We start from the raw sequence: 57,671 nt of genomic DNA, 5'->3' as shown, positions 1-57,671 counted from the left end.
AGCTATTAATGCAATGGTCTGAACGAAAAAATGCATCACCAGCGCAAATCGCGCTTGCCTGGTTACTACATCAGAAACCCTGGATTGTACCAATACCAGGAACAACCAGTTTGGCACATATGCAGCAAAACACAGCTTCAAGAGATCTTTCTTTCTCTACGTCAGAGTTGCGAGAGCTAAACGATTCGCTGGCTTCAATCGCGATACAAGGCCAGCGATTACCAGACTTCGTTCAGGTGTTTTCTGACGTTGAAGCACCTGAAAAACTCTGATCAAACCCCATACCCCGGAGACACTATGAAATCAATAATCCCAGCACCATTTTGGCTATTGTTACTGCTATCGTTTTTTCCATTCGGCTCTGTGATGGCAGAGCAAAGCCCTTATGTGAATTTACAAGCCGAAATGCCTGCCGAAGGCGGCATGCAGAAAACAGAGGAAATACTTTCGGCCTTGTCAAAACAGAAATGGCAATGGATGGCTGACAAAAATGTCGATGCCCTGGCACCTTTGTTCCATAAAGAATCAAAATTTGTCCATATGAGCGGAGCTTGGAAAAAAGATCGTGAGTTAGAAATTATTAAGAGCGGCAGTATTTGGTACAAAAATACCGTTGTCCATGACTGTGATGTGGAAATTGTTGGTCAAACCGGTGTTGTCTGGAGCCGCATTACCCTGGATGCCCATGTGCGTGGCCAGGACGTTTCAACCGAATTTACCACCACGGAAGTCTATGTAAACACCGCCGGAAATTGGCAGTTACTTGCCCTGACTTTCAGTAGTGTGCGTAATACCCACAAAATTGAGCATTAAAGGCTGCTGGTAAAGTTGCCTGCGATACTCAATGACCAACAACGAAAATTAAGCCGTTTCAGATAAGTAGCAGCCGCTTGCTCTGATGAATGATGGGCGATGGCTGACAACCAGAGGCCTTACTGAACGAATTGATTGACATGTAATGCCCATACTCAAAGGAGTAAAGCGATGATAACTTTGTTTATAAACGGCCACGCCCGCCAGGTGAAAGCCGCGCCAGATACCCCACTGTTGTATGTTTTGCGCGGTGAACTCAATGTGATGACCCCCAAGTTTGGTTGTGGTCTGGCGCAATGTGGTGCGTGTTCAGTGTTGGTTGATGGTGAAGAGGTTCGCGCCTGCATTTATCCCATTATCGCGCTTGAAGGCAAGCAAATCACCACGGTTGACGGGTTGCCAGCACGCTGGCAACAACAACGTTCGTTGCCGAACGCCCCTGATCGTTTGCATCCGGTGCAACAGGCCTGGATTGATGAGCAGGTTCCCCAATGTGGTATTTGTCAGTACGGCATGATGATCAAAGCCACCGAATTATTAGAAAAAAATCCCAGCCCCAGTGATGAAGACATCAATCACGCGATGACTGTATCAGGCCCCTCGGCGCATTTGTGTCGCTGTGGCTCATATGCAGCCATCAAGGATGGTATTCATCGCGCAGCAGCAATTATCAAAGGCGCTGAGTTGATTACCACCAACACTGTAGAGGGCTAAGAGATGAACATTGAACAGAACGATAATGAAGAAACTCAATCAGTTGGTGAGTACTTGATTTATGGCGCGAAATTAAGTCGCCGGGCTTTCCTGGGAGGCAGTGGTGCTTTGATTGCATCCTTGGCACTGGACCCGAAACTGGCATTTGCTGCGGCTAACGGCAGTCAACCCACCTCACTGGATGCGGCCAAACCAGCCAGTTGGATTGAAATTCATGCCGATAACACAGCATTAATCCGTACCGGGAAATGTGATTTTGGTCAGAGTTCTATTTTTACCGCGTACCGACAGATCGTAGCCGAAGAACTTAGTATGCCGGTAGCAAATATTACCAATGTGGTGTGGGGTGATACGGATGTGACACCTGACGGCGGCGGTACCTTTGGTTTATTGCGTACCAACGTGCAGAATTTGCGTAAAGTGGCTGCTTATATACGCGAAGCGGTTTTAACCCTGGCAGCGGAAAAATTCGCCGTAGCCAAAGATAGCCTGAAAATAAAAGAAGGGGTTATCCAGGCTGGTAATCACACAATTAGCTATGGTGAATTACTGGCCAATCAAAATTGGTCCTTGAGTATTCCGGTCAGGGGGGAGCTAACCAGCTTTATGGGAATTGTCGTTACCGGGGAGCCACCCATGAAGCCCGTTAGCGAATACACAATCATCGGTCAGCCACTGAAAAATCCCATCGTCAGGCCCAAAGTCGCAGGCGACAATATCTGGGTGGGCGACGTGAAATTACCGGGTATGTTGCATGCACGGGTGATCCACCCCGAAACCCTCGGTTCAACCTTACTAAAAGCCGGTCCATTGGATAAAACCTTATTCGCCAACAGTCAGATTGTAACCATTAATAATCTGTTGGCGGTGGTGTCGTCTGATGAATGGGAAGCAGTGCAGGCGGCACGGTCAGTTGAAGCTAAAACTCAATGGTCTGACTGGCAGGGTATTCCCACTACTTCTACCGGATTACAACAATTCTTGCACGATAAGCCCAGTTGGGACGACGTGCCGGATATGCAAAGCCGCTCGTCCAAAGGCGATATCAGTCTGCCGGTCGCCAAGTCCCATTCCGCTGAATATTTTATGCCCTATTATAAACATGCGCCGATAGGCCCGATGGTATCGGTGGCCGAAGTCAAAGACGGCAAAGTGGTGGTGCACACACACAGTCAGAATCCGCAGTTTTTGCGCATGGCGATTGCCAAAATGCTTAAACAGCCTGAAGCCGATGTGATCATCAAAACTTATATTGGCCCCGGCCACTTTGGACGTTCAAATGGTGGCAATGCAGGTTCAGAAGATGAGGCTGCATTATTGGCCGTCAAACTTGGTGTACCTGTCAGGGTACAGTGGATGCGCCATGACGATATGCAGTGGTCAACCAACTCGTCGGCTATGCTGTCACAAATTAGCATTGGCTTGGATGAGCAGGGTCGCATTGCGACTTATCAAGCAGTGCACAGCGGCCCGCCGATGCAGGATGACCGTCCAATCGGTGCGATTCTGGCAGGCAAAGACACAATCTTGCCACCGACGCCCGATAACCCTTCATTTTTACATGGTCTGGGGATTTTTATCGCCGACACCTGGGTGTATGGCTCGGTAGAGAATATTGCTGAAACTGGCCGTGGTATGTATCAACTCGGCCAGCAGGAATCACCCATTAATGTGGGTATACGTGATCATTCCATGCGCACACCCATTCAGTTTCAGCAAAACTTCCCTCGCGAAACCGCCATGAGCGAAGCGGCTGCGCTGGCCGGAATGGATGCCATTGACTTTCGTCTGGCGCATATTACTGAACCACGCTTCAAAGCCATTCTTGAGCGATTGAAAATCGAAGCAGACTGGGACACTCGACCTTCCCCTTCACCGCAAGCACGTGCCAACGGCAGTGAGCCAGCACTTGGGCGCGGTGTATCGATTATGTTGCGTGACAATGGCTATTGGGCCTGTGCTGCACACATCGCGATAATACCGGATACGGGCGAAGTAAAAGTGGAGCGAATCACCTTGGTTTCAGATACCGGTATCGTAGTAAATCCGTTGCAATTAAAACGTCAGGCGGAAGCAGGCTGTATTATGGGCGTGTCTCAGGCACTGCATGAAGAAGTCAGTTTTGATAATAGCAAACTTACCTGTACCGACTGGCAGTCCTACCCAATTCTGAAAATGGCAGAAGTACCCAAGATTAAGGTAGTCATTGCGCCGGACAAAACCGCGACTATGTATGGACAAGGCTCCGAAAGTGCTAACGCCTTGGCTTCTTCGGCTATTGCCGGGGCTTTTTATGACGCTACCGGCAAAGCCATCAGACGACTTCCCTTGAAGCCTGACTACGTCAAAAAAGCGCTTTCGGCATAATTGGACAGGCCCCTGTCTTGCGATGGGGCTTTACTCATCTTCAATAGAAATCGGACTCACTAGCTGTCGGAGCAAACTGACGGCTAAGAGCTCTATTAACACAACAATAGGTAAACTGGCGATGCATAACCTGCAACTTAATCACGGCGTCCAACTGCCAATACTGGGCTACGGCGTTTTTCAGATCACTGACCCAAAAGAATGTGAACACGCGGTACTTGATGCGATTGCATCAGGTTACCGGCATATCGATACAGCCGCATCCTATGGCAATGAAACTCAAGTGGGTAATGCGCTGCGACAAAGTGGTATAGCCAGGAATGAAATGTTTGTCACCACTAAATTGTGGTTACAAGATGCCAGCTATGATGGAGCATTGGCGCAGTTTCAACGTTCATTAGATAGATTACAAACTGAGTACATTGATTTGTACCTGATACATCAGCCCTATGGTGATGTTCATGGTGCATGGCGTGCTATGGAAACACTTTTATCAGCAGGACAAGTACGAGCTATAGGAGTGAGTAATTTTACCCCAGACAGACTAGCTGACTTAATTGCATTTAACTCGGTTACACCCGCTGTGAATCAGATTGAAGTCAATCCGTTTAATCAACAACTGCATGGCGTTCCGTGGATGCAGTCCAGAGGTATCCAGATAGAAGCCTGGGCACCATTTGCGGAAGGCAGAAACAACCTGTTCACCCATCCCGTTCTGGCCGAAATTGCTAAAGCACATGGTAAAACTGTTGGGAAAGTAGTGCTTCGTTGGGTTGTGCAAAGGGGAATTGTTGCCCTTGCTAAAACGGTTACAACGTCACGTATGACTGAAAATCAGGATATCTGTGATTTCGAATTAACCACCACAGACTTGAATAAAATCACAGCGATGGATACAGCAACGAGTTCTTTTTTCTCGCACCGAGACCCTGCAATGGTCGAGTGGTTGTCTAATCGCAAGTTAGAAATTTAAGATTATTTCTGTTTCCCCAATGCCCATCGCTTTGGGTATAGGCTAGCGCTTAGCTGGCAGCCATTCTTGTCCAGCACTCTGCTATCGGCCGCTTTACGTACGGAACTGCCAAACAGCGAGCACTGGAAGTGCACCAACAGACAAAGAGCGGCCATTCTGTATACCTATCCTTCGGTGAGAACCCCTCTAGTACTAATCTCAGATAACGCGCATTGCAGATGTAACTGATAATCGTTATCATTAGCTATATTGCTAATAATTCCCCTTTCCTAAAAAAGTTTGGAGTTTCCCTGATGAATTTACGTAAAGTTGCCTTGGCTGTCGCGGCTGGACTGGTGTGTGCAAGCGTCCCTGTTTATGCGCAAACTGAACAAAAGACGGTGGATGAAACCGCTGAGGTTGAACATATTACCGTTAGTGCGTCGCAGGTAAATCTGCGTGACGGTTTTGCCGGTGGTCAGGTTTCCCGTGGTGGGCGCGCCGGTATCCTTGGCAATCTGGATATGATGGATTCACCGTTTAGCAGCACCAACTTTACCGCTGAGATTATTCGGGAGCAGCAGGCCAAGAGCGTGGCCGATGTGCTGCAAAACGACCCGGTAGTTCGCGTTGCACAAGGTTTTGGGAACTTTCAGGAACTCTACGTAATACGTGGCTTCCCTGTTTACTCGGATGACATGACCTACAATGGTTTGTATGGTATTTTGCCGCGCCAGTATGTGGCTGCTGAATTACTTGAGCGCGTTGAGGTTTTCCGGGGCGCCAGTGCATTCCTGAATGGAGCCGCACCCGGAGGCAGTGGTTTGGGCGGCTCGGTAAATATCGTTCCCAAGCGCGCTGGTGAGGAGCCTTTGAACCGCCTTACTGTTGGTTATGAATCACAGAGTCATATTTATGGTGCTGCCGATATCAGCCGTCGTTTTGGCGACGAAGAACAGAGCACTGGCGTGCGCCTGAATCTCGTTCAGCGAAGTGGCGAAACCAACATCAACAACCAAGATCGCGAACTCAGTGTTGCTTCGATTGGTCTTGATCATCAAAGCGAGAAATTCCGGGTTTCATTTGATTTAGGGTTCCAGGATCATCAGGTAGATGCCCCCCGACCAGCAGTCACGCCACTTGCCGAAATTCCTGAAGCTCCAGAGGGTGATGTAAACTTTGCTCAGGATTGGACCTATACGAATGAACGCCAATTCTTCGGCGCAGTACGTGGAGAATACGACTTTACTGATAACATCAGCGCGTGGGCGGCATACGGCTTCAGAAGTGGTGAAGAAGACAACATTTTTGCCAATCCCAGAAATGCACAGGCGAATGGCGATTTCAGTGCGTATCGTTTTGACAATGTCCGAAACGATGACGTTCAGTCCGGTGAAATTGGTGTCAACATTGAATTTACCACAGGCACTGTCGGCCACAAGGTCATTGCATCAACCTCTGTGTATTCGTCGGAGTCTGAAAACGCATACGCTTTTTCTGATTTTGCTGGATTTCCCGGAAATATCTACAACCCCGTAACTTCAGAAATTCCAGATGCAGATTTCTTTGTTGGCGGTAGTTTGGCCGATCCTTTGGTTACTGAAAAAGTCGACCTTTCAAGTATTGCCCTGGCGGACATGTTGTCGTTTTTCGATGGTAAAATTCTGGTTACCTTAGGCGGGCGTTTTCAAAACATAGAAACCAGGGCGTACAACTACAACACCGGAGTTGAATCATCGGGTTACGACGAATCGAAATTTACGCCGGTTGCGGGTGTTGTCTATAAATCGTCAGATCAACTGTCCTATTACGCCAACTACATCGAAGGCTTACTACCCGGCGAAGTGGCTCCAGCGTCGAGTGGTGGTGAAGTAATTGAAAACTCAGGAGAAATTTTTGACCCTTATCGCGCCGAACAGATTGAAGTGGGGGTGAAATACGATTCTGGTCAATACGGCGGCTCCCTCAGTGCGTTTAATACCTCCAAACAAACCGCGGTGGTTAAGAACAACGTATTTACGATTGACGGTGAGCAACAAAATCAAGGGCTTGAGCTGAGTGTTTTCGGGATGCCAACGGATAACCTTCGTATATTGGGTGGCTTCACCTGGGTGGACGCAGAAACCACAAAAACACAGGACGGTGTGCTGGATGGTAAATCCGCCGTTGGTGTGCCTGAGTTGCAGGCAAACGTAAACGTTGAATGGGACGTTACCGCAGTTCCTGGTTTAACGCTGGATGCCCGAGCTGCTTACACTTCCAGCCAGTACGCCAGTACAGATAACGCATTGGAAGTGGATGCTTCCAATCGCTTTGATCTTGGTGCTCGTTATAGCTTCCTGCTTGGCGTGACCGATGTAACAGTGCGGGCTCGTGTCGACAACGTGTTTGACAACAATTACTGGGCGTCGGTAGGAGGCTATCCGGGCTCCAACTATCTGGTGCTAAGTGAGCCGCGTACCTTTAAACTGTCAGCGTCAGTTTCTTTCTAGCGGAATCGTTATGTTGTATTCAATCGCTGCCTTTGTTGGCAGCGCACTGGCTATTGGGTTGTTTTACCGGGCATGGCAAAGCAACCAACTGGCTTTCAAGCGAGTGGCCAAGCTTGGCGCATTGGGCTTTATGCTGGTAAGCCTGAATCTCTGGGTTCATGAATATGGGCCTGAGCTTGGCGTGTGCTATGCCGTTGTCGCGTTTTCCCTGCAGGCGTGGAGTTGGATCTTTCTCGCACGCCAGCGCATCGACAAAGACATCAAACGGATTGATTTGCCCTTTGTGAAAGGCTTGGGCATGCCCGGCCGCGTCGAGAGTGTCAACGCGATCATTAAAATACTTGCCTGTGTATTTCTGAGTGCCGTATGTGCCATGCTGGTCACAGTGGTATGGACCACCGCATTGAGTATTGGCAAAGTCAATCTTATTGCGCTGGGGATCTATTCGATGCCGGTTTTGTGGGGCGCAGCCGCTTATTGGTTGTGCGCAGACAGTAAATTATGGCGACCGGTTCTGGTACTTAGCGGCTTAAGCGTGCTGAGTTATATTTCTATTTATAGTGTGTAGTATGAGATTCTCAATATCCCCCAGTGCAAATAAAAATGCGTTAAAAAGCCATGCCTGGTTAGGCTTGGCCGTTAGTGTGCTCATGTATTGGGTATGTTTGTCGGGAGCATTGTCGGTGTTCTCTCAGGAGTTGCTGCGTTGGGAACAACCACACATAGCGGATAACCTCGACTATACGCCGGCCAGTATCCAAACAGCGTACGAGCGCTTTCTGGCAATGAAGGATGGGATCACGAACGGCAACATTGTTGTCCGCCTGCCCACTCATGATATGCCACGGGCCCGTATCAGCGCTGACGGTGAGTCGTGGAATATATCTCCTTCGGGAACGCTCAGCGAACCGCTGTCAACGCCTATCACAGATCTTATCGTTGACCTTCATGTTGCACTGCATTTGCCTGAAGACATCGGGATGATGATCGTGAGTATGTTGGGTGCAATACTGGTCGCACTGATCATCTCCGGAGTTATTGGTCACCGACGTATTTTCAAGGATGCTTTTCGGCTACGTACGGGAAACAATGAACAGTTGACCCAGGGCGATTTGCATAATCGCATGAGTGTCTGGGGGCTGCCATTCCATTTGATGATTGCCATAACGGGTGTGTATTTCGGCTTAGCATCCTTTTTGACCTCCATCTATGCCGATACCCTGTACGACGGTAAAAAGATGGATTTATTTGCTGATCTTTACGGTACATCCATTCAGGTAGAGCACCAACCTAAGGTGGCTAACATTGCTCAGGCTTTGTCGGAAATCGATAGTATTGCTCCAAACACCCAGCCTGTCTTTGTCACGCTGGAGAACGCCACAAAAGACAATCAGTATATTCTGCTGGGTTCCCAGCATCTCGACAAACTGATCTATTCAGAACAATACCGGTTCGACTCCCACGGCCAATACATCGACAAAGTCGGTTACTCAGACGGTGACGCAGGGCAACAGGCATTGTTTTCAGTGTATCGAATCCATTTTGGCCATTTTGGCCCAGAAGCAATGAAAATCTTTTTTGGCTTGATGGGGTTTGCGCTGACAATTATTTCCGTCACAGGGATTAATCTGTGGCTGGCAAAGCGTCAAATGCAGGGTGCACTGAACCAACTATGGCTTGGCTTTGTGTGGGGAACACCCATCGGTTTGACTGTCGCAGCGATTTTGGAGCTTACCCTGTCGTTGCCACCCAAACCGGTTTTTTGGCTGGTGTTGGTAGCGGGGCTTATTGCCTCGTTAATGCAAAACGTGTTGGCGAAAACTCATCATCGCTTACTGAATGTGTTGGCAGTACTACTGGTGGTATTGGCAGTAACTCACTTTGTGGGGCATTACCCTGATTCATTGGTGCTGAATTCTGTGATAATCGATGCGGCGTTCATCGTGTTTGCATTATGCGTTTGGCGTTATCGCCATTCCCGAGTGCGTAAAGGCTGGAATAGCTAGTAGAATTAGGCTCAGCTGCAATTGAACTGTTATGTGCCAATGGTTTCGCGTGAATCTGATTTTTAGCTGCATTGCGTGTTGATGTTAGGTGATATAACAGAATAGTACTAGCCTAAACACTCCTCAGCTATTGAGCGCGACCTTTGAGCGCCTAACTTCAGTATTGGCTCAATTCCTGAGCTAGGTTGAAAACTTAATTTGAGAAAAGTCTAAGGTCTGCTTCACGCCCACAGCCACCGCACAAATACTAAAAAATTACATTAGCAAGTGGCATATAGAACCTATTCGACATAACACATAGAATGGAATGAGCGATAAGCTAAACTATGGTGTGTATAGTGTTTATTACTGCTTTAAGAGCGCAAAGCACGCATAGAGTACTGAAATAAGTTTTCATGAAAATAAGAGCAAGCGACACATTGTTAAAAGTTTGCTAACTTAGGGATTTTTAGGCTCATTGTGCAGCTGGTTTGACGAAATTAACGAGTCAGAATGTCTTAAGTCTCCGAAGATAACTTAGTAAATGGAAAAAAAATGTCACATGGAAAGCTTTCTAAGCGCCTTCTGTTGAGAGTCTTGTTGATAAGCGGTTCCCTTTTCTATTTAGGTTATTTGTTGGTTGTACATGCTTATCTCAAATAGCACTTTGAGATAATAAGAAGAGCGTTTACTTGCGCATATTGGGGACAATAAACAGCATGAAACTTATATGACAGAGAGTGATTTACCCCCACCCGAAATAAGAACATAAGCAAGATAAAAGGCATACCGGTATTGCCACAACGGATTCTGGTATGGCATTGCTTAAAAAACAGGTATAGTTTATTTTTTTAACGATAAAAAATGCAAGAGCCCATAAATAAATGGTGACTATTAAAGATGTAGCCGCCCATGCTGGCGTAGCGTTTAAAACGGTATCTCGCGTTGTTAATAACGATCCCACTGTAAAGCCGGCCAATCGTGACAAAGTAATAGCGTCTATTGAAGAACTAGGCTATCGCCCAAATCGTGCCGCGCAAATGACTAGGCGGAAAAAATCGGGGGTAATTGGATTTATTGCTGATGAGCTTTTGCGTGTGCCTTACACTTTCGATCTTATTCGCGGCGCACAAGATTTAGCCTGGAAGAATAATAAAGAACTCATGGTGCTTAACGTTAACGTTGATAAATACAGCGTACAGGGTGCAGTAAATCATCTGCTAGGACATAGAGTTGAAGGCATTATTTATGCGGCAATGTATCATCGGGAAGTAACACTGCCTGAAGAACTTTCCCCTGTTCCCACCGTATTAGCGAATTGTTTCGACCCCTCAGAGCGATTCGCCTCAATAGTGCCCGATGAAAAAGAAGCCGCCAGAGAAATTACTGCCAAAATGCTAAATAAAGGCTACCGTCGTATTGCCTTCTTAAACTTGAATGAAAATATTATTGCGGGGCAGCAGCGAAAAGCAGGTGCTGAACAAGCTTTTGCCGAACATAAAGGGAAAAATTGCGAACTGCATATAGAGTCTGTCATTACTGGTGATGAAGGCAATGAGCACTCAGTAACGCGCCAACGGGCAGCTGAACTTATCGAAAACTTTAAGCCCGATGCAATTCTTTGCGGACAAGATCCAATGGCAGTAGAAGTCTATTTTGTGGCACAATCTTTAGGTTTAAAAGTGGGCGAAAACATTGGTATTGGTAGCTTCGATGACTGGGATATTATCCCCACGCTATTACAACCATCACTTACCACCATGGCACTCCCTCACTACGATATGGGCCAGTGGGCCATAAATTATCTTTTAAACGAAAGAACCGATATCGTTAGTCAAACGGCAAAATTTAACTTAATTAATCGCGACTCATTTTAAGGTTTGTTTGTGGAAGTGCGGGCGCTACCTTGTTTTTATCTTCTAACACTCGCCAAGATATCGCTACGTTTAGGCTTACCACTATACCTAGTACCAAATACGCATTGGCAAAACCAAACGTATCGTACATTTCACCCACTAGCGACGACAGCGCTGTCGTTATCACCTGCGACATTACGTTAAATCCAATCAAGTAAATCGTTGCAGAGAGCCTAGCGTCGAAGTTAACCGTTATATATTTGAATATACTCACTAGCAAGAGGGGTAATTCTACAGCATGCAGAAGCTTCACCATCGATATTGAAATTGCGTCGTCAACCAAGCCTGATGCAATAATACGCAGCGCCATAATAGCGCCACTCAGTAACAAGCCATTCTTTGCACCAACTCTGTTTACCACGTATGGCGCCACAAACATCAGGCCCGCTTCCACAAACACTTGAGCCGAATTTAAGTACCCATAGAATCGGTTGCCTTCTTCTACACTGGGAAACATTGCTGCAAAATAAATAGCAAAAAACTATTTCAGGCACTTATGCGGCTCTGAGCGAAAACCAGCAATACGATTAATCAGCTCTTAAGATTATCTTTTGCAGAGAAAGTCGGCATTCGATTCTATTTTCGCTCACAAAACGAGTCATAAAATAAAGTTTAGCTCCGAACTATCACCACACACCAATGCTTGGACTATATATTTCACTAGCAATAAATAGTAGAATATCTATTTCACTAAAGGTAATGTTTTAATATTCGTTATTGCCACTAACTTAAGATAGAGGACTAGATTAATGCCACAACTGCTCTCAAAATACTCACTGCATGAGGAAACCGGAAAAACCCAATGTATTACTCCAAAGTCAGCTGGTTGGAAATATATAGGCTTCGAAGTTTTTGAATTAAAAGCAGGTGAAACGCTTTATCAAAAAACTGAAGAAAATGAAGTCTGTTTAGTCCTCATCGGAGGCAAAGCGGATGTCAAAACAGAAAGCTTATCGTTAAGTAATATTGGCGAGCGCATGGGGCCGTTTGAGCGCAAAAAGCCTTATGCCGTATATGTACCTAACGATGATTATTTCACGCTCTTGGCTAATACCGACTTAGAAGTTGCAGTATGCAAAGCACCTGGAAAAGGTGGATGTATAGCACGGTTGATTACCCCAGATGATATCCAATCAGAATCTAGAGGAAAAGGTTTTAACAAACGTTTTATACATAACATTTTACCCGAAACAGAACCCGCTGATAGCTTGTTAATTGTGGAAGTATACACTGACGAAGGTAATAGTAGTTCCTATCCATCGCACAAACATGATCAGGATAATGCCCCCCAAGAAACTTACCTAGAAGAAACGTACTATCACCGTATCGACCCGCCGCAGGGTTTTGTTTTTCAGCGTGTGTATACCGAAGATGGGGAAATAGATGAGTCAATGGCTGCTTATGATAGAGATGTAGTTCAGGTCCCCAAAGGTTATCATCCTGTTGCGACGCTAGCTGGTTACAATAGTTATTACTTAAACGTAATGGCAGGACCTGAACGTCGCTGGTGCTTCGTTTGGGAAGACGCCCATAGCTGGATAAATTCCTCTGATTATGGCGATTGACTAGATTGAGAACATTTATTGTCAGGAGGATTAAACACCTAGTGTTTAATCCTCCTGCATAGCTGGTCCTTGCATAAATACTAATTGCTTCCGTTTTCGACTTGCTCTGATACTGCCTACCGCGTTTACTACCAGCGCCAGAAATATCAATCCCATTCCTAACAGCGCGACCAAAGATAATTTTTCATTCAGCCACCAGGCACTAAGAATAGCAACCCAGACAGGTTCCAAGGTCATAACTATGGCCCCTTGTCCTTCAGGTGACATACTCTGCGCTTTAAGTAACAGAAAAAAGCGTAAACACGTCGCCAGAACAATACTTAGTGCTAGCCAATGCCATACGCCATAGACTGATTGATTGAAATCGATTTCCATCGATAAAAAAGCAATAAAACACACAGTACCAGCAGCAATCAATTGATAGCAAGTTTGGGTAATAGCCGGAATAGCATGGCACAAACGACCATTGATATTGAAGTAGAAAGCATAGAGGATAGCCGATAGCAAAAACAAGATATCTGAGTCAGCCAATGTCAAGCCATGGCGCAGAGCCAATAAAAATAATCCAGGCATAGCGATAGCGACGGCCAACCATGTGTGCCCCTGCGCACGAAACCCAAACAATAAACCAGTTATAGGAATAAGTAAAAAGCTCAGACTAATTAAGAAAGCTCCCACACCCAATCCATCGGAAATTGCTAACGCAAATCCCCACAAAGCTGTCTGAACACCTAAAACAGTGCCAGTAAGCAACGCTCGCCAACAATCAGACATTGGCGTTCTAATCACCTTTATTGGCTTCATTGCGCCAACCATCAAGCCAGATCCAATAAACCTAATTGCCAAGAAAAACATTGGACTCATCGCAATCAAAACAAATTTCGAAAAAAGCCAGCCTGAGGCTGCCAATAAGGTCACTGCAAGTAGCAGAATATTCGCGATATGAGTCTGCTGTATTTTCATATACATAGGATTTGAGCATCTCCTGAAACAAAAAACCCCGCAGCTTAGCGGGGTTATTTAAAATTAGTTAACGGTAAAATGAGGGTCTAGGCGGCATTTCAATCTTAATTATTTCACCACTCTCCTGAGATTTAACACAAGCATCACTGGCTACTGATGCTGCAAGCCCATCCCAAGCCGTAGGCCCAGTTAGCTCCCGAACTTTAACCCCTTCAATGAAATCCTGTAATTCCACATCATAGGCGTCAATAAAGCGCTTTTTCCAATCAGTCAGAATACCTTCAAATCGTTGAGCATTTTTACGCGTTGTAATACTCATAGGCTCAGGCAAATTAGCTACTCCTTCCTCACCAACAACAGAGCATTGAATGTCATAGCCATATTTACAGTTCACAAAGACTTCTACATCAATACGCACCCCTTTAGTGGTTTCCAACAATACTATTTGCGGGTCGGCCAGTTTTGAGTGCGTGTATTTTGTAGTACGGGGAAAAATGACTTGTGCTGAAACATAATCGTCATCCAGCAACCAGCGAAGCACATCAAGCTCATGTACTAGCGTGTCTTGGATAGCCATAGGGGTCTCATAGCTATCGGGCACTTCTGGATTGCGGTGAGCGCAATGTACCATAAGCGGCTCGCCAATTTCGTTTTCGCTAATAGCTTTTTTCAGCATACGGTAACCCGCATCGTAGGGTCGCATGAACCCAACTTGAACGAGTCGCTTACCGTGTAAAATTTCTGCATCAACTATACGACGACAACCTGCTGCAGTGGTCGCCAAAGGCTTTTCACAGAAAACATATTTGCCAGCCTCTATCGCAGCTAACACAAATTCTTCATGAGTCGGCCCCCATGACGTAACTAATACAGCATCTACATCTCCAGCAGCAATCAGTTTATGGCCATCACCATAGACTTTAGCCTGTAAATCCAGGTTGTGTACCAAACTCTCAGCGCTCTCCCGATTCACATCGGTGACGGCAACAACATCTGCACCAGTCAAAACTTTTGATATGCGGCGAGCATGATCCGCCCCAATAGCACCAGTGCCGATAACTCCAAATCTAACTTTCATTTCATTCTCCAAATACGATTAGCTATGCCAGTATTTATCCACATAGCGTTGAATCTCTTCCCGCATAAACTTAGACGATGCTTCTGCATTTTCTTCCCATGCGAATACACAACTCGATAGCACTCCGTTAAAACCTATTTCGTATAACGTTTTAAAGAAAGTATCCCAATCCAGTTCACCCTCTCCCATATTTAGGTGCTGATGAACGCGAGCATTAGAACCAGGAGGATTAACTATGTAACGCAGTTGAGATGACGCCTTATGATTAAAAGTATCAGCCACTCTTGCATGTACCAGCTCTCCCCGTGTCGCTCGGATGGAATCAGCGAGATCATCACCGTAATAAAATGAATGCGGAGCTATATACGATGCTTTTACTGCTTTCGAATCTATTGTTTTTATAATGTCGATAGCAGGCGAAATTGCTTCCACCCAATCTTCAGGGTGCGGCTCAACACTCAGGGTTAAACCTTCACGTTCCAAAATTGGTACTAATACATCCATGGCTCGCCAAAAGGCATTTTCACATGCTTCAGGTGTATGTATACCTTGTGTGCACGCCTGAGAACGCTCAGGGGAGCCACCTCTGCCAAATTCAGAAATCAACACCTTACATTCCATTTCTACAGCTATTTCGATCGTTCGCTTCCAATTTTCAATCGCATTGTCCCACTCATCTCTATATGGGCTAGACCAACGATACATTGGCTGTAGCGTTGCTAATTCCACATCAGCCTTTCTCAACGCTTTTTTAAATGTTTTCACACGAGCTGGGAAGACCCGGGGACGAGTCCACCATTGTAAAAAGTCCTCCCGAGGCGAAAGCTCAAGATAGTCATACCCCATTTCCTTAACAAAATTGGGTAGTTGATCTAGCGGAATATGTCGACTCATATACGGGTCTAGGGCAATTTTCATGTTATAAATCCTCCAGTTATTCTGAGAAGTACAGTAATATTAACCTTCTAGTGTCTTTGCCATGTATTCCATACTTTTGCGAATTTCACTTACAGGATCTTGCAGATCCCACAAACCAGCATAGAAAGGTTCAAAGGAGATGTAACCGGTGTATCCACCATCAATCAACGACTTCACCTGAGATATACTATTTAGTCGATCACCAGCCCCAACAAACTCGCGGTGTCCGTCAAGCATGTCAGCAAAAGCAATCTCTTTATCAATTACTGCTGATACATGAACTAATCCCGTCGCTTGAGGATAAATATCCGGGTCATTTGCGCCAACATGGTGGAATGTGTCGTGCACCAAACCAAATACATCATTGCCACCTACATCATTAATGGCTTCGATTGCTTCCTTTTTAAAACGTAAGGTCGAGATAGGAAAGCCAAGGGCTTCAACATAGCCGTGGAGACTATGTTTTTCTAAAATGTCCTTTAGATCTTTCAACGCAATTCGAAGATCAGTAGCTCGTTGCGCCGCAGTACGATTGTCCTCTGCGTCGACCAAAGGGCAACACACCAAGCCTCTTGCCCCAGCGGCTGCAGCGACCTCCGCCATTTCCTCAGCTTGAGAACGACGCTCTTCATTCCAAACATTAAACGGATACAAAGCATTAATACTCAATACGCTGATACCTGCATCGTCGGCAGCCACTTTCACAGCTCGGGCAGTTTCAAGTTCAATAACACTGTTTTCTTTCACATCGTTACGTAATTCTACCGCCCCCATTCCCAACTCTTTTGCCGCCCCGATGAGCTCAATAGGACTCAAGGTTGGACAAGCCATATGATTTAGTGCAAATAATATTGATGTTTCAGACATAAAATGATTCCTCATAAACCTGCCTACAGGTTATTCCATTGTTGGCATAACATATGCCGAACCGCCTTCACGGATACCAGTTGGCCAACGACTTGTGATGGTTTTCAGTTTGGTATAAAAGCGAACACCTTCCGCTCCATGCATATGGTGATCACCGAAAAGTGAAGCCTTCCAACCTCCAAAGCTGTGGAATGCCATAGGAACGGGAATAGGTACATTCACACCAACCATCCCAACTTGTATTTCATGGGTGAATGCGCGGGCGGCATCACCGTCCCGCGTGAATATTGCTGTACCGTTTCCAAATTCGTGTTCGTTAATCATATTGACAGCTTCGTCGTAAGATTTCGCACGCACCATTGAAAGCACGGGTCCAAAGATTTCTTCTTTGTAAATGGTCATATCTGTGGTTACGTTATCGAACAAAGTACCGCCAATGAAATAACCATTTTCGTAACCTTCGCGGGTCATTTTAAAATCGCGTCCATCAACCACTAACTCAGCGGATTCTTCAACACCTTTAGCGATGTAACCGGCAACTTTATCTAAATGCGCTTTGGTGACCAATGGCCCCATTTCGGCATCATTATCAGTCCCCGGAGCTACTTTCATGATTGCAAGTTCTTCAATCAATCGTGTTTTTAGTTTGTCAGCGACTTCATCACCTACCGGTACAACAACAGATATCGCCATACAACGTTCTCCAGCAGAGCCGTAGGCTGCGCCCATTAGAGCATTAACCGTCTTTTCAATATCGGCGTCAGGCATAACAACCATGTGGTTTTTAGCTCCTCCGAGAGCTTGAACTCGTTTACCAAAAGAAGCACCACGCTCATAAATGTATTTGGCAATAGGGGTAGAGCCAACAAAGCTAAGAGCTGGTATATCCTGATGTTCAATTAAGGCGTCCACCACATGTTTACCACCATGCAGAATATTGAATACACCGGGAGGAAAACCAGCTTGGGTCACAAGTTCAGCATAAAACATGGCTGCCGACGGATCTCGTTCAGAAGGCTTTAGAATAAAGGAGTTTCCACAGGCCAATGCTACGGGGAACATCCACATAGGCACCATAACTGGAAAGTTAAAGGGTGTAATACCTGCAACCACACCAAGGGGTTGGCGTAAAGCATGACTATCGATACCAGTACCAACATTTTCTGACATATCCGTTTTTAACAGATTCGGACCGCCACAGGCAAACTCAACCACTTCGAGACCTCGAATGACTTCGCCTTTAGCATCCGAATGCACTTTACCGTGTTCTCGGGAAACTATTTCAGCCAATTCGTCTAAGTTTTCTTCTAGCAAATCGCGAAATTTATTCATTATCCGCGCTCGTCTTAAAGGGGTGGTAGCTGCCCATATAGGAAAGGCAGCTTTAGCTGCTGCTACGGCAGCTTCTATATCGGTAGGTGTCGACTGTACGACTTGTGCAATCTCTTCACCTGTAGCTGGATTAAACACAGGTGAATATTCTGTGCTTGCACTATCAACGATCTGGCCGTTTATAAAGTTATGTATTTTGTTCACTTTTACTCTCCGTAATGACGGGTTATGCTGCTATAGCGATTTATAACAGGCCAGCTTTAGCGGCCATGGTCTGCAAATTTTTGTGCCCTAGCGTGGCAAATGTAAGAGGATCGGCAACTGCAGGATCCTGTTCCGCCTCAACGACTAACCAGCCTTCGTAATTATTTTTCTTGAGTTCAGCGAAAAGTGCTGGGTAATCAACACAGCCATCGCCAGGTACAGTAAAAACACCGTTTAAGACTGCATTTAAAAAACTCAAGTTGGCATTTTTTGCATCATCCATCACGTGTTTTCGAATGTCTTTGCAATGGACATGAACTATCCGATTTGCCCAGCGCTTAGCTAATACAATAGGAGCGCAACCTGAGAACAAGCAGTGCCCACTGTCAAGCAACAAGCCTAATTGGGGGCCGGTACGGCTCATCAATTCGTCCACTTCTGCTTCTGTTTGAATAACAGTTCCCATGTGATGGTGATAAGCGAGTTGAACGCCATGATTAAGCGCATGCATGGCAACCTTATCTATCTTGTCAGCAAATTCCTGCCAACGCTCGGCAGGAAATGGCTTTCGTAGGGACAGAGGTTTAGATTGATCACCATGCACGCAGTCTGTGACTTCACAGCACACCATCACTTTACATCCGGTGTCCCGAAGTAATTCAAGGTGCGGCTGCATAGCCGTAATTTCTTCCTCAGCGCTGCGCTCGAGTAATTTTAGAGAATACCAACCAGACACAGCTTTTAATTCGTGTGCAGCCAATACAGTGTTTAACTTGTCCGCTTCTCGAGGAAACTTATGGCCAAGTTCGAAACCCGCAAAACCAGCCTGTTTGCCTTCCGCAAGGCAAACCTCAAGAGGCGTGTCTCCTCCTAGAGAAGGTAAGTCATCATTTGTCCAGGTTAACGGGTTAATACCCAGTTGTACTGCCATCATCAATCTCCTCAAATAAATCAGTTACAGGTTCTTAAGTTGTTTTATTTTTTGTGCTTCGTAGAAATTTCGAGCATCCCGTACCTCTTCGCGGGGTGAGACCTCGGGAACAGCAACATCCCACCAGAATCCCCCCTCTTCACTCACTTTTAAGGGGTCGGTGTCTAGCGTAATAACATAAGAGATAGGAGATTCTTTGGCACGAGTAAGTGCAGCTTCAAGCTCATTGATACTCCGAACTTTTTCAGAATTAGCCCCTAAGGATTTCGCATGGGCAGCGAAATCCACTTTTGGTGCCCCTTCTTCCACAGTTAGGCAGTCATCCAATAAATTGTTGAAGCCAGGGCCACCACAGAACTCCTGCAATCGATGAATACAGCCGTAACCCCTGTTGTCTAAAACCACCACGACTATTTTAAAGCCAAGCATGACAGAAGTAGCTATTTCAGAGTTGAGCATCAAGTAAGAGCCATCACCCACCATTACAAAAACTTCTGAGTTAGGTTTCGCCATTTTTGCACCTAACCCTCCTGCAATTTCATATCCCATGCAAGAAAAGCCATACTCCATGTGGTAGCCACGGCTAAAGCGAGTACGCCACAACTTTTGTAACTCGCCGGGTAATCCCCCCGCAGCACATACCACAATGTCTTCTTCCCCTGCTGCTCGGTTAACTGCCCCTACCGCTTCAGGATCGGTAAGAGGCAACATATTTTTGTTAGCTGTAGCGTTATCAACGTAACTATCCCAAGCACTTTTAGCTAATTGACTCTGCTGCTGCCAATTATTGCTTGATTCCCAGTCGCTAAGACGACTTTTAAGCCAGTTTAAAGTTAACTTTGCATCTGCCACTAGGGGCTTTGCGTAATGTTTAATTGAGTCAAATGACGCAACATTTATCGATAGTAGTTTTGCTCGCGGATTGATCATGGTTCTGGAACCTGAAGTGAAATCTCCTAATCGTGTCCCAACAGCAATAATTAAATCTGCATCAGCAGCTAGTTGATTAGTAGAGGCGGCACCAGTAACCCCGATAGACCCCATATTTTGTGAATGATCCCAAGGCAAAGCGCCTTTACCTGCCTGAGTCTCTCCCACGGGTATAGAACATTGTGTCACCAGCGAATCTAGCGCGTGCAATGCGTCCGAATAATGTATTCCACCACCTGCTATCAACAATGGCTTTTTACTAGCCTTAATCAGTTCAATTGCTTCTTTCAATTCGACTTCATCGGCTAACTGGCGGCGTAGACGATGAACCTTTCCAGCGAAAAAGTGTTCAGGATAGTCATACGCCATAGTCTGAATATCTTGGGGTAATGATAATGTCACAGGACCGCACTCTACAGGATCGGTTAACACTCGCATTGCCTGAGGCAAAGATGTTAAAAGCTGCTCTGGTCGAGTAATTCGATCGAAGAAACGACTCACGGGTTTGAAACAGTCATTTGTAGTCATCGTATGATCATGATAGGTTTCTAACTGTTGTAATACCGGATCTGGCATACGCGTGGCAAAAGTATCGCCAGGCAAAAATAGTACAGGAATTCTATTCACGTGAGCTACGGCGGCTGCCGTGACCATATTCGTTGACCCCGGGCCTGCCGACGCAGTGCATGCCATCATTTGCTGCCGATTCAAGGTTTTAGCATAAGCAATCGCTGAATGTGCCATCGCCTGCTCATTGTGAGCTCTATAGGTTGAAAGCTCGTCTTTTACTTGATATAGAGCCTCCCCTAATCCAGCCACATTTCCATGTCCGAAAATAGCCCAGACACCAGCGAACATAGGCATTATCTCACCTTCAAGTTCAACCTTTTGAGCCATCATGTATTTGACCACAGCTTGGGCCATGGTTAAGCGAACAGTGTTAGACATCTCGCAATCCTCAATTTCTATGTTAGCGGGCTAAAGCGCGCGCTTGTTCCACGTATTTACAAGATGACAGTAGTTAGATTTTATTCGGGTAACCACTTCATCATCACTAATATCACCAGACAACCAAGCTTTTGAAGGCTCACTAAAGATAGAGCGTCCGACCGCGAAGCCCTTGACCATTTTGCTATTTGCAGCTTGATTAAAACCATTTTCCAATGCTTCCATCGAAGCATCTAATCCTAATATCACGATACCGTGACAGTGAGGGTCATATTCGTTGACTAGCTTTTCTATTCGCTCCCAAGATACTGCATTTAAAGGTGGTAACTTCCACCAATCTGGTTTTATGCCTAGATGATAGAAACGGGTAAGAGTACGTATGTAATGCTCGTCAGAACGAGGTTTATCAGTAGGCAAAATAACCTCTAGCAACAAATCATGCCCTGACTGACAACAGGCCTGATACACTTCACGTACTAAGTTTTCTTGTTCGAGTCGCATTTCAGCCGTATCGTCAGGATGATAGAAAACTAGGCATTTTACTATTTGCTCAATTGGCCAGCTCACCAGTTGACTACCAATATTGCCATGTTCGAGCCTCAATGGTCGTGAACCAGGAAGCTCAATAGGCCGTGCAACCCACCACCCCTGACCGCTAATTTCATTTAGCGCAGACTGGCCATAGGTTCCGTCAATAAAAACGCCTATTTTTCCCTGCAAATTCAGTTCTTCTCGGGATTCCTGAGCAGCACGTAGAATCAAGTTTTTCAAAATAGGGAGCTGCGTAAGGTCAGCGTTTGCCTCAATAGACATTTTTTCTAATTGACTGCGGTGGTCAAACGCTAATATATTCAACTCTTGCCACCCCCGATCACGAGTTGTCACCCGGTGTAAATGCTGTAATCGTTTATCCAAGTCAGGGCGAGGTACTAATTCAGTGCGTCTAAGGTAGTCGTCTAACTCTTCGGCGCTAGGCATAGCGGGTGCACATCCATGACGGGAAACCACTAAAGCTCCACAGGCATTTGCGTAACTACAAGCTTTTTGCCAACCTTCGCCATTCAAATATCCGCGAAGTAGCCCTGACATAAAAGCATCTCCAGCGCCTAGTACATTCATTACCTGGACCTGAACTCCAATGATATTAATGCCGTCATCGAGGTCGTTCGGTATGTCCCCTTCAAAAACGGCACATCCTAGGGGCCCTCGCTTGCAAACAAGAGTGGCTGCAGAATGTTCGCGCACGGCGCGTAATGCAGTGATCGTATCAGTGGATCCACCGGCGATATGAAACTCTTCTTCAGTTCCAACTATCAAGTCGAAGTGCCCAAGCACAGCTTGAAGTTTCGCGGTGACTTCGGACGAAGGAATAAAGCGAGTCTCTCCATCACCAGGGCTTGTCAGTCCCCATAGTACTGGCCGGTAATCAATATCCAAGGCACGTTTAACATCATTGCGGCGAGCATAATTTAATGCCGTGAGCACAGCTTCCCGAGTCTGGGGATTAGACAAATGTGTACCGGTTATCGCCAATGCTCGAGCAGAGGCAATATAATCTTCTTTAACATCCTCTGGCGTGATTGCCATGTCTGCACAATTATCACGGTAAAAAATCAGTGGAAAAGTGTCTTCATCCTTTAAACCAAGTATCACTAGTGCCGTCAGGCGCTCCGGATCAGTAATTAGATTACTGGTATCTACACCTACCCGAGTGAGCTCTTCACGCAGGAATCGCCCCATGTGTTCGTCACCTACGCGCGCAAGCATGGAGGAAGATAGGCCTAGACGTGCAGTCCCATAAGCAACGTTTCCTGACGATCCCCCAAGATATTTGGCAAATGTAGCTTCATCTTCTAAACGCGCACCAATCTGTTGTCCATATAGGTCGACTGCGACTCGTCCCATACAAATTAAGTCTAGTTTTTTATCTCTATTGCTCATTTTTATTTCCTCTCTAGCAACGATGTTTCACGATGCTGGCAACGTGCTTAAAAGGCAATTTCACGTTGGTTGTTAATATTTTATGATGATAATTAAATGAAATATTTATTTCAAGTTAATTTTACTGAAATTTATATTTCATTCGCATTTCGTGAATTTATGAATTTAATATTATATTAATCAACAAGTTATAGATTAGCCTGAAAGGGAATATTTATTTCAATTGTAATATATTTGTTATTCTACTAGCTCTAAAAAATCATATTTAACCTTGATCGGACGGCTGGCATGTCTACCAATCGCTGTCATGACAGCGCATAAAGTTTATACTTCAGCTAATAAATTACGTCGCTATTAACACAAATCAAAGGGTTACCCCTCACCTTTAAACGCATATTTCCATTAGATTGAAAGAAGTATATGAAAGCTTATGTCTGAGGGTTAAACGACTGCGTCCGCTTTAGCCACTTAAGCTTCATAACGTTCCCCCTGAGATAACATAGACTCACCTCCCTCTACGTATCAGTCAGAGCCGATAAGACATAAGGTGTGTTATTAATCTGAGCAAACTTGTGAACCGCCGCCCCCCCTAGAAAGGCAAAGTTTGCCTACGCGCCATAAAATTCACTTTTAATAAAAAATTGAACCTATAGGGTTAGAAAAGGTACAAACAGCGCTTATGTACCTATGTTCTTTGCAGTAGTGGCACTTTCAGACTCACTCGACATTCAATCAGCTTGCTGTTTGCCGCAACTGGAGAAACTCCCCAATATTAAATGCAGCAGTAAAAACCGAAAAATCACACCCGGTTTTCCTGCGTACCATGCTGACTGTTCTGGGCTGAAAGAGGTGTGTCGGTAAATTTCTCCGTTTCCTTTGTCTCAGCACACTCTTTTTTTGTGAACCAATATGTACCTGATACAAAATACAGTAGTGTCGGCACAACCAACAACGCCTGAAACGCTTCCAGATAATCAGGACCTTTGATATAAACCCAGATAGCCAGTGCAGCACAAACAACAAGCGAACCAATCGCGATGAAACGGGCTATTCCAATAAAACCATCGCTGTGCAAATCTTTGTTTGTCGCCTGCTCTACTACAACATCGTGAGAAAAGAATTCGCGCTCCTCAGCTAGACGCTGACGATACGCAGCTTCTTCTCTAGCAACCTGTTGCGGATAACTAACCCGTGCCCCCGCGTAAGCGGCCATGATTAAATAACCTCCGGTTGCAACAATCCAAGTGGGTAGTAGTAAAAAGAATAAATGAACATCCAGCATGGAGTTTAGTAAAAACGCTACCGCGAGTGAGATAACCCAAGCCATAAGAGCGGGACCATTGATATTTGCTCCTCTGTAAGCATTCCAATAAGGGGTCATACCCAGTTTAGATAACAACCAATGTTCAGCAACTAATATGGCACCGACGGGCGCAATGACCAGGCCCATAATTCCAAGAAAGTCGAGCATGTGTGAAAAAGCGAAGGGGAAACAGGCGATAATAGTGGTAAAGACACCTACGATAGCTGTTACCTTCACCCGACACCACTTTGGATTCAGCGATTGAAATGCCAACCCTGCACGGTAAATGGTTGGATTAGATGTAGTCCATCCTGCAATTACAACGGCTAATATTCCCACCCAACCAAGTGTTTGATAAGCGACTTCTCCAGCATCTAGTTGGTTTATCGTCGTTTTCAAAATTAAAGCCGCGGCTGCGCCCATAATTCCAGCGCATATCCAAGCCATGTAATGACCAATGAACATACCTAATGCAGAAAGATAGCCATATGAGGACTTGCGCGCATATCGTAAAATCGTCATATCTGACATAGCTCCGTGCATCGGCAAATTACATACCCAAGCAAAAGCAGCTACGTGCCAGATCCCTATCCCATTATCTACTTCTAGCCATATGAAGGAATCACCGATAATAATAAAATCTTGAATACTAGTGATCGCATCGACCGAGCTGCTGTTGGCAATCAGGATCGGCAGTGCACCAATGCCCCCAATTAAAAACATTAAGATCATCCAAGGTGCGCATACAGCAGCGAACTGAGCTACTTTTTTAAAACCTTTAATTGCGACATAGCCGATTACCGCTCCTACGACAACGGCCACAAGGACAAAAGCAAAACTGTTTGGATACCATGTGATCTGCGGAGGGATATTAAATGGAATTCTAACGGCCGAGGCAGACACTGTTATCATGGCTCCAGCAATAATAACGAACAAAATGCCGTTTATAATACTGTATATCTTGACAACACCCGGCCCTGCCACTTTTTCTAAGTACGCATATAAAGTAAGGCGAGTGCGAACAGCAATAGGGGCACAAATCCAAGCCCATGTAAGAACAGCAAGTAAGTTACCAATCAACAATCCAATAAATATGTCGTAAGTAGAAACCCCGAGAGATACAAACAGTGCGCCTATCACAAATTCAGTCCCAGCGACATGCTCCCCAGCGTAACTGGCTGCAAAATGGCGGGCCGGCTCCAATCTATTGGCAGCCACGGGGGTATTTTCAAATTCCTGTACTTCGCTCACTATAGTGATCTCCAATGTTATACCAATCGACCTACAGAATAGTTAAAACTACCTGTTAGCCGCGAAAAGTTATGCAGATGGAATATTACCGAACGATAGGTCAGTAACATCAAGCAAAACTTTTTTCTTCGATATTATTTAAAACTTAAATTACATTTTATTAACCATTAAAAAATAAACTAATTCAATAATCATTTCAAACGAAATTTATATTTCATAATAATAATATTTTCTCAGGGGAGCATAACGTCCAATAAAAACGGACATTAATCGTAAAGTCCTATTTAACTTACATTCTTGATAACCTCATTGAGCCAAAAGAAAAGATATTGTTAACCTATTGTGAAATATTTATTTCTTTTTGTTTGACTAATGAAATATATTTTTGTAAAAATAATGTAATGATGTTCACCCCTACAAACTTGCTCTACTCGAACACATAAGTAATTCATTAAAATTTACAAAAAGAGTCATTCAGGAGACACCCTATGAGATTCGGTTACAATAAAACACTATTAGCCTGCTGTATCACCGCCGCCATTAGTTCCGCCAGCACTAATGCGCAAGAAAATAAATCTGTAGAGCCCAGTGCTGCACAAGCAGAAATAATTGAAGTGAGAGGCATCCGTCGTAGCTTAAGCGAAGCCCAAGATATTAAACGCTCATCAACGGGTGTTGTTGATGCTATTTCAGCTGAAGACTTGGGCAAGTTCCCAGACATGAACATAGCCGAATCGCTTCAGCGGATCCCAGGGATTGCCATCGATAGAAATGGCGGTGAAGGACAGTTTGTAACCGTACGAGGTTTCGGTCCTAGCTTCAATACAGTCTTGGTCAATGGACGTCGTATTGTTTCCGAAACAGGAGGGCGTGAGTTTAGCTTCGACCTTTATCCAGCAGAGCTTATTTCTGGGGCTGAGATATATAAGTCTGGTGTAGCCTCACTTCAGGAGGGTGGCATCGGAGCGACCATTAATTTAAAAACCGCTCGACCATTTTCGTTGCCTGAAAGCACTATGTTATTTACAGCTAAAGCCTTATATGACGAAGCTAGTGGTGAAACCACACCACAACTATTCGGGCTGTATTCCACAAGTTTCAATGATGGACAAACAGGAATTTTAATTTCAGGCTCATATCAGAACAGAAAATCTCAAGAAGATTTTACCAATACTAACGGTTGGTTGCCTACTAGTATTGACCGCGTAAACCTTGCTGACGATGTTAACGCTAATCCAAATAGTGTAACCACTGCGTTTATCCCCCGTGAAACTCAAACCGGGCGAAGAGAGCAAGAACGAGAACGAATTAATGTACAAGGCGTTTTTCAACACTATATGACCGATGAGCTATTATTGACCGTCGACGGTTTTTATAACAAATTTGAAGTCAATTCTTCCGCAACAATGCTTGGATCTTGGTTTGGTTCACCGGATGCCACGTCAAATGTTATCTTAAACTCAAATGGCACCGTACTCGAACAAAATATTTCGTCCGAAGTGGGAATTCTAAATCGTTTAGAAGGTCGCCCAACTGAAACGAGAGCACTTGGGTTTAATCTAAAATGGATCGCAAATGATGAACTAACGAGTGTATTTGATTTTGGCTATTCAGACTCTGAAGCAACCCAAGGCAAAGGGAATGGCCAGGCTGTTATGGGTTTCACAGACGATCCTGATGATCCGTCAGATGATTTTCACTTTTTAAACACCGGATCTGAAGCTGAAGTAATCTACCCAAATTCAATTGTGGATCGTTTACGCAATAGGGACAGCTATCGCTCTCATGTTGCACAGTTCGGAGATCAAGCTGGCGATGGCACGGGCGGCAACTCTGTTGACGCAAGTTTGTATCAATTTGCTTTGGACAATGTTTACGAGCCCTATGACGGTGGTATGTTCAGTAAATTGAAGTTTGGCTTAAATTATTCTAATGAAGAAAAAACTGTAGATGTAGTCCGTCCCGGGTTTGATGTTTTCTGTCAATACTGCTTCTTCATCACTGATGTGCCTAACGACTTACTACTTGATTACGATACATCTGGACTACTGGAGGGTGTATCTCCAAATACATTCCGTGATATCTATACGTTCAATTTAAACGATTACATCGACTGGCAGTCATCAACAGAAGGTTTCAATGCGCGTGACGAATACTTTGGCTTCGAGCCAGGTACTTCGCAAGCAGCTTTTGCGGCACAAGAAGGTGGTTTTTTAGGGACGAAACAGCCAGATAGCTATAAAGTAAGCGAAACCATTTTCGCGATGTATGCCGACATGTTGTTTCAAGGAGAAATTAAAGATATGCCTTGGAAACTCAATACAGGAGCCCGATTGGTCTATACTAAGGATGAAGCGGTTGGAAGTCAGCAAAAACTGATTAGCCTTTCGCAAACTACCGGAACACAGTACAACCCAGGATTTGATACCAGTGGGACAGGTTTTCAAACCGAAACGAATGATTACCTCAAAATTCTGCCTAATTTGAGTTTCACAATCAACCCAACCGAAGATTTTGTAGTTCGTCTCGCAGTGTCTGAAACAATGACTCGCCCCGAGCTAAAAGACCTTGCTCCTCGCCTTTCCTACCTTGACCTACGTCCAGGGTCTCTAAACGCTGTTGCAGGCAATGTAGCCCTTAAACCATATACATCTATAAATTTGGACGCATCGTTCGAATACTACTGGGGAGATATTAATTACGTTAGCCTAGCAGTTTTCAATAAAGAGGTGCAAAACTTTATCGTTACTGATAACGAAGTCGTAACAATCCAAGGGGTTGATATTCAACAACCATTAATTTCGGAAGACACCGCGATAAATGCAGAAGCAGGGACCATTGACTTCAATGTACAACGCCCACTTAATAGCGAAACGGCTGACGTAAAAGGCATGGAACTCGCTGTACAATATGCACTAGATAGCGGTGTGCTTGATGGACTAGGCTTCTCAGCAAACGCGACTTTCTTAGACTCCAATGCCGAGATCGAGGCCAATTCAGATGTTAATACTCTGTTTGCAATACCGGGGCTCGGAAACTCGATGAATGCTACTTTATTTTACGAAAGAGGTCCCATTGAAGCACGCGTATCATGGAGCGAGCGTGATGAATTTCTAGAATTTCTAATCAATCCAAAAGCGGGCGTTGAACCCGTATTTACTGAAAAGTTTTCACAGGTAGACTTTCAGTTAACTTATCGCTTCAATGACGACTTCTCGGTATTTATTGAAGGTACTAATATCACTGACGAAGCTATCCGCAAACATGGTAGGTATGACGAGCAATTTATTCTATATCGGAATACCGGTCCTCGATATGGTTTGGGTTTTCGTGGTCAATTCTAATTCGATCTAACCATAATGAGTCGCTGGGCGCGCTCCGCTCTAACTATTGATAGGATGAAATATCTATTTCATCCTATCGAAATCAACCTTATAATGAGAGCCCTAAAATGAAACTATCATGTTGTACAGATGTCCTTGGGGACTTGCACTATGAAGCGATGCTGGATCATTTAAAATCCGTCGGCATTATGGCTGTTGAAATGACCACTGGTGGTTGGTCGTCAGCACCCCATGTGAACTTGGAAGAGCTGCTAGAAGACGAAAACGCTAGAATTCGTTTTCAGTCGGCTTTAAATATTCGTGGTATGGAAATCGCAGCACTGAACTGTTCAGGGAATCCGTTAGATCCGGGGGAGATGGGTTTAAACCACAAAAATGTAGCGTTTCAAACCATGGAATTAGCTGGATTATTGGGAGTTAAGAAAATTGTTATGATGAGTGGGTTACCGCCCGCTACTGCAGAAGATAAAGTACCTAACTGGATAACATATACAGTAAGTTGGCCCCCAGTACTTAAAAGTATGCTTGACTACCAATGGAATGAGGTAGCTATTCCCTTTTGGAAGGAACTTGTAGCTCACGCAAAAGAAAATGGTGTGGAGAAGATAGCATTAGAAAATTTTAGCTCACAGTTAGTTTACAATCCTGAGACTTTATTCAGACTTCGCAATGCAGTTGATCCTATGATTGGTCTTAACTTGGATCCCAGCCATCTAATCTGGATGGGTGCAGATCCAATTGCTTCGGCTAGAAATTTAGGTGATGCAATTCATCATGTACATGGTAAAGATGTTCGATTAGAACGTGGATTAGTGGAAATCAACGGTATCATGGAAACCAAAGAAATTGATGACGTAGCAAATCGGGCGTGGAACTATGTCGCTGTAGGTTGTGGTCAGGATTTGAAGTGGTGGAAAGAATTTTTTTCTGTCGTTCGTATGACTGGATATAACGACTATGTTTCATTGGAAATGGAGGATTTGACCATGTCAGTTGAGGCCGGTTTAAATACATCTATAGAAGCGCTGCAAAAGAGCATTAGCCAATAATAAGTGATGCCAAAATTAGCAAAGTGAGTTGCATGAGTAATCAAAACGAAAATTTTAGTAATACAGATAAAAGCCTAAATTGGGTAGAGCTTCAAGAGCTGATCAAGGAACGCTATCCGACAATGAGTAAACGCCTTAAACAAGTGGCTAAGTTTGTACTTGAAAATCCTAATATGGTCGCTTTTGAAACCATTGCTGTTATTTCAGAAAAACTTGATGTGCCACCGTCTACTATGATTAGGTTCGCCTCAGGGCTAGGTTTAACCGGGTTCAATGAAATAAAACAAGTTATAAAAGAAGACAAATTAGAGAATACTAGTAATTACAGCAATCGTATTCAGTTAATGCGAGGCCAACAGGACTGGAAAAGCGATGAACTACTGCCTCGTTTTGCTAAAGCAAACCGCGACGCCCTACGTCACCTTGAAGAAACAGTCTCGCGAGAAGATATTCAAAGAGCTGTGGACCTAATGAGCAAAGCGCGCCATATTTTTTTGCTCGGAAATGGCCGTGCCCATACAGTCGCAACATACCTGCATTATGCTCTAAACCATATTAATAAAAAAATATTCATGATCACTGGTACAGGTGGTATGTTCCAAGAACAAATGTCTAATGTTGAGCGTGGTGACTTACTTATCGCAATCAGCTTCAGCCCTTACTCTTCGAACACGTGTGAATTAGCAGCGCAAGCCGCCAATAGGGGAGTTGCCGTGTTATCGATTACCGATAGCCCTATTTCTCCCTTAGCAAACACGAGTCAACAATCGTTTATTGTTCAGGAAGCTAGGGTAGACGCATTCCGCTCGCTGTCAGCTTCACTTCTGTTATCTCAAGTTCTAGCAATCGGTTTAGCAGATAGCCGTACCGACGACGTGTATTAGAAAGCGCTCCTCTTAAAGTGTTGTAGATGGAATTATTTTATAAGATTATTGCTACAGCATCGCCAGATTAGTAACTTCGCTCTATTTATTGCTAACGAGTTTCAAACATTAATAATGCACACTTTTTGTTTAAGATGAAGTTCAGATTTCGGTAGCTTCAAAGTTCGATTAAATCGCATACATTGTAGAATAGCTCTTAATGAAAAAATGTTTATGAGATCCAGAAGATACTGTGGCGTACAGTCATAGCATAAAAATTTTTTGCTGAAAGCGACCGAAAGAGTCGATAGCTGAATCATACCAGGAAGTAAGTGCCCCCTGAGGTGATTCCTCTCTTATCTCGACAGCTGACAGGGTTTCAGGAGGCGCTTCTATCCCACTACTCTGAGACTTGGACTCCTCAGTTACATTTGGGGTAGTAACTTCTGAGTCACAACTGTCATTTGTACTAGATGATTTTATTACTGCGTAATGCGGTACTTCTTCTGCGATTCTATTAGAAAACTCAAGTAAGCGAGGATGTGCAGGCATTATGAGGTAGCCAGTCTCAATAGGCGAATATTGCGCCCTTAAAACACGACCTAATACTTGTCTGAAATAGAGTTCCGTCGTGACCAGAGACAGATAACAACAAACTCTTAAACGGGGTATGTTAGTTCCTTCGCTAATCATACCAATAGATATAATCCACTTTTGACTACTATGTTTGAATTGCTGTATGAGACTTTCCGGGTCACTTTCCTGATAAGTGACCACTTCGCTGGCTTCACCTAATTTATTCAACAATTGTTGAATATGTTTTGCATGGGATATCGACGCGGCGACAATAAGACCTCCCGCATCACAAGCCAGCAACCTCTCTTTGTTCAACCTGGCGATACCCCTTTTCAGTATTTGTCGAATGACTTCATCATGCCCAATTAGATCAATATATGATAAGTTACTTTTATCCAAAAACTCCGATATAGATGTAAAACTGAAACTTTCGTTATCTTCAATCACCCTAATGAGTTCATTATCGAGTGTTGTAAGGTGAGGAGATCGACAAACTCCGTCTCTTATTGCCTGATTCAAACCATATCTATAATCCACATATATTTGATTTTTTTCTCCCACATAGCTGGCAAGGGCAATTGGAATAGTATCACTTCTCCATGGAGTACCAGTAAGTGCAATAGTAAAGTAGGCCTTGCCTTGGATATTCTCCAAAATATCCGCTCCCCATGCATTAGCGTTTCCTACTTCACTGCCAGCACAATGATGTATCTCATCAAAGATCACGAGCACTCGATAGGTATCAAGTAATGTCCAGAAGGTATCGTCTAGATGTCTCATACTTTGATAAGTAAGAGAAGACCCTGTTGCGCCAAGCCCTCCGCAAAAACGCTTTTTAGTAAGGGCTTCAAGTTCAACCTTGAAATCGTTTGCAACCACTGTCGAAGGTGAAAAGCATAATACTAGATCGACTCTATCCTCTTCAATGAGGATATTTGCTAATGCGGAAGCCATTACGGTCTTACCAGCTCCGGGAGTAGCAAGACATAAAAAGTGAGAAAACTGTCTATCAAACTTTCTCAAAGCTGCTTCAATTGCTTCTTGTTGCCACCTCCTTAGTATTATCATTGGCGAGTTTCATACTCTACAAGCAAACGCTCAAACGCTTTCACTTTACCGAGCATTAATTTTGTTTGATCTCTAGTGTATTGATAATGGGACTTTACATCCTCCGCGAAGTCAGGCATTTCCTTAACCCACTCTGAGTAAGCCTCCGCTTCACCTATATTAGTGAGCATTTCTGCTTTATATCGTCGGATTTTTTCTTTTATTTTAAAAAGGATCTCTTGATTAATTTTACTAGGCCCCCGCAAAACATTTTGCGATTCTGTATCTTCATCACATTTTTTAGACCAACTAAAAACAATCGCTTTGCCGCTATCGCCGGACAAAGAGGTAATAATACCTTCGTGCTCTAAGGTTTTAAGATGACGATAAACATACTGTGCGGCGTTCTTTTTTTTATCAAACTCATTAGAGTAAGCGGCCAATAGATGTCTTGTAATAGACGTGACAGTAAAACTTTTCAATTGAAGAGAGAGTAAAAAGTTATGCATATCAATACCATACTTTTTTTTGGGCATTAGTTTTTTGCTCGGTTAAATGAGGTTGTCTCGAAATTCGCGACATTGTACTTTGTCTCTATCATCGAGACAATGAAAACTTCCGTTTACTCTACTCATTACGACAAACTCCGATTGTGGTTAAAAACCAATCGTGAGGAACAATCTCTTTCTTTGCGAGAGGTCTCGGAAAAATGGGGAAAACATCACTCAATCTTGGGAAAGATTGAGCAAGCTAGGCGAAAAATTGAACTCGTAGAGTTTATTGAGCTGTGCCAAATCCTTGAAGTTGAGCCTCATGAAGGCCTATCCCTTTTAATTTCATCAATGAATGAAGAATGGCGCGGGCACAAACGCTGAAAGCTACCTTTGAATATCTCATCAAAGTTATGATTTTCTATGAAGTTAAATATGATACTTGAAAGATAGTCCCAAATTGCACTGCCTTAGTTTGCGGTTCATGCAAATAAATAGCTTACCCTCAAGTTTCAGACCCTTCATGAAATCTCTTGAACAGTTATGATTCAACTATATATAGAAAGCCATTTTGAACACAATTTGCACCAAGTTATTCGTAGGGACGTTACGACCCGTCACCACAAATTTTAAGTAACCGTTGCAAATCACACTTATAAACCAATAGCTCAAACTGAAAATAGGCATATTCGCAATAGCGAAGAAGATGACACTTCACCTACCTTACGGCCTAAGGCTATAAGGCTATAAGGTAGGTAAATTATTTCGATGTACGTCAGCGCTGTAAACAGAAAGATTACAACGCTAGGAGTCTTTGCTTCTAGTCACTAAAAGTTTTTCTCCGTGAAATCAGCAAGTGTGCTGCGCTCTACTTCATCAAATATTAACACTGAACCTTTTTCGTAGTTGCGATATATATTGACTGCAGCGCTAGCGCCAGAGGATGCAGGTGTTACGAACTTATCGTCTATTTGAGCCAGATTACCAAGTACGATGGTGCGGCAAATTTCCACCCACGACTTAGCATTCCCTTCATTTGAGCTCGGGTCATCTTCTGCGCTTCATCAAAAATATTGTGAGTTAAGATATCTACATACATCACTCAAATGAGTCACGTTACCTTTAAGCATGTATTTTAAAGCAGATTCGTTATTAAAATGCGCATTAGGCTTTCGTGGCCATGCGTGAGCTTGGTCCTTCACCGAAAACAAAATGCCGAGAGCTTTGTAAATACGAATGATGTAGGAGATACGGTTTAAAGTATCATCTGATAAGTTAGTAACTTTGCCTGCTTTCATGTTATCAATAACCGATGTGGAATGAAGCCCTAGTAAGATGAGCTGGTCTTCAAGTTTGACATTCCACGCGTTAACGATATTGAAAAACGCTGATGTCGCCACATGTGCTTCTTTCTCGAATTGTAATGTTGGATGTTTATCTTTAGACATTATTTTATTTCCATGTTGAATTCCATAAACTTTTCTAAGGCTCAAAGGGAAGATTGCTATGTCGCACCGCAGTTAGCATGACTAAAAATCTAAACAATAATATCAATGGCTGAGGTAGGCAATAGCTGTATATTCAGGCTATAAGTTAGTATCAGCTTATCGTTAGGTTCCATTTTGATACTAATGGGTATCGCGACTTGATGAGTCTTTAATTAATTTTGTGGGTCCTGCTAGATTAGTATTAGCAGATCAGTCTTTGATTACATCCCAGACCATGAAAAAGTCTTTCTCACCATAGTTTATGACGTCTAGCTGCAAAGTGTGGTCACTCCAGGCGGCTTAATTTTCCTCATTCAAGCAGTAAATATTCACCAGTTGAGTAGTCAAGTTACTTTAAGGGTTATGACCTCAAAGTAATGAGGCAAGAACAGTTGGCTCATGCAAATTCAAAGAGCCAACATGGATAAACACCAAATCTTATTGCTTTCACACAATGACGTTTGTTCCAAGATAGAGTAATCAAATGAAGATTACTCTTTGTAAACTCGCTTTATCGGGCCGTTGTCTCCGACGAGGTACATTCTACGCCAGTTACTTCGTTCAGGTTTCTCTGCCACTATGATACGGGCATCAGGATGCGCGTTGCGAATGAATGAACTTGCTGCTGAACCAGGGCTATCTAGGTTACTTAAAGATTTAGGGCGCGGCTGCTCATGTTTATCAGGCGTACCAGTAAAATCGCCAAAACGAAGTAAATCTTCTCCTTTGCTAAAGTTCATCCCTGAATCATCGCTTTGCCACCAGCCCACGCGAGTCTTTTCCGTTATAGGGTCGATCCCGCTTATTAAAAAGCGTACATTGTTTCCATCGGTTAAGAAATCACCACGCCCAATGGGCAGCCCACTTTCCAACTGCCCTACCCACTTTTCCCCGTTCCAAGTGAAGTGGGTAGCATGTTTAGGACCACCTATTTGCCATCCGATATCTTCACCAATGTACGCAGCAATATGTGGTTTACCTTGCGCATCAACTTTTGTGGTTCCGTTGAATGTCCACAAATCTTCCGTATCGACGACCAACGCTTTTTCGTCAGCCACTTCTTTAATGAGCGGGATGGCTACACGTTCATCCTCAACGTTGCTCCATACATTTGTTTGCGTATTAAACTTGACGAAGTATAAATTTTTGCGCTCAGTTGAATGCCCTCCACGGTTGTTACGAGGCGCATCTTTATCCCAACAGTAGTGGTAGTCAAAACCGATGACTATTTCGCTATTTGAACCTTTTGCAGCATAGGCGTACCAGCTGTCTGTTCCAAAGTCGTCCGCACGACGTTTGTACTTTAAAAACGAAATAGGAGCAGAAAATGTACGACCATTATCTACCGATTTTTGATAAACCCAATCACTTCGATGTGCGCCATGGCGATAAAACAGATAAATGTCACCGTTATCCATTTTTATCGCTTGGTTATAAGTACCGAAGGGAGGGATATTATCCAAATCTTCCCAGCTCGATATATCTAAAGGTTTGCTCGATACAGCATGCTTATTTTCGCCAGAGTGAGTACCCTCGCCGAACGCGTTTTTACCATGTAGTGCTTGAACCCCACCGTGGCCGCCGTAAAAGATATGAATAAAACCTGCACCATCAATAATGAGTGTTGGTTTCCCGTGACTGTCGATTTTTTTACTCAGATCTTTACCTAAGAGACTGGTTCCAGCTTTGAATGGCCCTGTCCAAGTCTTTGTGTTGTGATCATATGCCGCGACATAGGGATCTTCCTGCGCTCCTTGATAAGCAACATAGGTAACTCCATTTAGGTGCTCACCAGAAGGATGCTGGACAACGGCTACACCTTCACCCCACCCATTTTCAGCAAAAAATTCTTTTTCAACCTTACCGTTAGCACTTTTTGCTAGACCAACATTTAGCAGCCCTAGCATGGTTATAGAAACTAAAATATGCTTGATAGCCATGTGTACCTCATCGAAATAAAGAATAGTGAAAGTGTTCGCACAGCAAAACTAAGCGCTTTTTTGCATACGCAATAAAAAAAGAACGCCTAGCAAAGCAATTATAGTGTTTCACTGATGCCACTATATTCTCGGACTCTAACCGAGGCGCTGACCACTTCAGCATTCGTGTATAACTATTGATCATCTCTTGCTTAGTTGAACCTTCATTTTTATGACCTGTCAAATTAAAATTAGAAACGCTGAAAGCTTTTACTACATCTAACGCTGCCTCTAACCAACGTTTAAAAATCTTTTGATTTTTGGAATCAGCGAAATTTGGCGCGCCAGGAGAATAACTCGTTATGAGAAGCCAAAGGCCTTTGCTGAGTTAATTCTGTCCAAAAAGATTTTTGTCTAAACCATTGCTCGATGTTGCAAGCAGCTAACCCCTATACCAACAATCCTTACTAGAGATGAATGACCGATAAACTTTCTTCTGTCTATTTTCGAATTCCTACAGAACTGAGATTCACCAAACAGCAGGGTGATTTATAGGATAGGCCTATAGCGTGAGAAAAATCAGTAACTGCATTCCCTCAAGCCATCACTAAGTAAACTGCCCATAGCTATAACAAATCGGTGTATTTTTTTACACTCTAAAAACTATAAAGCTTTGCAAAATAGATTCTTTTGCAAAGCTATTATTCAGGTTCATTGCTTACACTAAAATGTAGCTCGCACTCCTAATAATGCGCGGCGACCAGTGTATTCATTCAAAATGACCCGCTCTCGCACATCAGCATACCTGATAGTATTAGCATCCAACACATTGCTAACGTCAAACGTCAATTTAACACTTTCGCTTAATGTGTAACCAAAACCTAAATCCAGCTGGCCGTAGTCATCAAAGTGCTCAGCTATACCGGCTCCCCCTGAGCGACGCACAAGAAATTTATCTCGCCAATTCCAAGATATTCTCGCCGAAAAACTCTCGTCTTCATAGAATGCGATTAAATTGTAAGAGTGAGGTGTGAACCCTTCTAAGCCTGTTCCAGGAGTCGCCGCTAAGGGTAAAGCATTATTGCCTATTGCAGCCTCATCGTCTTGACCGGTTACAAACGTATAGTTGGCTTGAATTCCTGAATTGCTAAGAAACCCCGGCAAGAAATCTAAATATACTAGCCCAGCAAGCTCATAACCTTGAATTGAGCCTCCATCACGATTTCGTTCAGCTGTATCACGAAAGATGATTTCTCCAAAAGCAGGATGACTGAAACCAGAAGGAACAAGCTCAGTTGTTTCAGAAATGAATGTGTCTATGTCTTTATAAAATAAGGATATAGAGAACGCATTTCCATTGTCACCATAATATTCTAAGGAACCATCATATTGCCAAGCTTCGAATGGTTTAAGATCTGTATTATTCGATGAACGATTTGACAGTCCAAACAGCCCACTGAAACTTTGATTGGGTGTAATAGACCCCATGTTCGGCCGAGTAATAACCTTTGATACAGCAGCTCTAAAATCGACCTTATCACTGAGCGACAATTTGAAATTCGCACTTGGTAGTAAGTTTGAATAGGAATTATCAGCCGAAAGTTGCTGGCGTTCCGTAGTGATGTAATCTAATCCTGATGTTGCTCCATCAGCGTCAACTGGATCGATACGAATTAACTCAACCGACGGCCCTGAAGCTGTGGTTTCAGTTTCGACATACCTAAGGCCGAAATTCGCAGCCCAAGGAAATTCTTGAAATTCACCATCCAAATCCAGTCTTACATAAGCGCCATATGTAGTCTCTTGGACACGTCTAGCAAGATCTGGGCGAGCCTGTGAAGAACAAACGTCATTATTACCTGAGCCTTCTCTTATTGCCTGACAATACCCTTCCTTATCCGTTAACAGAAATGAGCGCGGGAAATCAGCACCCGAATCGCCTAATAGGTCAGGAACCGTTACCGAAGTGAAAATATCTTCAGGTAGAGAGAAGAAACGCCCCCCCATGTTTGGTCTTGGTCCATTAGGAACATTGATGGATTCCCAAGGAGCTTGAACACCGTCTGTAGGATCGAAATGCGCAACGAAGTTGTTGTCAGCGAACAAAGTTCCTGCTGATGTATAACCTGGGTCGAACGGACCGTCGGGGTTTGATGGACGATAGATCCCAGAGTTATAAGGCAACGCTGATTTTGTGCGCTCACTGTAGAACGCCCCACTCTTTAAGCCTCTCAAAGCACCGTGGTCAAGTTCATAGCTAACGTCAAAACGCCCCTCCAACACTTCATCCTCTAATTCGATTGATGGGGTTAACGCTACATGGGCTCTCGCATTTGCCGGGTCAGCTAAGTCGAGAGAAGTAGACCAAGATGGTACATCACCATTTGTCCATGTAATGATATTATTCTGAAAGTCAGGACTAGTTTGTCCAGCCAAAGGATTATCAATAGTTCCTGGCTGCAATGGATTGTTCCAAGGGTTATTATCTTTTATCGCTGGCTGCAATCGAGTCGCAGCATTAGTTGCTTCTGCGCGAGACCAAGACACATCAGCGGTAAATGACAAGCCATTATCTGAATATAGATATCCATTCCAACCGAGCGCCACAGTTTCACTATCGCCACCTCCCTCTTCAAATCGATAATCGACTGGACCAAATGTCTTAGTAAAAGAAGTTGCGGTGCCATTTTCATTCACTTCAACATCAGCGAAAAATGGGAACTGCAAGGGCGCATTAATGCCTTGGGTCGTCGTTTCTCTATTAAAATCTACATAAAGTGCATCAACCGTCATCCCCATATTTTCATTCGGCTCAAATTGATACGTGCTACTAACACTTAAACGCTTACGATCATCAATAGTAAAGCTTTGCCCCATTCCTTGTGGAAATCTAAATTCAACAGTTTCTTCGGAGTCTACAGTAGGGCCATTATAATAAGCCCATGGCCCTCCCCGCGACTCTTCTAATCGCGAACTGCGGTCTTCATATGACACAGCGAGCAGAATCCCCATCTCGTCATCTGCGAATGTATTGCTTACTATGCCTGAAAAACGTGGCCCCCATTCCTCACCCAAATCTTGATATCTGCCTTGTGCAGAGCCAGACATATGTAAACCAATATTGTCTAATGGACGAGCAGTACGCATATTGATGCTTGCGCCTAGACTGCCATCCCATAAATCTGATGTAGGTGTTTTCACTACGTCAGCGCCAGTCAGTACTTCTGCCGCTAGGGCTTGGAAGTCAAATGCACGAGACAAATTTACACTAGAAAAGAATATATCTACTGCACCGACATCAATCGTCGCAATTGTTCGATTGTTTAGGCGTACGGTGTTAAATTCGGGTCCAAATCCTCGAACAGTAATTTTTGAGCCTTCGCCTGACTGCCGGTCGATAAACACACCTGAGACGCGCTGTAACGATTCAGCTATATTTTGATCAGGAAACTTACCTAAGTCCTCAGCCGTAATCGAATCAACTACACTTGCTGCATCACGTTTTCTATCTAAGGCCCCAGAAAGAGAAGACCGAATACCAAGTACCTGAACTACTTCCACCTCAGATTCTTCCGCCAAAGGCTGGGCGTAAGCATCACCGACCGAATACAAGGCCGAGAGGCAGGCCACGTATAATAGATTATGTTTGAGTGTATATTTCATTGTCCTTCCTAGAGATACGTCGACAGCGTTAAAACTTGCCGAATTATTATTGTTAAAGGCGGTGGTCCCGCTTCTTTTATCCCATCTCTATTAGCAAATTTTCTTGTGTGAGCTCTACCGCACCTCGCCGGCCAAGGTGCAGAACAAATCACTATATAACGAACCATTCACGGCAGTTTGAATTTGAAAAACTTCACTAACAGAGCAATAACAATATATTCACAATTTATTCAAAAGTAAACCTTTCCAATCATAATTAATCATTAGCAATTTAATTAAGTCGTATGATATTCACAAGGCTTCTATTTAACCGATTAAAAATAACCATAAGTTCAGGTAATTTAAACTTGGCTAAATAATGTTGTGGGTATTTATACTCAGGTGAATCGTTGAGGAGATTGTCAAAGGATGAGCTTTAATGGGTGGCTAATAAAGAAGTACGAGAGAAGATTGGGTTGCCCTCTCATACCTTTTTAGCTCAATAGGTAAAAAGAATCGCCTTTGAACAGAATGAAAGTTAATAAATTTTCAAGACTTAAATAGAAGTCGAAGGATCGAAGCGCTTTAAGAGTCATGTCATAAAGCGCAAATAAAATTTCTACCTGAAGCGAATGTGGTCTCGGTTGAGATCACTAATTTTTGAGCAGCCCATAAGTCGCATGTCCCGCTCGATTTCAGCTACCAACAGTTTCATCGCCCGCTCAACACCAGGTTGACCTGCAGCAGCTAGTGCGAATAGATAGTAACGGCCTAGCCCTACTGCTTTAGCACCCAATGCCAGCGCCTTGAGTACATGGGTGCCCCGCTGAATACCACTATCAAAAATGACATCTATTTTGTCGCCCACCACGTCTACTATTTCAGCCAATTGGTCGAAAGAGCTACGAGAGCCGTCAAGTTGACGCCCACCATGATTGGAAATGACAATACCTGTGCAGCCAATATCCACGGCGCGCTTGGCATCGTCAGCACTCATGATACCCTTTAAGCAGAATTCACCATCCCAGAACTTCACCATTTCCTCTACATCTTTCCAGTTCATTGAAGGGTCGAGCATATTGGTAAAATAGTCGCCAATTGAGCTAGCACCCTTACCCATGTCGATATGAGCGTCAAGCTGAGGTAAAGAAAACTTTTCATGTGTTAAGTAGTTAATTCCCCACATGGGACGAGTCGCAAATTGCCAAAGTCCTTGCAGGTTTAACTTAAATGGAATTGAGAAGCCTGTACGTAAGTCCCGCTCTCTATTGCCGCCAGTGATTGAATCTACCGTTAGCATCATTACATTTACGTTGGACTCTTTTGCTCGCTGCATCATGGCGTTGTTAAGACCACGGTCTTTGTGAAAATAAAACTGATAAACTTGAGGCGTATCATATTGGCGAGCGATTTCTTCCATACTCACAGTACCGAGAGACGACACTCCGAACATAGTGCCATATTTTTGGGCAGCACCCGCAGTGGCCCGCTCCCCCCGGTGATGAAACAGACGCTGTAACGCTGTGGGTGACAAATAGACAGGTAAATCTAGTTTTTGCCCCATGACCTCAACGCTAAGATCGACATCTTTAACACCGGTTAATACCTGCGGAATAAGATCGCAGCCCTGAAAGGCTTCAGAGTTGCGACGCATAGTAACTTCATCGTCTGCTCCACCATCTATATAGTTAAATATCGGTCCAGGCAGCCTGCCTTTAGCTAGCTTTCTGAAATCATGGTAGTTAAAACAGTCGCGTAACATCATATACGTTTTTCTTATTCCGTTTGTATTTACAGCTTCTATTATTATTATTATTATCAATTCGCTTTTTGTAAGGTACAGATTTACTGGTAGAAAGCGGCTACCAATTCGTTTTAAACGATACCAGAGCCACTCGCATTCGGGTCGCGAGGACGGTCTTTGTCCATGCGTGTTCTGTAGTCAATCGAGCGATATACACCTATAGGATTTATCGCAGCCGATTGACGGTATCGAGCCATAGCTAATATGGGGGTAACGTCAACATTGAACGCCTTTTTAAGCTCCAATGAAGCCATCATCGCGTCGTTACTTTCCTGATAGCCGTAGAGCGATTCACGATCTACAAGCAATGCCTTTATATAAGAGCGCTGAACTTCGATTGCAGAGACAATGAGGCTTTCAATAGGATCCGTCACGTTATGAGATTGATCTAGCATGTATGAGGGGTCAAATTCAGCTTGCTGACGATACTCCGCATCAACCAATTCATTAAAAATCAAGAACTGCTGATATGGATGCAAAGAGCCGCTGTCCAAATCATCATCCCCATATTTACTATCGTTGAAATGAAACCCACCCAATTTTTTGAACTGAATTAAACGAGAAACAATCATTTCAATATTAGTGTTCGGGGCATGATGGCCTAAATCGACAAGTGATTTACACTTAGGCCCCAAATGCATTGCAGCCAGTATATTTGAACCCCAATCCTGGATGACTGTTGAGTAGAAAGCTGGCTCGAACATTTTATGTTCGATATGCATTTCCCAGTCATTGGGTAAACCTGCATAAACTTTTTCCATGCTCGATAAGTAACGTTCAAATGCTTTTTGAAAGTGCTGCTGTCCAGGATGGTTAGAGCCATCGCCGACCCAAACAGTCAAACTATTTGCGCCTAGTTGCTGACCATACCCTATGCAATCTAGATTATGTTGAATAGCAAGATCTCGTGACGATTGCTGCGTATTACTCATGCTACCGTATTTATATGACGTTTCTTGCCCAGGTTGATCTTGAAACGTATTTGAATTTACTGAAACCCATTTAATGCCATACTCATCAGAGGTTTGCTTTAGTTCACTAAAGTCATCTACTTTATCCCAAGGGAAGTGTGGAGAAACACTGTCAGTACAACCTGATAACTCATTGATTACCGAACAATCCTCTAATTTTTCGAAGATGTTGCGAGGCTCACCCTTTAAAGGGAAACGAGCGAAGCGCGTACCACCGGTGCCTGTCCCCCAAGAAGGGACGGCAATCTGAAACTTCTCAGCCGCTTCTGTAAACTTTTCGATATCTATACCGTCACGGCCTAACTTTTCTGTTAATGCATCATAATCAGACTTCAAATCTGTATAGAGTTCTTCGTTTTTATCTTTTATTAAAGATGATTCAATTCTTCGTAACATAATGTACTCCTAGCGTAGGAAGGCTTCGTGTAAACCACCGTCTACACTAATAATTTGGCCGGTCGTTTTGCTTAACTGACCAGATACAAGTAAATATGCAGCTTCGGCCTGATCTTCGGGCGTTATAGGCAACTTCGTCAAAGTTCGTTGGGCATAGAACTCAGCTAAACTTGTACGTAAATCTTCAGTTGTATCAGATTCGTTAAATGGAATGTTGTATTTCGATAGTGAAGAAATCACCCGGTCTCTAGGAAACATACTACTTCCCTGAACAACGGTAGCCGGAGCAAGTGCATTCACGTTAACCAGAGGCGATAAGGTGACAGCCAGTTCCCGCACTAAATGGTTTGCCGCTGACTTACTAGTGTCGTAGGCTAAAGAACCTTTCTTAGATACTGCACCATTTACGCTAGTGGTTAGTACCATCATGCCTTTGAGTTGTTGTTTTTCCCAAATCTTTTGAGCCTCTGATGCAACGACGTATCCCCCCTTCACATTTACATTGAAGCTGAGCTCGAAGATGTCATCGTTTTTAGACAAATCTTTTCCTTCAGCAAGGAATACTCCCGCAGTCACAATGACCTTGTCGATACCACCGTAGGCCAACGTAACATTGGCAAACAATTTTTCTACCGTTTCACGTTTAGTTATATCCACTTCTTGAGCGATCGCAGGGCCGCAAGATGAGATACCCGTACCGGCAACGCCAATACCTTTTCCGTATATTTCCTCTAACTCGATAGCCGTGGCTTTGGCTTGTTCAATACGCAAATCAGCACATACGACATGAGCTCCTTCACGCGCCACTCGGTGAGCTGTAGCTTTACCAATACCATCACCTGCCCCAATGACTACAACTACATCACGAGCCAACGGTGCCTCTTTTGGCATACGTTGAAGTTTGGCTTCTTCCAATAACCAGTATTCAATATCAAATGCTTCTTGTTGTGGCAGGGCAATGTACTCATCAATTGCCTCTGCCCCGCGCATAACTTCAATTGCACAGTTGTAAAACTCAGCAGTCACTCGAGATTCTGACTTATTTTTACCCCAGCCAATCATGCCTACGCCAGGAATTAAACATATTGAAGGCGAGGAAGCTCTCTGAGCTGGAGAATTGTCATGCTTACACTGCTCATAGTAAGAGCTATAATCTTCTTTGTACTTTTTCACGCCATCTTTTAATAAGCCTTTCAACTGTTCTATAGAATCAGTTTCTGGGTTCCAATCAACATATAGAGGCTTAATTTTTGTACGTAAGAAATGATCTGGGCAAGACGTTCCCAAATCTGCTAGACGAAGCGCATCGTTACTGTTCACAAAACGAAGTACATCATCATCATCTTGGACGGTACCAATAAGTTTATTTTCACCTGATACCAAGCCGCGTAAATACGGTAGAACATCAGCCAAGACGTTTTCTCTTTGCATTTGATCAAGTTTGGCATATTTCTGTCCACCGAAAGTCATCTCACCTTTGTCGTGACTTTCAATAAAACTTGCTGCTTTTTCGATAATTTCTAAGCTCAAGTCATAGCATGCTTTACTGTCATTAGCCCAGTTGATAACGCCGTGCCCCGCAAGTATTACACCCTTCGCATCTGGATAATCTCTGCAAATTTGCTGTAACTGAAGACCTAAATCAAAACCTGGTCGCTGCCACTCAGTCCAAATTAGTTCATCCCCAAATATTTCTTTAGTTAGTGTTTTACAATTTTTACTAGCAGCAACTGCAATAACCGAATTTGGGTGCATGTGATCAACATGCTTGAAAGGTATAAAGGCGTGTAGAGGAGTATCGATTGAAGTTGCCCGAGGGTTCAAATTGAACGTCGCATGACGATACATAGCAACCATGTCATCTTCAATTTGAGTTTTGACTCCGACTTCGCCTGCCGAATGGTAGATATCCTGCAGTGCATTCAATTTATCCATGTAAAGTGATGAGAAGTTCGCCACTTTTGATGTACGTAAATCTCCACCAGACCCCTTTACCCAAAGAACTTCAACTTCTTCACCTGAAAGAGGGTCTTTCTCCATAATTTTTGCTGAAGTATTACCGCCACCGGTATTGGTAATTCTTTGATCATCACCTAGCTTATTTGAGCGGTAAACGAGATTTTCTACAGGAGAAAGATTGTCAGCTTCTTCGTCTTTCCAAAGGTACTTAACATGCTTGTAATCATCAGGTTTGAAAGCCATGAATTAGTCCTATCTTGTTAAATGTTGATTGTTAATTTAGTCCATAATGCTTGGACTCTGATTTATGCAATCACAATACACGCAGATTTCAATACTTGTCAATCATTTTCAATCACAAAGAACACTAAAATGACTATTTAACAAGGCCTCGTGATTATTATTGATGCATTCGTGACTAAATATTACTTTTTCGGCTTATCGCGTTAAACCAAGCATCTACGTAAGGCTCTAGTCCGACAAAGTCCGTCGTTGACACAGGCGAGACCTCTAAGTTGCTCACGTTTCCATTTTGATAATCAATTAATGAAGCTGCACCTAACACAGTTCCTGTGGCGTCAGTGGAGGCAAATACACTTTGTCCTGCTCTTAACTGGGCGACAAGACCACACAATAAAGGATTCTTAAGAAATGCACCTTCGATATAAATGGGGCCCTGAGCTTGAAGATCATCTAGTCTTTGGCTAATCATCATCGCGCAATACAAGGTCGCGATTGCTTGAGGCGCGGGAGGGGTCTTAGGGCATAGAAGTTGAGGGGTATAATTGCCAAAAGGGCCATTACCATCACTAAAATCAGGCGTCACCATCCATAAATTATCGATCGCACGCTGAATGTCGGACTCGGTGGGATTCATTTTGATATTGCCCCCCAATGTAGTGCATATTTTTTCATACTCACGGCCACCCATAAACCTAGCACAGCATACAGGATCACCGTTTATATCTACGTTAGCCAAGGTGTCCGGTTTGCTCTGTAAATGGCTGACCTGTCCATTAGCCTGCATTAATATAGTCCACGTACCTGTAGAAATTACGGTAAATTCTTGATCGTGTTTCAAGCTTAAATTTAGGTATCTCAGATAACTAGCGTTGCTGTCGTGAATTCCGCAATAGATTTTGCACGAAGTAGGTAAAGTAGTAGCCTGCGACACTTCTGGACTTATTTCACCAATGCAGTCCCACGCAGACTTGATAGAAGGAAATAGCTTTGTCCAATCATTTGCTATGCAAATTGAAGAATATTCTCGTTTGATTGGATTCCAAAGGTCGGTATGGCAACCTAAAGAGGTAACTTCCGAGCTCACATTTGCGCCCAATCTCCAAGCCCAATACTGTGGGTAAAGCAGTATCGATGTGACTTTCGCAAATTCAGTAGGATAAGATCGTTCTAGCCAAAACAGCTGCCTACCAAGGTTAAGTCCCGCGGGTAAAGAAGGTGAGAATGTTTCTTGAAAATTAGGCCGAGCTTCTTCGTAATCAGCACTAACTTCGTCTAGGCCGTCATATTCATAATCTAAAACAGGTATTACTAATGCACTCTGTCTATTTTTCTCACGCTCGTCTATCAATGCTGCGGTAGCACCATGTGTAGTAATAACAAGCCCTTCCACTTGCTTTGAATAGGTACAAGAGTGAAGAGTTTCAATCAACCATTCCCAAATACTACTAACATCGGCTTGAGGATATTGTCCGGCAATAGGAGCGTTTTTACAGCTGAAGCTAGCTACTTGTTGCTCCTCTTTCACAAACAATAATTTTATGTGTGTTTTTCCTATATCTAAAACAGCCTTCACTCTATTTCTACCCCTAAAACAAACAATTATTAAGCTCCTCTGGTTAGTGCTATGTTGGTCTTTACGTGACTTAGCATTAATCCATTGAGCATCTCATGTGTGCTACATAACTGAACGCTCATAAGAAAACGTAGCGTTAAATGAACAATGCGTAGAGTCCAGTGCATACGTTTAATTCTGTTCAAGTTGTAGAGCATTTATCTCTCGCTTAAACAGCGGTCTAACGGATTGAGCTCCAACCTCCGCAAAAGCTAAAAGAATATAAATGACAACACAGAGGGATTATATAACAGAAAATGATTGAATTTGAATATTTTTGATTGAATCTAGAGGTTTTAAAATATATCAGGTATATTTAATAAAATAGTCTTGCTATATAAATAGCGTAGCACTTTAAAAGGTTCAGGACCCCAAACATTTAAGTGGCTTCATGCTAAGAAGCCCTTTAATAAACAGGAGTCCTCCGTTCAATTAAACGGTGACAGCTTGGGCATCGACTACAATCACTTCGATGTCCCAACGGCGAAATTCTTCCAGTACTTTTTCATCGGCGCGGCTATCGGTAATGACAATATCAACGGCTTCTAAGCCGCAAAAAACTAAGTTGCTCTGTAGACCTATCTTGGTGCTATCAGCCAAAACAACTAACTTATCAGCTTGTTTACGTAACTTTTTTTCAGCGAGTATAAGTAACGGATCAGATTCCATCACGCCGTATTTACTAATACCGGGCGTGCCCATAAACATCATACTTCCGCGATAATTTTGCGTTGTATCATTTTCAAAGGAACTGAGAATTATACTTTGCTTCCTATACACTTCGCCGCCCGGCAAGGTGATTTGGTTTTGGCTGTTCTCAACCAAATCTTGAGAAAGAACAAATGAATTAGTAAGCACATTCAAGCGTTTTTCTCGAAGAAACTCTGCCATCATAAATGTAGAACTCCCCCCATTGATGATAATTGATTCACCGTCAGAGCATAGTTCGCAAGCAACTTTAGCTATTTGTCTTTTTATGTCGGCGTTTTTCTCTTTATCAATTAAAAACGCATTGCCAGATAGATAAAAGTTAGAAGTTGAGCCTGAATCAATGACTTGAGCTCCCCCTCGTATTTTTTTAATTTTCTTTTGCGCAGACAACTTATTAAGATCTCGTCGAATAGTTGCCTCCGAAGCTCCTAGTTGAGAGCATAACTCCGGCACACTCGCAAATGTGGACTCCTCCAACACTTCTAGAATCAACTGTTGTCGCTGCTTTTCAAGCATTTTCACTTATCCTTTTGGCATTATTTGTTTCAATATAATCACCAAACCAGCCAAAATCAATCAAAAAAATCAATTCATGATTGATTTTGATAGGCGTTTTGTAACATTTTATTGTTTTAAGCTAACTTAACGCAGATATTTCAATATGATCCATATCATCAAACTCTTGATTTTCACCGCCCATAGCCCAGATAAAACTATAGTTGGTCGTTCCTACGCCGCTATGAATCGACCAACTTGGAGAAGCAATAGCAACTTCAGGTGCCAATGGTAAGGTTTTGACCTCTTTGGGCTCACCCAGCATATGGAAAACGCGTTCGCTTTGCTCAAGCTCAAAATACATATAAATTTCAGTGCGCCTAAAATGAGTATGGGGAGGTTTGGTATTCCAGACACTACCCGATTTTAGCTCCGTAATTCCCATGACTAATTGACAACTATCAACGATCCCTGGGCGAATAGACTGAAAGATAGTTCTTTCATTAGACGTTTCCTGAGAACCAAGCTCAATTTTTTTCGCGTCTGACTTAGGAACATATACAGTCTTGGTAATTCGGTGAGCGGGATAAGAGATCATGTAAAATTTTGCTGGGCTATTCGCATCTACAGAAGACAAAACAACGTTTTTACTCCCGCGTGAAACATAGAGGCTATCTTTCATTGCCATGTCATAGGTTTCACCATCTACCTCAACAGCACCTTTTCCACCAATGTTAATAATCCCTAATTCACGACGTTCACAGAAGTAATCAGCCGCCAACTCTTTGTGAGTTGGAATTTGAATGCTTTCCGATAAAGGCATTGCTCCACCAATAACCGCACGATCAACATCAGTATAAGTTAACGAAAGCGCGCCTGGAGTAAACAGAGGCTCAGTTAAGAACGCCTCTCTCAACTCTTTATTTGTCATACTGGGATAGCTTCGTTTGTTTGTTGAAAATAAAAAATTCATAAGACCACCTTATAGTCGTTGAAAATAAAGAATATGGACGCTGAGTTAACGAGCCATCCAACCGCCATCGACGAGCAGAACATGACCGTTCACATAAGAGGATGCTTCAGACGACAAGAATACTGCTGCTCCAGCTAAGTCATCTGGGGTGCCCCATTTGTCAGCTGGTATTCGACTGCTAATGCTTGCATAACGATCTTTATCTTGTCGGATGTTGAAGGTATTGTCCGTTTCAAAATAACCTGGTGCGATGGCATTTACTTGAATGTTGCTGTTCGCCCATTCATTTGCCAGTGCTTTTGTTAGCTGTGCCACACCACCTTTACTCGCAGCGTACGCTGGAACGGTGATCCCACCGGAAAAACTAAGCAGAGAGGCGATATTAATTATTTTGCCACTGCCTTGCTCGAGCATTTTCTTGCCCACTTCACGGCAAAATGTGAAGACGCCGTTTAAATTTACATTGATGACTTCGCTCCAGTCTGCGTCCGAGAATTCGTGAGCAGGAGAGCGCTTAATAGTACCGGCGTTATTCACCAGCACATCAATGCGGCCATGGGTATCAAGGATTTTACCTACAGTATCGATTATTTCTTTAGTGCTAGATTGATCACAACCGTATCCAGCACATTCGATACCTTTTTCTTTTAATTGACTCAATGTAGCCTCAACACTTTTTGATGAAGATCCGATGGCTACTACTGTCGCCCCTGCCTCACCAAGCGCCATCGCTATCCCCTGCCCTAGCCCGCGGCTAGCGCCAGTAACAACCGCCACTTTGCCTTGTAAGCCGAATTTTTTAATTAAATAGTCTGACACGTCATGCTCCTAGTAATTTTTTAATGGGTAGGTCAAATTAGCCCTAACAGTTTCGGAAGAAATTCGCTGATTTGCGGGAATGCAATCGTCAATGCCAATGCAATTAACATTGCTGCGTAAAGAGGAAGTATTGGTCTCATTATGCTGCTGATTGAAACCCGCCCAACGCTACAACCCACGAACAGAACACTACCAACCGGAGGAGTGCACAAGCCAATCGATAGGTTTAAAATCATCATGATCCCAAAATGCAAAGGTGAAATACCTAGCATTTCAGCAATGGGAAGAAATATTGGAGTGAAAATAAGCACTGCTGGCGTAACGTCCATAAAGGTACCTACTGCCAACAAGAGCAAATTCATGATTAATAGAATAATAAGCGCATTTTCCGACAGCGATAAAAGTGAGTTGCTGATGGTTTGAGGGATCTGTTCATACGACATCAGCCAAGACATTGCAGCAGAAGCGCCAATCAAAAACATGACAATAGCGGTGGTGTTTATTGTTTTTAAAAAGATTGGATATAAATCTTTAACGCGCAGTTCTTTGTACAATCCAAGAGATAAAACCAAAGAGTATATTACGGCAATAGCCCCTGCTTCTGTGGGTGTGAAAAAGCCACCGATAATCCCGCCTATTATCAGAACGATCAGAAATAAACAGGGAATAGCACCAATTAAGCTTGGCCAGAACTTTCCTATGCTTATTGTTTTGTCGGTTGTTATACCGTGGCGCTTAATATAAAAACTTGCGCCCAACATCAGTAGCACGGTCACTAGTAAACCAGGCAAATAGCCGGCGATAAATAATGCAGCAATAGACACACCGCCACTGGCTAGTGAGTAAATGATTAATATATTGCTTGGCGGTATTAACATACCCGTTGTAGCAGCTGTGACCGTAACGGCGGTGCTGAAAGGTTTGTCATACCCCTCTTTTTCCATCGCAGGGATCATAAACCCACCAACAGCTGATGTTGCAGCCACCGCAGAACCCGAAATAGAACCAAACAATGCACAAGATATAATATTTACGAAAGCGAGCCCTCCGGGCAGCCTACCGACAAGCACTTTAGCAAACTCTATAAGTCGTACTGCGATGCCTCCCTGCCCCATCAAATATCCTGATAAAACAAAAAACGGAATCGCTAACAAAGCAAAGCTATCAACCCCCACCGATAAGCGTTGTGCTAAAGTCGTTAACGCGGGTAAAGTGTCAATAGTTAAAAGCATGGTAGCAAGGGTGGCTACGATAATACTTACTGCGATTGGAATATTTAGAACGAGTAAGATGACAAATAGGCCGAACAAAATTAACGATGTCATAACGCGAGCTCCCTCAGCTTATTGGAATCTTTCAGTTCAAGAAGACCCAATATGCTATACACGATAAATAAAAGGCCGCTAACAGGTGTAACTGCATACACCGCCCCCATGGGAAGCCCTAACACTGCTGAACGTTGTTCCAGTAATAAGGTGATATATGCCAGGTTCAAGCCGCCTACAACTAGTACGCTAATCGCAAATAGAATCACCAAGACATAGCCCATTTTTGCTACGAGCATTGATGTAGAACGAGACATCTTATTGACTAGATAATCAAATCCCAGATGGCTGTGTGTGTGAAACGCGTAAGCGCTACCGAGTAAGCTAATCCAGATTAGTAAAAAACGTGCAAGCTCCTCTGTAAAGGAGCTCGGATGAGGTAAAATAAACCGAGTAATTACTTGCCACGTTACATTAATGACTAGCAGCGCCATCATTGACGCTAATAGAACTCGTAATACACGGTTTAAATTCACGATGAAACTTTTGAAAGTATTCACCTATCACCTCCTATGTCCCGAATTTTAGAAACCAACGCTTCCAATTCCGAGCCTTTTAAAGACCGATATATTGGCTGTACGCTTTCTTCAAATAGTGTTTTGTCAGCTTTAATTACTTGTACGCCAGCTTCGGTTACGATCTTCAAGGAATCCGCTGTTGATTTTTCCCATAATTCCCTTTGATACTCAGTAGCAGACTGCATCGCAGCTTCTAACCAACCTTTTTGTTCAGTGGAAAGCTTATCCCACAGATGTGTTCCGACAACGATCACATCAGGAATCGATGTGTGTTCATCTAAAATTAGGTACTTACTGACTTCGTAGTGTTTGGAATAAAAGAAACTAGGTAGATTATTTTCCGCACCATCGACAACCCCCTGTTGCAAAGAAGTGTATAACTCACCCCAACTCACGGGCGTTGCTGCCCCCCCCATCGTGTTGACCATGGCTACAGCCGTTTGGCTATTCATTACCCTAACCTTTAAGCCGGTTAGATCTTCTGGTGAAGTAACTTTCTTTTTTGTGGTGTAAAAACTTCGACTGCCAGCGTCAAAGTAACCGAGTCCTTTGAAACGAAATGGCTCAGCAGCATCAAGAAGCGCCTTGCCTACTTCCCCATTTAACGTTTGCCAATAATGGGTTTTATCGCGGAAAAGATAAGGAAGGCTGAAGATTTTCATTTCAGGGACAAATGTCTCAAGTGCGCTGGCAGAAACTTTTGTCATTCCCATGCTGCCAATTTGTATTAGCTCAAGTACTTCGCGTTCATCACCAACTTGCGATGATGGATATATCACTATGGTCATTTCTCCACCCGAAAGGCGCTCTAGCTCATCCTTCAGATAAACGAGTCCTTCGTGCACAGGGTGGTTAATATCAAGCTGATGCCCTAAACGAATCGCAACTTTGTCATTGTCCAATACTTCTTCACAACCAGATAATAGGATTACAGAAGTTAGAATCAGTAAAGAAATGAATCTATTGAGTTTCATAACTCCCCCTCAACCAAAGGGATATCTTTATTCACTATAGCGCCGATGTGCATAATGACTTGCGCCGCACAAAACTGCCCAGCGCGAATGCTACGTTCTAGCGAATAGCCCTTTGCCCTAGCCGCTAAAAACGCGCCATTAAACGAATCACCGGCTGCGGTCGTATCAACTGGACTCACTACATTGGGAACATCAAAAAATACGGTATTGGTTAAGTCTGCTAAATGAATACCTTCAGCGCCGTTTTTGACGATGACTTCGATTGCGCCTTTCTCTAACCAGCGTGCAGTGCAAGATGTTATAGAGTGCGGCCCATATAGCGCTATCTCGTCCTCCATGCTTAACAATGCAATATCAGTAACACCCATTATTTCGTCAAAGGTTTCAACCGCTTCCGAAATGGAGCTCCAGTTTTTTGCTCGGTAATTATTGTCGAATACAACTTGACCACCTGACGCTCGAAAGTGACGTAGATATTCAAACAAGCGGCGTCTTGCTGGCGCTGAATAAAGTGACAGCGTAATACCGCTTAGGAAAATGGCGTCATACTTATCTAACTCGCTTAGTATTTCCGGAAACTCATCTAATAGAGCCCGTGCAGGCGAATTGGCTCGCCAATAATGAAAGTGACGTTCTCCTTGGTCGTCATTTTCAATCAAATATAGTCCGGGTACGGTGTTGGGAATTATCTTTACATGCTCTATTCCTACTCCTTCGGTACGCCAAGATTCAAGCATTTTAGAGCTAAAAATATCATCACTTAGGGCCGTGATATACTCGACCTCGCCATCACACCTAGCGAAATAAACTGCGGTGTTTAATGTATCTCCGCCATAACCAAGCAAGTAAGCACTACTCTCGCAGTTAGATAATTCAACCATGCATTCGCCAATTACCGCTAACCTCACATTCGTACCTATATCTACCCTATGAGCTTCATTTGGCGATTGTGACAACGCCTAATGTGCTCAAAAAAATCATTAAATAAATGTAAAATGATTGTATATGAATAAATTGCAGTCAGCAATAATCATTATCAATCATTCAAGTTTCTTTATTACGATTGCTGTAGGCGCACATTTGATAGGAAAAGGATGGTATGTAATACCGGGGTTGATTAGCAGAGCGCATGCTAAAGTTAATAACTAGACGTTCACAAACGCTCTACCCAGGTGATACGCTAAAACGCTTAAAAACTGTTTAAAAAATGTTCTCTAGCCTTAACCTCAGGCGTTCTGGCATCTTCATAGTTTTTCACGTATTGAAGCGCTCGCTTATTCAGCGCTTCTGTCAGGTATTTGTACTTTGGGTTGTACGCTAAATTATTTCGCTCAAACGGATCTTCTCTTAAGTCATATAGCTGTAGAAAATCATTCTTATAAAAGTTTACCAGTTTCCAATGCTCTGTTCTCACCCCGAACATCGGCGGTATTGACGCACGCTTTGGTTGATACATATGCTCAAAGAAAAACTCTGAGCGCCAGTTATCGTCAAAGTTTGTGCCAACAAGAGGAAGTAGACTTCGCCCTTGATAACTTGAAGGTATGGATATTCCTGCCAGATCTAATATTGTTGGTGCAATATCAATATTAAGTGCCATTCCACTTATTTTCTGGTGCGCCTTCTGTCTTGGATCCTTGATAATCAAAGGCACTCTTAAGTCCTCTTCCCAACCGAACCATTTCCCAGCTAACTGACGTTCGTTTAACGAGTAACCATTGTCCCCTGTGTAAATAATGATCGTATTATCATCTACACCTAGCTTTTTAAGTTGGGCAGAAATTGCCCCTACGGCTTTATCTACACTACTAATAGCTCTGTAATGTCTTTTAATAATTCGTTGATACATTTTAGGGTTGGCGAATCTATATTCCCATCGCACTCTAGCCATAGAATCCTTTAGAAACTTTGGCAATTCTTCAAAATCATGTTTTGTAGAGTTGTTCGCGTCTGGAACTGTGACATCTTGATAATATTCCTCAAACTCAGGTGGATAGTGAAATTGATCGACTTTATCTGTGTCATGGGCATGAGGGTTCCAAAAATTTACCGCCAGTACCCAAGGCTTGTCTTTACTGCTGGCGTCTTGGATAAACTCTTTAGCTAGATTTTGTATATAGTAGGTCTGGGGTATGTCCTTATCATTCCAGCGATTAGTTTTTGATTGAAGTAAGGGTTTAAAATAGTCAAATCTGTCTTGATCAGCTCCGGACATTTTGATTTCGTACTTTCCTACAAAGCCGGTGGTGTAACCAGCTTGCTTCAGCAAGGCCGGATACATGTTGGCTGATTCGACCTCTCCGGTAGGTGGCCTGCTAAAAGTGTAGTCATGGGTCCGCTCCGTTAATCCAGTCAGAATACTTATTCTGCTTGACGCACAAATCGGCGTGGTAACGAAAGCGTTTTCAAATACTATCCCCTCCTCCGCGATAGCATCTAGGTTTGGCGTTTGTATTAGGCTGTTTTTACTACCTAACAAATCCCAACGATGATCATCAGCTAAAATGAAAACAATGTTGGGGGGTTTATTAGTATCCTGAGTGTTTGCCTGTGCAGTCACTTTCAGACTCACAAACATCAATAACAAAAAACAGGATAAGTTTAGAAAAAATGAATACTTCATATTCAATTTACCTCAGAAAATGGAGAGGTCCCATTAGCTCAGTACCATTGGGACGAACCTAAAAGAAAGGCGTTACTGCCTCGCTGTATTCACATTACTTGCATCATTCACTGCTACATCTACAGGTTTAGATCTTGCGATATATGCATATGTCGCACAGACGAAGTAGAGCATTGTTACAGCAAATAACGCATTATGTAGTGCTGGTGAGCTACCTTCTGCGTATGCATACACACCAATTGCTAAACAAGAACACAGTGAGATAATGGCAACTATTGAAGCAATTTTAACGGCTAAGGCGCTTTTCACTTTTTCTTCGAAAGCCCTTTTGCTTTGAATTTCTTGAAGATATGTTTTCTCAAGTGTTTTCCGCTTTAGTTCGTTTTGCTCTTCTATTTCAGCTTCAGAATATTTTCGCTTTGCTCCCAGTAATGCCGCGAGCACGCAGTAAATGACAGTAGAGTATATCCAGATAGGTATCAGTAAGAAAAACAGATGCAATGAACCTGTACTTTCTAAGATATAACTTAGTAACAAGGCTGATATCCACGTTATCACCGCAGCATAATTGGTAGTATTACCTTTATATTTAGACCAATATCTTGTTAAACCTATTTTGTCGAAAAGCCAGTGTTCCGCGACGATAACTGCGCCAATCGGCGCCATCATTAAGCCCATAATACCCACAAAACCCAAAAGTTGTGAAAATACAAAAGGGAAACATGCAATGATTGTTGTAACTATGCCTACAACGACTGTGGATTTCTCTCTACTCCACTTAGGGTTCAGCGAGCTAAATGCTAAACCTGCACGATAAATCGTAGGATTTGACGTAGTCCAACCTGCAATAATAACCGCGATGATTCCGCATGTGCCTAAAGCTTGGTAAGCTACAGCCCCTGGATCAAGATTAGTAATAGAAGTATGTATGATAATGGCAGCACCCGCCCCCATAATCCCAGCACAAATCCACGCGAGGTAATGACCGATAAACATACCTAATGCGGAAAAGAATCCGTATTTTGGATAACGAGCAAAACGCAGCAGTGTCATATCTCCCATACCGCCATGCATTGCTAAATTCGCTACCCAAGCGAAAGCAGCTACGTGCCATAGCCCTACTTCATTGCTCGTTTTCACCCAAATTGATTCATTTGCCATAATAAAGAAATCTGAGAATGAGGAAATATTCGAGATACTAGGCGTCGAGGCGATCAAAGCCGGCAGCATGAATAATGCCCCTACGATAAACATCAGGATCATCCAAGGAGCACATACCTCAGCAAACGCTGCTAGTTTTTCAAAACCCTTTACCGCCATGAAAACGACAACAGCACCGACAAAAAGCGCGACTAAGACAAACCTAAAGTCAGAGGGAAACCATTCTACTTGCGGTGGAATGTCTAGCAGTATCCGTACTGCGGAGGCTGATACAGTTATCATAGCTCCTGCCAATACACTAAATAATATCCCGTTAACCACACTGTAGATTTTAATCGTTCCCTTTCCTGCAATCTTCTCTAGATAAGCATAAAGCGTTAAGCGTGTATCAGTGGCGATCGGAGCAGTTAAGAGCCCCCATGTAAGCACGGCCAGAAGGTTACCAAGAAGAAGGCCAATTAAAATATCACCAGCCCCCACTCCCCAAGATACAAATAGGGCCCCGATTACAAACTCAGTTCCAGCGACATGCTCCCCAGCATAGCTTCCTGCGAACGCGCGAGCTGGCTGAAGTTTACCTGGGCTGATTGGTTTCGTTTCAAACTCATCTGAAGTAGACACATTTTCTCCATTATTTTTCTTTTAAGGCGCCTTTGAGTCACTTGAACGTAGGGAGCCACTTTTTACACGGAAGTAAAAATGATTGATTTTGAGCGATTATGACTTAAATGTTACATCCAATCAATAGAGTTGTTAGCGCAATGTTGTTATTAATGAGTTTCATACGAGAAAATATAATATTTACAATATTAAACGTTAATTAAGATTAAAAAATTAATGCTTCGCACACTATCAATATTGATAAAAATCCTTTTTAAAACAATTATATTCGTTTATTCAAAGCTAAATTTATCATTTATATTGTTGAAGGTTACGGCCATATAACATTAGGAAGTTACGATCGTTTTCTAGTGAATGGAGTCTTTTTACTAACACGCAGTATCTATTGGTAGAAACGGCCTAAGCTAAGTGTTGTAAATTACAACCAAACAACTAAAACCGCCCTCCCACTACCAATCTAAAAAACTAGGTTTCGTTACTGACCAAACGACCCGTTGTAAATTACAACCTAATGTATGAAACCAACCTCTCGATACCAATGTAAAAGATCTAGGTTTCGTCACTGACCAAACGATGTG

General features: G+C 43.4%; 43 protein-coding genes (1 of these 43 running past the window's edge). 14 read left to right on the top strand and 29 right to left on the bottom strand.

Translation table 11 applies throughout. The annotated features are described in order from the left end of the window. The 9 genes from GCHA_RS21860 to GCHA_RS21820 form a co-directional block, all read left to right on the top strand. Window positions 1-272, top strand: the 3' portion of a protein-coding gene (locus GCHA_RS21860; RefSeq protein ID WP_007992237.1) for an aldo/keto reductase. It extends 856 nt beyond the left edge of the window; 272 of the gene's 1,128 nt are visible here — the last part of the coding sequence; the start codon falls outside the window, past its left edge; the stop codon is at window positions 270-272. Between the two features lie 25 nt (window positions 273-297). Next, window positions 298-813: a nuclear transport factor 2 family protein gene (locus GCHA_RS21855; RefSeq protein ID WP_007992235.1), complete on the top strand. Its 516-nt coding sequence runs from the start codon at window positions 298-300 to the stop codon at window positions 811-813. Between the two features lie 171 nt (window positions 814-984). Continuing rightward, entirely contained in the window at window positions 985-1,527 is a 543-nt protein-coding gene (locus GCHA_RS21850) for a (2Fe-2S)-binding protein (protein WP_007992231.1), read from the top strand. Window positions 1,528-1,530: 3 nt separating this feature from the next. Next, window positions 1,531-3,894 carry a xanthine dehydrogenase family protein molybdopterin-binding subunit gene (locus GCHA_RS21845; RefSeq protein ID WP_007992228.1) on the top strand — a complete coding sequence of 788 codons (2,364 nt, stop codon included), beginning with the start codon at window positions 1,531-1,533 and terminating at the stop codon, window positions 3,892-3,894. A gap of 121 nt (window positions 3,895-4,015) precedes the next feature. Then, complete coding sequence (locus tag GCHA_RS21840) at window positions 4,016-4,867, top strand: aldo/keto reductase (RefSeq protein ID WP_007992226.1); 852 nt, start codon at window positions 4,016-4,018, stop codon at window positions 4,865-4,867. A 293-nt stretch (window positions 4,868-5,160) separates the two neighbouring features. Further along, complete coding sequence (locus GCHA_RS21835; protein ID WP_007992224.1) at window positions 5,161-7,338, top strand: TonB-dependent receptor; 2,178 nt, start codon at window positions 5,161-5,163, stop codon at window positions 7,336-7,338. A 10-nt stretch (window positions 7,339-7,348) separates the two neighbouring features. After that, a complete protein-coding gene (locus GCHA_RS21830) occupies window positions 7,349-7,906 on the top strand; it encodes a hypothetical protein (RefSeq protein ID WP_007992223.1) in 558 nt (185 codons plus the stop codon). Between the two features lies 1 nt (window position 7,907). Beyond that, a complete protein-coding gene (locus tag GCHA_RS21825) occupies window positions 7,908-9,344 on the top strand; it encodes a PepSY-associated TM helix domain-containing protein (protein ID WP_007992221.1) in 1,437 nt (478 codons plus the stop codon). 863 nt (window positions 9,345-10,207) lie between these two features. Next, window positions 10,208-11,200 (top strand): LacI family DNA-binding transcriptional regulator, encoded by a 993-nt coding sequence (locus GCHA_RS21820; RefSeq protein WP_007992220.1) that lies wholly within the window; start codon window positions 10,208-10,210, stop codon window positions 11,198-11,200. On the opposite strand, the gene GCHA_RS21815 is transcribed toward GCHA_RS21820, so the two are convergent. Beyond that, window positions 11,181-11,711, bottom strand: a complete 531-nt coding sequence (locus GCHA_RS21815; RefSeq protein ID WP_318249038.1) for an MFS transporter — start codon at window positions 11,709-11,711, stop codon at window positions 11,181-11,183. The genes GCHA_RS21820 and GCHA_RS21815 overlap by 20 nt on opposite strands. Before the next feature lie 277 nt (window positions 11,712-11,988). Here GCHA_RS21815 and iolB point away from each other — a divergent pair, with 277 nt between their 5' ends. Further along, window positions 11,989-12,804, top strand: coding sequence for a 5-deoxy-glucuronate isomerase (gene iolB, locus GCHA_RS21810; protein ID WP_007992218.1), 816 nt, complete (start codon window positions 11,989-11,991; stop codon window positions 12,802-12,804). 45 nt (window positions 12,805-12,849) lie between these two features. Here iolB and GCHA_RS21805 read toward each other — a convergent pair whose 3' ends face one another. The 9 genes from GCHA_RS21805 to GCHA_RS21765 form a co-directional block, all read right to left on the bottom strand. Beyond that, window positions 12,850-13,773 carry a DMT family transporter gene (locus tag GCHA_RS21805; protein ID WP_007992217.1) on the bottom strand — a complete coding sequence of 308 codons (924 nt, stop codon included), beginning with the start codon at window positions 13,771-13,773 and terminating at the stop codon, window positions 12,850-12,852. 61 nt (window positions 13,774-13,834) lie between these two features. Then, complete coding sequence (iolG, locus tag GCHA_RS21800; RefSeq protein ID WP_007992216.1) at window positions 13,835-14,845, bottom strand: bifunctional inositol 2-dehydrogenase/D-chiro-inositol 1-dehydrogenase; 1,011 nt, start codon at window positions 14,843-14,845, stop codon at window positions 13,835-13,837. A gap of 18 nt (window positions 14,846-14,863) precedes the next feature. After that, on the bottom strand, window positions 14,864-15,763 hold the full coding sequence (locus GCHA_RS21795; RefSeq protein WP_007992215.1) for a sugar phosphate isomerase/epimerase family protein: 900 nt from the start codon (window positions 15,761-15,763) through the stop codon (window positions 14,864-14,866). 39 nt (window positions 15,764-15,802) lie between these two features. Continuing rightward, window positions 15,803-16,630, bottom strand: a complete 828-nt coding sequence (locus GCHA_RS21790) for a TIM barrel protein (protein WP_007992214.1) — start codon at window positions 16,628-16,630, stop codon at window positions 15,803-15,805. A gap of 30 nt (window positions 16,631-16,660) precedes the next feature. Further along, a complete protein-coding gene (locus GCHA_RS21785; protein WP_007992213.1) occupies window positions 16,661-18,166 on the bottom strand; it encodes a CoA-acylating methylmalonate-semialdehyde dehydrogenase in 1,506 nt (501 codons plus the stop codon). A gap of 40 nt (window positions 18,167-18,206) precedes the next feature. After that, entirely contained in the window at window positions 18,207-19,100 is an 894-nt protein-coding gene (gene iolE / locus GCHA_RS21780) for a myo-inosose-2 dehydratase (RefSeq protein ID WP_318249031.1), read from the bottom strand. Between the two features lie 21 nt (window positions 19,101-19,121). Continuing rightward, window positions 19,122-20,975, bottom strand: a complete 1,854-nt coding sequence (gene iolD, locus GCHA_RS21775) for a 3D-(3,5/4)-trihydroxycyclohexane-1,2-dione acylhydrolase (decyclizing) (RefSeq protein WP_007992210.1) — start codon at window positions 20,973-20,975, stop codon at window positions 19,122-19,124. Between the two features lie 30 nt (window positions 20,976-21,005). Then, on the bottom strand, window positions 21,006-22,916 hold the full coding sequence (locus tag GCHA_RS21770) for a bifunctional 5-dehydro-2-deoxygluconokinase/5-dehydro-2-deoxyphosphogluconate aldolase (protein WP_007992208.1): 1,911 nt from the start codon (window positions 22,914-22,916) through the stop codon (window positions 21,006-21,008). Window positions 22,917-23,715: 799 nt separating this feature from the next. Continuing rightward, window positions 23,716-25,470 (bottom strand): purine-cytosine permease family protein, encoded by a 1,755-nt coding sequence (locus GCHA_RS21765; RefSeq protein WP_007992206.1) that lies wholly within the window; start codon window positions 25,468-25,470, stop codon window positions 23,716-23,718. 488 nt (window positions 25,471-25,958) lie between these two features. Here GCHA_RS21765 and GCHA_RS21760 point away from each other — a divergent pair, with 488 nt between their 5' ends. From GCHA_RS21760 to GCHA_RS21750, 3 genes are all read left to right on the top strand, one after another. Next, window positions 25,959-28,814, top strand: a complete 2,856-nt coding sequence (locus tag GCHA_RS21760; protein ID WP_007992204.1) for a TonB-dependent receptor — start codon at window positions 25,959-25,961, stop codon at window positions 28,812-28,814. A 107-nt stretch (window positions 28,815-28,921) separates the two neighbouring features. Beyond that, entirely contained in the window at window positions 28,922-29,863 is a 942-nt protein-coding gene (locus tag GCHA_RS21755) for a sugar phosphate isomerase/epimerase family protein (protein WP_007992202.1), read from the top strand. A gap of 32 nt (window positions 29,864-29,895) precedes the next feature. Continuing rightward, entirely contained in the window at window positions 29,896-30,747 is an 852-nt protein-coding gene (locus GCHA_RS21750) for a MurR/RpiR family transcriptional regulator (protein WP_007992200.1), read from the top strand. Between the two features lie 243 nt (window positions 30,748-30,990). Here GCHA_RS21750 and GCHA_RS21745 read toward each other — a convergent pair whose 3' ends face one another. Next, window positions 30,991-32,370, bottom strand: coding sequence for a DEAD/DEAH box helicase (locus tag GCHA_RS21745; RefSeq protein ID WP_007992198.1), 1,380 nt, complete (start codon window positions 32,368-32,370; stop codon window positions 30,991-30,993). Beyond that, a complete protein-coding gene (locus GCHA_RS21740; protein WP_318249030.1) occupies window positions 32,367-32,885 on the bottom strand; it encodes a VspR family transcription factor in 519 nt (172 codons plus the stop codon). The genes GCHA_RS21745 and GCHA_RS21740 overlap by 4 nt, the downstream gene beginning before the upstream one ends. 72 nt (window positions 32,886-32,957) lie before the next feature. On the opposite strand from GCHA_RS21740, the gene GCHA_RS21735 reads away from it, so the two are divergent. Beyond that, on the top strand, window positions 32,958-33,224 hold the full coding sequence (locus tag GCHA_RS21735) for a helix-turn-helix domain-containing protein (RefSeq protein WP_039992906.1): 267 nt from the start codon (window positions 32,958-32,960) through the stop codon (window positions 33,222-33,224). A 443-nt stretch (window positions 33,225-33,667) separates the two neighbouring features. On the opposite strand, the gene GCHA_RS21730 is transcribed toward GCHA_RS21735, so the two are convergent. From GCHA_RS21730 to GCHA_RS21650, 17 genes are all read right to left on the bottom strand, one after another. Next, window positions 33,668-33,853: a hypothetical protein gene (locus tag GCHA_RS21730; RefSeq protein ID WP_007992192.1), complete on the bottom strand. Its 186-nt coding sequence runs from the start codon at window positions 33,851-33,853 to the stop codon at window positions 33,668-33,670. Window positions 33,854-33,904: 51 nt separating this feature from the next. Beyond that, a complete protein-coding gene (locus tag GCHA_RS21725) occupies window positions 33,905-34,288 on the bottom strand; it encodes an MbcA/ParS/Xre antitoxin family protein (RefSeq protein ID WP_007992188.1) in 384 nt (127 codons plus the stop codon). Window positions 34,289-34,818: 530 nt separating this feature from the next. Next, on the bottom strand, window positions 34,819-36,267 hold the full coding sequence (locus GCHA_RS21720; protein WP_007992186.1) for a BNR-4 repeat-containing protein: 1,449 nt from the start codon (window positions 36,265-36,267) through the stop codon (window positions 34,819-34,821). Between the two features lie 702 nt (window positions 36,268-36,969). Beyond that, complete coding sequence (locus GCHA_RS21715) at window positions 36,970-39,909, bottom strand: TonB-dependent receptor (protein ID WP_007992184.1); 2,940 nt, start codon at window positions 39,907-39,909, stop codon at window positions 36,970-36,972. A 598-nt stretch (window positions 39,910-40,507) separates the two neighbouring features. Further along, a complete protein-coding gene (locus GCHA_RS21710; protein WP_039992905.1) occupies window positions 40,508-41,653 on the bottom strand; it encodes an alpha-hydroxy acid oxidase in 1,146 nt (381 codons plus the stop codon). A gap of 110 nt (window positions 41,654-41,763) precedes the next feature. Next, on the bottom strand, window positions 41,764-43,059 hold the full coding sequence (locus GCHA_RS21705) for a sugar isomerase (protein WP_007992181.1): 1,296 nt from the start codon (window positions 43,057-43,059) through the stop codon (window positions 41,764-41,766). A gap of 9 nt (window positions 43,060-43,068) precedes the next feature. After that, window positions 43,069-45,261, bottom strand: coding sequence for a bifunctional rhamnulose-1-phosphate aldolase/short-chain dehydrogenase (locus tag GCHA_RS21700; protein ID WP_007992179.1), 2,193 nt, complete (start codon window positions 45,259-45,261; stop codon window positions 43,069-43,071). A 175-nt stretch (window positions 45,262-45,436) separates the two neighbouring features. Next, window positions 45,437-46,834 (bottom strand): FGGY-family carbohydrate kinase, encoded by a 1,398-nt coding sequence (locus GCHA_RS21695; RefSeq protein ID WP_007992177.1) that lies wholly within the window; start codon window positions 46,832-46,834, stop codon window positions 45,437-45,439. 471 nt (window positions 46,835-47,305) lie between these two features. Next, the gene (locus GCHA_RS21690; protein WP_007992175.1) at window positions 47,306-48,100 is read right to left on the bottom strand and encodes a DeoR/GlpR family DNA-binding transcription regulator; all 795 of its coding nucleotides are present in this window, start codon (window positions 48,098-48,100) and stop codon (window positions 47,306-47,308) included. Between the two features lie 121 nt (window positions 48,101-48,221). Beyond that, the gene (gene kduI / locus GCHA_RS21685; RefSeq protein ID WP_007992174.1) at window positions 48,222-49,052 is read right to left on the bottom strand and encodes a 5-dehydro-4-deoxy-D-glucuronate isomerase; all 831 of its coding nucleotides are present in this window, start codon (window positions 49,050-49,052) and stop codon (window positions 48,222-48,224) included. A 45-nt stretch (window positions 49,053-49,097) separates the two neighbouring features. After that, entirely contained in the window at window positions 49,098-49,871 is a 774-nt protein-coding gene (locus tag GCHA_RS21680; protein ID WP_007992172.1) for a glucose 1-dehydrogenase, read from the bottom strand. A 32-nt stretch (window positions 49,872-49,903) separates the two neighbouring features. Further along, window positions 49,904-51,196, bottom strand: coding sequence for a TRAP transporter large permease (locus GCHA_RS21675; protein WP_007992171.1), 1,293 nt, complete (start codon window positions 51,194-51,196; stop codon window positions 49,904-49,906). Beyond that, complete coding sequence (locus tag GCHA_RS21670) at window positions 51,193-51,696, bottom strand: TRAP transporter small permease (RefSeq protein ID WP_039992904.1); 504 nt, start codon at window positions 51,694-51,696, stop codon at window positions 51,193-51,195. The genes GCHA_RS21675 and GCHA_RS21670 overlap by 4 nt, the downstream gene beginning before the upstream one ends. Beyond that, complete coding sequence (locus tag GCHA_RS21665) at window positions 51,693-52,688, bottom strand: TRAP transporter substrate-binding protein (protein ID WP_039992903.1); 996 nt, start codon at window positions 52,686-52,688, stop codon at window positions 51,693-51,695. Before GCHA_RS21665 ends, GCHA_RS21670 begins: the two co-directional genes overlap by 4 nt. Beyond that, window positions 52,685-53,596, bottom strand: coding sequence for a sugar kinase (locus tag GCHA_RS21660; protein ID WP_007992168.1), 912 nt, complete (start codon window positions 53,594-53,596; stop codon window positions 52,685-52,687). Before GCHA_RS21660 ends, GCHA_RS21665 begins: the two co-directional genes overlap by 4 nt. A 281-nt stretch (window positions 53,597-53,877) precedes the next feature. Continuing rightward, window positions 53,878-55,311, bottom strand: a complete 1,434-nt coding sequence (locus GCHA_RS21655; RefSeq protein ID WP_007992167.1) for a sulfatase-like hydrolase/transferase — start codon at window positions 55,309-55,311, stop codon at window positions 53,878-53,880. Window positions 55,312-55,383: 72 nt separating this feature from the next. After that, window positions 55,384-57,093 (bottom strand): purine-cytosine permease family protein, encoded by a 1,710-nt coding sequence (locus tag GCHA_RS21650; protein ID WP_007992166.1) that lies wholly within the window; start codon window positions 57,091-57,093, stop codon window positions 55,384-55,386. Window positions 57,094-57,671: the final 578 nt, after the last annotated feature.

Source organism: Paraglaciecola chathamensis S18K6, from assembly GCA_000314955.1.
GTDB classification, from domain to species: domain Bacteria; phylum Pseudomonadota; class Gammaproteobacteria; order Enterobacterales; family Alteromonadaceae; genus Paraglaciecola; species Paraglaciecola chathamensis.
This window is presented reverse-complemented; position numbering and strand designations above follow the sequence as displayed.

Coding starts and splice junctions, on each gene's coding strand:
- GCHA_RS21855 (WP_007992235.1), top strand. CDS start 298: ATGAAATCAATAATCCCAGCACCATTTTGGCTATTGTTACTGCTATCG.
- GCHA_RS21850 (WP_007992231.1), top strand. CDS start 985: ATGATAACTTTGTTTATAAACGGCCACGCCCGCCAGGTGAAAGCCGCG.
- GCHA_RS21845 (WP_007992228.1), top strand. CDS start 1,531: ATGAACATTGAACAGAACGATAATGAAGAAACTCAATCAGTTGGTGAG.
- GCHA_RS21840 (WP_007992226.1), top strand. CDS start 4,016: ATGCATAACCTGCAACTTAATCACGGCGTCCAACTGCCAATACTGGGC.
- GCHA_RS21835 (WP_007992224.1), top strand. CDS start 5,161: ATGAATTTACGTAAAGTTGCCTTGGCTGTCGCGGCTGGACTGGTGTGT.
- GCHA_RS21830 (WP_007992223.1), top strand. CDS start 7,349: ATGTTGTATTCAATCGCTGCCTTTGTTGGCAGCGCACTGGCTATTGGG.
- GCHA_RS21825 (WP_007992221.1), top strand. CDS start 7,908: ATGAGATTCTCAATATCCCCCAGTGCAAATAAAAATGCGTTAAAAAGC.
- GCHA_RS21820 (WP_007992220.1), top strand. CDS start 10,208: ATGGTGACTATTAAAGATGTAGCCGCCCATGCTGGCGTAGCGTTTAAA.
- iolB (WP_007992218.1), top strand. CDS start 11,989: ATGCCACAACTGCTCTCAAAATACTCACTGCATGAGGAAACCGGAAAA.
- GCHA_RS21805 (WP_007992217.1), bottom strand. CDS start 13,773: ATGTATATGAAAATACAGCAGACTCATATCGCGAATATTCTGCTACTT.
- iolG (WP_007992216.1), bottom strand. CDS start 14,845: ATGAAAGTTAGATTTGGAGTTATCGGCACTGGTGCTATTGGGGCGGAT.
- GCHA_RS21795 (WP_007992215.1), bottom strand. CDS start 15,763: ATGAAAATTGCCCTAGACCCGTATATGAGTCGACATATTCCGCTAGAT.
- GCHA_RS21790 (WP_007992214.1), bottom strand. CDS start 16,630: ATGTCTGAAACATCAATATTATTTGCACTAAATCATATGGCTTGTCCA.
- iolE (WP_318249031.1), bottom strand. CDS start 19,100: ATGATGGCAGTACAACTGGGTATTAACCCGTTAACCTGGACAAATGAT.
- iolD (WP_007992210.1), bottom strand. CDS start 20,975: ATGTCTAACACTGTTCGCTTAACCATGGCCCAAGCTGTGGTCAAATAC.
- GCHA_RS21770 (WP_007992208.1), bottom strand. CDS start 22,916: ATGAGCAATAGAGATAAAAAACTAGACTTAATTTGTATGGGACGAGTC.
- GCHA_RS21760 (WP_007992204.1), top strand. CDS start 25,959: ATGAGATTCGGTTACAATAAAACACTATTAGCCTGCTGTATCACCGCC.
- GCHA_RS21755 (WP_007992202.1), top strand. CDS start 28,922: ATGAAACTATCATGTTGTACAGATGTCCTTGGGGACTTGCACTATGAA.
- GCHA_RS21750 (WP_007992200.1), top strand. CDS start 29,896: ATGAGTAATCAAAACGAAAATTTTAGTAATACAGATAAAAGCCTAAAT.
- GCHA_RS21745 (WP_007992198.1), bottom strand. CDS start 32,370: ATGATAATACTAAGGAGGTGGCAACAAGAAGCAATTGAAGCAGCTTTG.
- GCHA_RS21740 (WP_318249030.1), bottom strand. CDS start 32,885: ATGCCCAAAAAAAAGTATGGTATTGATATGCATAACTTTTTACTCTCT.
- GCHA_RS21735 (WP_039992906.1), top strand. CDS start 32,958: ATGAAAACTTCCGTTTACTCTACTCATTACGACAAACTCCGATTGTGG.
- GCHA_RS21725 (WP_007992188.1), bottom strand. CDS start 34,288: ATGTCTAAAGATAAACATCCAACATTACAATTCGAGAAAGAAGCACAT.
- GCHA_RS21720 (WP_007992186.1), bottom strand. CDS start 36,267: ATGGCTATCAAGCATATTTTAGTTTCTATAACCATGCTAGGGCTGCTA.
- GCHA_RS21715 (WP_007992184.1), bottom strand. CDS start 39,909: ATGAAATATACACTCAAACATAATCTATTATACGTGGCCTGCCTCTCG.
- GCHA_RS21710 (WP_039992905.1), bottom strand. CDS start 41,653: ATGATGTTACGCGACTGTTTTAACTACCATGATTTCAGAAAGCTAGCT.
- GCHA_RS21705 (WP_007992181.1), bottom strand. CDS start 43,059: ATGTTACGAAGAATTGAATCATCTTTAATAAAAGATAAAAACGAAGAA.
- GCHA_RS21700 (WP_007992179.1), bottom strand. CDS start 45,261: ATGGCTTTCAAACCTGATGATTACAAGCATGTTAAGTACCTTTGGAAA.
- GCHA_RS21690 (WP_007992175.1), bottom strand. CDS start 48,100: ATGCTTGAAAAGCAGCGACAACAGTTGATTCTAGAAGTGTTGGAGGAG.
- kduI (WP_007992174.1), bottom strand. CDS start 49,052: ATGAATTTTTTATTTTCAACAAACAAACGAAGCTATCCCAGTATGACA.
- GCHA_RS21675 (WP_007992171.1), bottom strand. CDS start 51,196: ATGACATCGTTAATTTTGTTCGGCCTATTTGTCATCTTACTCGTTCTA.
- GCHA_RS21665 (WP_039992903.1), bottom strand. CDS start 52,688: ATGAAACTCAATAGATTCATTTCTTTACTGATTCTAACTTCTGTAATC.
- GCHA_RS21655 (WP_007992167.1), bottom strand. CDS start 55,311: ATGAAGTATTCATTTTTTCTAAACTTATCCTGTTTTTTGTTATTGATG.